Annotated in this window: 50 protein-coding genes (2 of these 50 only partly in view); 28 read left to right on the forward strand and 22 right to left on the reverse strand. The window is 52.7% G+C overall.

Annotated features, from left to right (window positions below):
• From nuoG to nuoN, 8 genes are all read left to right on the forward strand, one after another.
• On the forward strand, positions 1-2,031 hold the 3' portion of the coding sequence (gene nuoG / locus OGX90_RS08160; RefSeq protein ID WP_032941985.1) for an NADH-quinone oxidoreductase subunit NuoG. The gene continues 696 nt to the left of window position 1, outside the view; only the last 2,031 of its 2,727 coding nucleotides appear in the window; its start codon lies off the left edge, out of view; the stop codon is at positions 2,029-2,031.
• Positions 2,028-3,005 (forward strand): NADH-quinone oxidoreductase subunit NuoH, encoded by a 978-nt coding sequence (nuoH, locus tag OGX90_RS08165; protein WP_003028063.1) that lies wholly within the window; start codon positions 2,028-2,030, stop codon positions 3,003-3,005. The genes nuoG and nuoH overlap by 4 nt, the downstream gene beginning before the upstream one ends.
• A gap of 14 nt (positions 3,006-3,019) precedes the next feature.
• Positions 3,020-3,562: an NADH-quinone oxidoreductase subunit NuoI gene (gene nuoI, locus OGX90_RS08170; protein WP_003028062.1), complete on the forward strand. Its 543-nt coding sequence runs from the start codon at positions 3,020-3,022 to the stop codon at positions 3,560-3,562.
• A gap of 11 nt (positions 3,563-3,573) precedes the next feature.
• Positions 3,574-4,128 carry an NADH-quinone oxidoreductase subunit J gene (gene nuoJ / locus OGX90_RS08175; protein WP_003028059.1) on the forward strand — a complete coding sequence of 185 codons (555 nt, stop codon included), beginning with the start codon at positions 3,574-3,576 and terminating at the stop codon, positions 4,126-4,128.
• Positions 4,125-4,427 (forward strand): NADH-quinone oxidoreductase subunit NuoK, encoded by a 303-nt coding sequence (nuoK, locus tag OGX90_RS08180; RefSeq protein WP_000612644.1) that lies wholly within the window; start codon positions 4,125-4,127, stop codon positions 4,425-4,427. Before nuoJ ends, nuoK begins: the two co-directional genes overlap by 4 nt.
• Positions 4,424-6,265, forward strand: coding sequence for an NADH-quinone oxidoreductase subunit L (nuoL, locus tag OGX90_RS08185; RefSeq protein WP_003834744.1), 1,842 nt, complete (start codon positions 4,424-4,426; stop codon positions 6,263-6,265). Before nuoK ends, nuoL begins: the two co-directional genes overlap by 4 nt.
• A gap of 251 nt (positions 6,266-6,516) precedes the next feature.
• Positions 6,517-8,046, forward strand: coding sequence for an NADH-quinone oxidoreductase subunit M (gene nuoM / locus OGX90_RS08190; protein ID WP_003027692.1), 1,530 nt, complete (start codon positions 6,517-6,519; stop codon positions 8,044-8,046).
• Between the two features lie 6 nt (positions 8,047-8,052).
• Complete coding sequence (gene nuoN / locus OGX90_RS08195; RefSeq protein ID WP_234692621.1) at positions 8,053-9,510, forward strand: NADH-quinone oxidoreductase subunit NuoN; 1,458 nt, start codon at positions 8,053-8,055, stop codon at positions 9,508-9,510.
• A gap of 58 nt (positions 9,511-9,568) precedes the next feature.
• Here nuoN and OGX90_RS08200 read toward each other — a convergent pair whose 3' ends face one another.
• Positions 9,569-10,573, reverse strand: a complete 1,005-nt coding sequence (locus tag OGX90_RS08200; protein WP_032944079.1) for a chemotaxis protein — start codon at positions 10,571-10,573, stop codon at positions 9,569-9,571.
• Between the two features lie 64 nt (positions 10,574-10,637).
• Positions 10,638-11,555 (reverse strand): ribonuclease BN, encoded by a 918-nt coding sequence (rbn, locus tag OGX90_RS08205; RefSeq protein WP_286623500.1) that lies wholly within the window; start codon positions 11,553-11,555, stop codon positions 10,638-10,640.
• A gap of 67 nt (positions 11,556-11,622) precedes the next feature.
• Here rbn and OGX90_RS08210 point away from each other — a divergent pair, with 67 nt between their 5' ends.
• From OGX90_RS08210 to pmrD, 9 genes are all read left to right on the forward strand, one after another.
• Positions 11,623-12,084 (forward strand): GNAT family N-acetyltransferase, encoded by a 462-nt coding sequence (locus OGX90_RS08210; RefSeq protein ID WP_008785342.1) that lies wholly within the window; start codon positions 11,623-11,625, stop codon positions 12,082-12,084.
• Between the two features lie 63 nt (positions 12,085-12,147).
• Positions 12,148-12,453: a stress response protein ElaB gene (elaB, locus tag OGX90_RS08215; protein WP_003027683.1), complete on the forward strand. Its 306-nt coding sequence runs from the start codon at positions 12,148-12,150 to the stop codon at positions 12,451-12,453.
• Between the two features lie 104 nt (positions 12,454-12,557).
• Positions 12,558-13,856: an isochorismate synthase MenF gene (gene menF / locus OGX90_RS08220; protein WP_213752558.1), complete on the forward strand. Its 1,299-nt coding sequence runs from the start codon at positions 12,558-12,560 to the stop codon at positions 13,854-13,856.
• 87 nt (positions 13,857-13,943) lie between these two features.
• Entirely contained in the window at positions 13,944-15,614 is a 1,671-nt protein-coding gene (gene menD / locus OGX90_RS08225) for a 2-succinyl-5-enolpyruvyl-6-hydroxy-3-cyclohexene-1-carboxylic-acid synthase (RefSeq protein ID WP_286623502.1), read from the forward strand.
• Positions 15,611-16,369 (forward strand): 2-succinyl-6-hydroxy-2,4-cyclohexadiene-1-carboxylate synthase, encoded by a 759-nt coding sequence (menH, locus tag OGX90_RS08230; RefSeq protein ID WP_234692624.1) that lies wholly within the window; start codon positions 15,611-15,613, stop codon positions 16,367-16,369. The genes menD and menH overlap by 4 nt, the downstream gene beginning before the upstream one ends.
• Before the next feature lie 14 nt (positions 16,370-16,383).
• Complete coding sequence (menB, locus tag OGX90_RS08235; RefSeq protein WP_053389241.1) at positions 16,384-17,241, forward strand: 1,4-dihydroxy-2-naphthoyl-CoA synthase; 858 nt, start codon at positions 16,384-16,386, stop codon at positions 17,239-17,241.
• Positions 17,241-18,203, forward strand: a complete 963-nt coding sequence (gene menC, locus OGX90_RS08240; RefSeq protein ID WP_234692625.1) for an o-succinylbenzoate synthase — start codon at positions 17,241-17,243, stop codon at positions 18,201-18,203. Before menB ends, menC begins: the two co-directional genes overlap by 1 nt.
• Entirely contained in the window at positions 18,200-19,624 is a 1,425-nt protein-coding gene (gene menE / locus OGX90_RS08245; RefSeq protein ID WP_234692626.1) for an o-succinylbenzoate--CoA ligase, read from the forward strand. Before menC ends, menE begins: the two co-directional genes overlap by 4 nt.
• Before the next feature lie 95 nt (positions 19,625-19,719).
• Positions 19,720-19,983 carry a signal transduction protein PmrD gene (pmrD, locus tag OGX90_RS08250; RefSeq protein ID WP_008785336.1) on the forward strand — a complete coding sequence of 88 codons (264 nt, stop codon included), beginning with the start codon at positions 19,720-19,722 and terminating at the stop codon, positions 19,981-19,983.
• Positions 19,984-19,985: 2 nt separating this feature from the next.
• Here the strand turns inward: pmrD and arnF are convergent, their stop codons facing one another.
• The 8 genes from arnF to nudI all read right to left on the reverse strand — a co-directional run bounded on the left by arnF (position 19,986) and on the right by nudI (position 28,073).
• Entirely contained in the window at positions 19,986-20,372 is a 387-nt protein-coding gene (arnF, locus tag OGX90_RS08255; protein ID WP_212025203.1) for a 4-amino-4-deoxy-L-arabinose-phosphoundecaprenol flippase subunit ArnF, read from the reverse strand.
• The gene (gene arnE / locus OGX90_RS08260; protein WP_003834709.1) at positions 20,372-20,707 is read right to left on the reverse strand and encodes a 4-amino-4-deoxy-L-arabinose-phosphoundecaprenol flippase subunit ArnE; all 336 of its coding nucleotides are present in this window, start codon (positions 20,705-20,707) and stop codon (positions 20,372-20,374) included. Before arnE ends, arnF begins: the two co-directional genes overlap by 1 nt.
• Positions 20,704-22,362 (reverse strand): lipid IV(A) 4-amino-4-deoxy-L-arabinosyltransferase, encoded by a 1,659-nt coding sequence (gene arnT / locus OGX90_RS08265; RefSeq protein WP_137377523.1) that lies wholly within the window; start codon positions 22,360-22,362, stop codon positions 20,704-20,706. Before arnT ends, arnE begins: the two co-directional genes overlap by 4 nt.
• Positions 22,359-23,261, reverse strand: a complete 903-nt coding sequence (gene arnD, locus OGX90_RS08270) for a 4-deoxy-4-formamido-L-arabinose-phosphoundecaprenol deformylase (RefSeq protein WP_100272085.1) — start codon at positions 23,259-23,261, stop codon at positions 22,359-22,361. The genes arnT and arnD overlap by 4 nt, the downstream gene beginning before the upstream one ends.
• Positions 23,258-25,240: a bifunctional UDP-4-amino-4-deoxy-L-arabinose formyltransferase/UDP-glucuronic acid oxidase ArnA gene (arnA, locus tag OGX90_RS08275; RefSeq protein ID WP_234692627.1), complete on the reverse strand. Its 1,983-nt coding sequence runs from the start codon at positions 25,238-25,240 to the stop codon at positions 23,258-23,260. Before arnA ends, arnD begins: the two co-directional genes overlap by 4 nt.
• Entirely contained in the window at positions 25,237-26,220 is a 984-nt protein-coding gene (gene arnC, locus OGX90_RS08280; RefSeq protein WP_042307134.1) for an undecaprenyl-phosphate 4-deoxy-4-formamido-L-arabinose transferase, read from the reverse strand. The genes arnA and arnC overlap by 4 nt, the downstream gene beginning before the upstream one ends.
• A 2-nt stretch (positions 26,221-26,222) precedes the next feature.
• The gene (gene arnB / locus OGX90_RS08285; protein ID WP_234692628.1) at positions 26,223-27,362 is read right to left on the reverse strand and encodes a UDP-4-amino-4-deoxy-L-arabinose aminotransferase; all 1,140 of its coding nucleotides are present in this window, start codon (positions 27,360-27,362) and stop codon (positions 26,223-26,225) included.
• A 285-nt stretch (positions 27,363-27,647) separates the two neighbouring features.
• Positions 27,648-28,073, reverse strand: coding sequence for a nucleoside triphosphatase NudI (gene nudI, locus OGX90_RS08290; protein WP_234692629.1), 426 nt, complete (start codon positions 28,071-28,073; stop codon positions 27,648-27,650).
• Positions 28,074-28,390: 317 nt separating this feature from the next.
• Here nudI and OGX90_RS08295 point away from each other — a divergent pair, with 317 nt between their 5' ends.
• Positions 28,391-28,933, forward strand: coding sequence for a YfaZ family outer membrane protein (locus tag OGX90_RS08295; protein WP_048215871.1), 543 nt, complete (start codon positions 28,391-28,393; stop codon positions 28,931-28,933).
• Between the two features lie 79 nt (positions 28,934-29,012).
• Entirely contained in the window at positions 29,013-30,209 is a 1,197-nt protein-coding gene (locus OGX90_RS08300) for a nicotinamide mononucleotide deamidase-related protein YfaY (RefSeq protein WP_234692630.1), read from the forward strand.
• A gap of 38 nt (positions 30,210-30,247) precedes the next feature.
• On the opposite strand, the gene OGX90_RS08305 is transcribed toward OGX90_RS08300, so the two are convergent.
• The 4 genes from OGX90_RS08305 to glpA all read right to left on the reverse strand — a co-directional run bounded on the left by OGX90_RS08305 (position 30,248) and on the right by glpA (position 35,412).
• Entirely contained in the window at positions 30,248-31,165 is a 918-nt protein-coding gene (locus OGX90_RS08305; RefSeq protein ID WP_234692631.1) for an Rpn family recombination-promoting nuclease/putative transposase, read from the reverse strand.
• A gap of 182 nt (positions 31,166-31,347) precedes the next feature.
• Positions 31,348-32,538, reverse strand: coding sequence for an anaerobic glycerol-3-phosphate dehydrogenase subunit GlpC (gene glpC / locus OGX90_RS08310; RefSeq protein ID WP_234692632.1), 1,191 nt, complete (start codon positions 32,536-32,538; stop codon positions 31,348-31,350).
• Positions 32,535-33,794, reverse strand: coding sequence for a glycerol-3-phosphate dehydrogenase subunit GlpB (gene glpB / locus OGX90_RS08315; RefSeq protein WP_234692633.1), 1,260 nt, complete (start codon positions 33,792-33,794; stop codon positions 32,535-32,537). Before glpB ends, glpC begins: the two co-directional genes overlap by 4 nt.
• Positions 33,784-35,412 (reverse strand): anaerobic glycerol-3-phosphate dehydrogenase subunit A, encoded by a 1,629-nt coding sequence (gene glpA, locus OGX90_RS08320; protein ID WP_234692634.1) that lies wholly within the window; start codon positions 35,410-35,412, stop codon positions 33,784-33,786. Before glpA ends, glpB begins: the two co-directional genes overlap by 11 nt.
• 270 nt (positions 35,413-35,682) lie before the next feature.
• On the opposite strand from glpA, the gene glpT reads away from it, so the two are divergent.
• Both glpT and glpQ read left to right on the forward strand, forming a co-directional pair.
• On the forward strand, positions 35,683-37,041 hold the full coding sequence (gene glpT / locus OGX90_RS08325; protein ID WP_286623511.1) for a glycerol-3-phosphate transporter: 1,359 nt from the start codon (positions 35,683-35,685) through the stop codon (positions 37,039-37,041).
• 3 nt (positions 37,042-37,044) lie between these two features.
• On the forward strand, positions 37,045-38,112 hold the full coding sequence (gene glpQ / locus OGX90_RS08330; RefSeq protein ID WP_103014186.1) for a glycerophosphodiester phosphodiesterase: 1,068 nt from the start codon (positions 37,045-37,047) through the stop codon (positions 38,110-38,112).
• A gap of 61 nt (positions 38,113-38,173) precedes the next feature.
• Here glpQ and OGX90_RS08335 read toward each other — a convergent pair whose 3' ends face one another.
• Positions 38,174-39,052 (reverse strand): LysR family transcriptional regulator, encoded by an 879-nt coding sequence (locus tag OGX90_RS08335; RefSeq protein WP_048234858.1) that lies wholly within the window; start codon positions 39,050-39,052, stop codon positions 38,174-38,176.
• Positions 39,053-39,212: 160 nt separating this feature from the next.
• On the opposite strand from OGX90_RS08335, the gene OGX90_RS08340 reads away from it, so the two are divergent.
• On the forward strand, positions 39,213-40,403 hold the full coding sequence (locus tag OGX90_RS08340; protein ID WP_286623514.1) for an MFS transporter: 1,191 nt from the start codon (positions 39,213-39,215) through the stop codon (positions 40,401-40,403).
• A gap of 3 nt (positions 40,404-40,406) precedes the next feature.
• On the opposite strand, the gene yfaE is transcribed toward OGX90_RS08340, so the two are convergent.
• From yfaE to ubiG, 4 genes are all read right to left on the reverse strand, one after another.
• A complete protein-coding gene (gene yfaE / locus OGX90_RS08345; protein WP_003027609.1) occupies positions 40,407-40,661 on the reverse strand; it encodes a ferredoxin-like diferric-tyrosyl radical cofactor maintenance protein YfaE in 255 nt (84 codons plus the stop codon).
• Positions 40,661-41,791, reverse strand: a complete 1,131-nt coding sequence (gene nrdB / locus OGX90_RS08350; protein WP_286623516.1) for a class Ia ribonucleoside-diphosphate reductase subunit beta — start codon at positions 41,789-41,791, stop codon at positions 40,661-40,663. The genes yfaE and nrdB overlap by 1 nt, the downstream gene beginning before the upstream one ends.
• 110 nt (positions 41,792-41,901) lie before the next feature.
• A complete protein-coding gene (gene nrdA / locus OGX90_RS08355; protein WP_286623518.1) occupies positions 41,902-44,187 on the reverse strand; it encodes a class 1a ribonucleoside-diphosphate reductase subunit alpha in 2,286 nt (761 codons plus the stop codon).
• A gap of 419 nt (positions 44,188-44,606) precedes the next feature.
• Positions 44,607-45,335 (reverse strand): bifunctional 2-polyprenyl-6-hydroxyphenol methylase/3-demethylubiquinol 3-O-methyltransferase UbiG, encoded by a 729-nt coding sequence (gene ubiG / locus OGX90_RS08360; protein WP_008785314.1) that lies wholly within the window; start codon positions 45,333-45,335, stop codon positions 44,607-44,609.
• A gap of 158 nt (positions 45,336-45,493) precedes the next feature.
• On the opposite strand from ubiG, the gene gyrA reads away from it, so the two are divergent.
• The 5 genes from gyrA to OGX90_RS08385 all read left to right on the forward strand — a co-directional run bounded on the left by gyrA (position 45,494) and on the right by OGX90_RS08385 (position 51,446).
• Positions 45,494-48,133 (forward strand): DNA topoisomerase (ATP-hydrolyzing) subunit A, encoded by a 2,640-nt coding sequence (gene gyrA / locus OGX90_RS08365; RefSeq protein WP_286623521.1) that lies wholly within the window; start codon positions 45,494-45,496, stop codon positions 48,131-48,133.
• Between the two features lie 358 nt (positions 48,134-48,491).
• Positions 48,492-49,013: a PTS glucitol/sorbitol transporter subunit IIC gene (gene srlA / locus OGX90_RS08370; RefSeq protein ID WP_006683705.1), complete on the forward strand. Its 522-nt coding sequence runs from the start codon at positions 48,492-48,494 to the stop codon at positions 49,011-49,013.
• Between the two features lie 9 nt (positions 49,014-49,022).
• Entirely contained in the window at positions 49,023-49,421 is a 399-nt protein-coding gene (locus tag OGX90_RS08375) for a PTS glucitol/sorbitol transporter subunit IIA (protein ID WP_048224679.1), read from the forward strand.
• A complete protein-coding gene (gene srlE, locus OGX90_RS08380; protein ID WP_048234863.1) occupies positions 49,402-50,418 on the forward strand; it encodes a PTS glucitol/sorbitol transporter subunit IIB in 1,017 nt (338 codons plus the stop codon). The genes OGX90_RS08375 and srlE overlap by 20 nt, the downstream gene beginning before the upstream one ends.
• A gap of 11 nt (positions 50,419-50,429) precedes the next feature.
• The gene (locus OGX90_RS08385) at positions 50,430-51,446 is read left to right on the forward strand and encodes a Gfo/Idh/MocA family protein (RefSeq protein WP_048224675.1); all 1,017 of its coding nucleotides are present in this window, start codon (positions 50,430-50,432) and stop codon (positions 51,444-51,446) included.
• 93 nt (positions 51,447-51,539) lie between these two features.
• Here the strand turns inward: OGX90_RS08385 and OGX90_RS08390 are convergent, their stop codons facing one another.
• Positions 51,540-52,295, reverse strand: coding sequence for a MurR/RpiR family transcriptional regulator (locus tag OGX90_RS08390; protein ID WP_048224672.1), 756 nt, complete (start codon positions 52,293-52,295; stop codon positions 51,540-51,542).
• 368 nt (positions 52,296-52,663) lie between these two features.
• Here OGX90_RS08390 and rcsC point away from each other — a divergent pair, with 368 nt between their 5' ends.
• Positions 52,664-55,510 carry a two-component system sensor histidine kinase RcsC gene (gene rcsC, locus OGX90_RS08395; RefSeq protein ID WP_286623524.1) on the forward strand — a complete coding sequence of 949 codons (2,847 nt, stop codon included), beginning with the start codon at positions 52,664-52,666 and terminating at the stop codon, positions 55,508-55,510.
• Positions 55,511-55,628: 118 nt separating this feature from the next.
• On the opposite strand, the gene rcsB is transcribed toward rcsC, so the two are convergent.
• Together rcsB and rcsD are read right to left on the reverse strand one after the other, a co-directional pair.
• Positions 55,629-56,279: a response regulator transcription factor RcsB gene (rcsB, locus tag OGX90_RS08400; protein WP_003027592.1), complete on the reverse strand. Its 651-nt coding sequence runs from the start codon at positions 56,277-56,279 to the stop codon at positions 55,629-55,631.
• Positions 56,280-56,295: 16 nt separating this feature from the next.
• Positions 56,296-57,671, reverse strand: the 3' portion of a protein-coding gene (rcsD, locus tag OGX90_RS08405; RefSeq protein WP_060683514.1) for a phosphotransferase RcsD. Its footprint extends 1,294 nt past the window's final position; 1,376 of the gene's 2,670 nt are visible here — the last part of the coding sequence; the start codon falls outside the window, past its right edge — the gene reads right to left on this strand; the stop codon is at positions 56,296-56,298.

Here is a 57,671-nt window from a genome sequence, read left to right on the forward strand (position 1 = left end):
ATCGGCTGTAACACCAGCCCGGGCGAGCGCTACGGTGAACTGCGTCGTATCGAAAACCGTTATAACGGTACCGTTAACCACTACTTCCTCTGCGACCGTGGTCGTTTTGGCTATGGTTACGTGAACCTGAAAGACCGTCCGCGTCAGCCGGTACAGCGTCGTGGCGATGACCTGATCACGCTGAACGCCGAGCAGGCGATGCAGGGCGCGGCAGATATTCTGCGTCAGTCGAAGAAAGTAATTGGTATCGGCTCCCCACGCGCCAGCGTTGAAAGTAACTTCGCGCTGCGTGAACTGGTGGGTGCGGATAACTTCTATACCGGTATCGCCCAGGGCGAGCAGGAACGTCTGCAACTGGCACTGAGCGTGCTGCGTGACGGCGGGATTCATACTCCGGCACTGCGCGAAATCGAATCTTATGATGCGGTTCTGGTGCTGGGCGAAGATGTCACCCAGACCGGCGCACGCGTTGCGCTGGCAGTGCGTCAGGCGGTGAAAGGTAAAGCGCGTGAAATGGCGGCGGCACAGAAAGTGGCTGACTGGCAGATCGCAGCAATCCTTAACATCGGCCAGCGTGCTAAGCACCCGCTGTTCGTTACCAACGTCGATAACACCCGTCTGGATGACATCGCCGCATGGACCTATCGTGCACCGGTTGAAGATCAGGCGCGTTTAGGTTTCGCTATCGCTCATGCGCTGGATAACAACGCTCCGGCGGTTGACGGTATCGACCGTGACCTGCAAAACAAAATTGACGTTATCGTTCAGGCACTGGCCGGGGCGAAGAAACCACTGATTATTTCCGGCACCAACGCCGGTAGCGCCGAAGTGATTCAGGCGGCTGCCAACGTGGCGAAGGCGCTGAAAGGCCGTGGCGCAGACGTCGGCATCACCATGATTGCTCGCTCTGTTAACAGCATGGGCCTAGGTATGATTGGCGGTGGTTCCCTTGACGATGCGCTGACCGAGCTGGAAACAGGTCGTGCTGACGCCGTTGTGGTGCTGGAGAATGACCTGCATCGCCATGCTTCAGCAACGCGTGTGAACGCAGCGCTGGCGAAAGCGCCGCTGGTACTGGTCATTGACCATCAGCGTACGGCAATTATGGAAAACGCTCATCTGGTGCTTTCCGCCGCAAGCTTCGCCGAAAGCGATGGTACGGTGATTAACAACGAAGGCCGCGCTCAGCGTTTCTTCCAGGTCTACGACCCGTCCTACTACGACAGTAACACCGTGATGCTGGAAAGCTGGCGCTGGCTGCACTCGCTGCACAGCACCGTGCAGAGCCGCGAAGTGGACTGGACGCAGCTCGACCACGTTATCGACGCGGTCGTTGAGAAGCTGCCGCAACTGGCGGGTATCAAAGATGCCGCTCCGGACGCAAGCTTCCGTATCCGTGGACAGAAATTGGCTCGTGAACCGCACCGCTACAGCGGTCGTACCGCAATGCGCGCCAACATCAGCGTACACGAACCGCGCCAGCCGCAGGACAAAGACACTATGTTCGCCTTCTCTATGGAAGGGAACAACCAACCGTCTGCGCCGCGTTCACAAATTCCGTTTGCCTGGGCTCCGGGCTGGAACTCCCCACAGGCGTGGAACAAGTTCCAGGATGAAGTGGGCGGTAAACTGCGTCATGGCGATCCGGGCGTGCGTCTGATCGAAGCTTCTGCAGATGGTATGGATTACTTCACTACCGTTCCGGCGAGCTTCCAGGCTCAGGATGGTCAGTGGCGTATCGCGCCGTACTACCATCTGTTTGGCAGCGACGAAATGTCCCAGCGTGCGCCGGTCTTCCAGACCCGTATGCCGCAGCCGTACATCAAACTCAACCCGGCTGATGCCGCGAAGTTGGGTGTTAATGCCGGTACGCGCGTTTCTTTCAGCTACGATGGCAACACGGTTACGCTGCCGGTTGAAATCGCTGAAGGATTAACGGCAGGGCAGGTTGGTTTGCCGATGGGTATGCCTGGCATCGCGCCGGTTCTGGCAGGTGCGCGTCTTGAGGATCTGCAGGAGGCACAACAATGAGTTGGATTACACCCGATCTGATTGAGATCCTGCTGAGCATTCTCAAAGCGGTCGTGATCCTGCTGGTGGTGGTCACCTGCGGGGCATTCATGAGCTTTGGCGAACGTCGTCTGCTGGGTCTGTTCCAGAACCGTTACGGACCGAACCGTGTTGGCTGGGGCGGTTCGCTCCAGCTGGTTGCGGACATGATCAAGATGTTCTTTAAAGAAGACTGGATCCCGAAATTCTCGGATCGCGTCATCTTTACCCTGGCACCGATGATCGCCTTTACCTCGCTACTGCTGGCTTTCGCCATCGTGCCGGTGAGTCCGAACTGGGTGGTTGCTGACCTGAACATCGGGATCCTGTTCTTCCTGATGATGGCGGGCCTCGCGGTATACGCGGTGCTGTTCGCCGGCTGGTCCAGTAACAACAAATACTCCCTGCTCGGTGCGATGCGTGCGTCTGCGCAGACGCTGAGTTACGAAGTGTTCCTCGGGCTTTCCCTGATGGGCGTGGTGGCGCAGGCCGGTTCATTTAACATGACCGACATCGTCAACAACCAGGCTGATATCTGGAACGTTATTCCGCAGTTCTTTGGTTTTGTCACCTTTGCCATCGCGGGCGTGGCGGTGTGCCACCGTCACCCGTTTGACCAGCCAGAAGCCGAGCAGGAACTGGCCGACGGTTACCACATTGAATATTCCGGTATGAAATTCGGTCTGTTCTTCGTGGGTGAATACATCGGCATCGTCACCATTTCTGCACTGATGGTTACCCTGTTCTTCGGTGGCTGGCATGGCCCGTTCTTACCGCCATTCGTCTGGTTCGCGCTGAAAACCGCGTTCTTCATGATGATGTTCATTTTGATTCGTGCGTCGTTACCGCGTCCTCGTTATGACCAGGTAATGTCCTTCGGCTGGAAAGTCTGTCTGCCGCTGACGCTCGTCAACTTGCTGGTAACGGCGGCTGTCATTCTCTGGCAGGCGCAATAAGGGACACAAAGACCATGACCTTAAAAGAATTGTTCGTAGGTTTCGGCACCCAGGTACGCAGTATCTGGATGATCGGCCTGCATGCGTTCGCGAAACGCGAAACGCAGATGTATCCGGAAGAGCCGGTCTATCTACCACCCCGTTTTCGTGGTCGTATCGTTCTGACTCGTGATCCAGACGGTGAAGAGCGCTGCGTTGCCTGTAACCTGTGTGCGGTAGCGTGTCCGGTAGGCTGTATTTCTCTGCAAAAAGCAGAGACCAAAGATGGCCGCTGGTATCCGGAGTTTTTCCGCATTAACTTCTCACGCTGCATTTTCTGCGGCCTGTGCGAAGAAGCCTGTCCGACTACGGCTATTCAGCTGACTCCAGATTTCGAGCTGGGTGAGTACAAGCGCCAGGACCTGGTTTACGAGAAAGAGGATCTGCTGATCTCCGGTCCGGGCAAATACCCGGAATATAACTTCTACCGGATGGCAGGTATGGCAATCGACGGCAAAGATAAGGGCGAAGCAGAGAACGAAGCTAAGCCTATCGACGTCAAGAGCCTGTTACCGTAAGGAGAGGGGCAATGGAGTTCGCTTTTTATATCTGTGGCCTGATAGCCATTCTCGCAACCTTGCGGGTGATCACCCACACCAATCCGGTACACGCGTTGCTGTACCTGATTATTTCGCTGCTGGCGATTTCTGGGGTGTTCTTCTCGTTAGGCGCTTACTTCGCCGGTGCGCTGGAAATTATCGTCTACGCGGGCGCCATCATGGTGCTGTTCGTGTTCGTGGTGATGATGCTCAACCTTGGTGGTTCTGAAATTGAACAGGAACGTCAGTGGCTGAAACCGCAGGTGTGGATTGGTCCGGCGATTCTGTCGGCCATTATGCTGGTGGTTATTGTTTACGCCATTCTGGGCGTTAACGATCAGGGCATCGACGGCACGCCAATTAGCGCGAAAGCAGTCGGTATTTCCCTGTTCGGACCGTATGTACTGGCGGTTGAACTGGCTTCGATGCTGCTGCTGGCGGGTCTGGTTGTGGCCTTCCACGTGGGGCGCGAAGAGCGTTCTGGTGAAGTGCTGAGCAATCGCACCGACGACCGCGCGAAAAGAAAAACGGAGGAGCACGCATGATCCCCTTACAACATGGACTGATCCTCGCTGCGATCTTATTCGTGCTGGGCTTAACCGGTCTGGTTATCCGCCGCAATCTGCTGTTTATGCTGATCGGGCTGGAAATCATGATTAACGCCTCCGCGTTGGCCTTTGTGGTCGCCGGAAGCTACTGGGGCCAGACCGATGGTCAGGTGATGTATATTCTCGCCATCAGCCTTGCGGCTGCCGAAGCGAGCATTGGGCTTGCGCTGTTGCTGCAACTTCATCGCCGTCGCCAGAACCTGAACATCGATTCAGTAAGTGAGATGCGTGGATGAACATGCTTGCCTTAACCATTATTCTGCCATTTATTGGCTTTGTATTACTGGCGTTTTCTCGTGGTCGTTGGTCAGAAAATCTGTCCGCTACCGTGGGTGTCGGGTCGATCGGTCTGGCCGCGCTGGTTACTGCGTTTGTTGGCGTTGATTTCTTTGCCAATGGCCAGCAGGCTTACAGCCAGCCGCTGTGGACGTGGATGTCAGTCGGCGACTTCAACATCGGCTTCAACCTGGTGCTGGACGGCCTGTCGCTGACCATGCTCTCCGTGGTGACCGGCGTTGGTTTCCTGATCCACATGTTCGCCTCCTGGTATATGCGCGGAGAAGAGGGCTATTCTCGTTTCTTCGCCTACACCAACCTGTTTATCGCCAGCATGGTGGTTCTGGTGCTGGCGGATAACCTGCTGCTGATGTACCTCGGCTGGGAAGGCGTGGGCCTGTGCTCCTATCTGCTGATTGGTTTCTACTACACCGATCCGAAGAATGGCGCTGCGGCAATGAAAGCCTTCGTGGTAACCCGCGTTGGTGACGTATTCCTGGCGTTCGCGCTGTTCATCCTCTACAACGAGCTGGGCACGCTGAACTTCCGCGAAATGGTGGAACTGGCGCCTGCGCACTTTGCAGACGGTAACAACATGCTGATGTGGGCAACCCTGATGCTGTTGGGCGGTGCGGTCGGTAAATCTGCACAGCTGCCGTTGCAGACCTGGCTTGCTGATGCGATGGCCGGCCCGACGCCTGTCTCCGCATTGATCCACGCCGCGACGATGGTTACCGCTGGTGTCTACCTGATAGCCCGTACGCACGGCCTGTTCCTGATGACGCCTGAAATCCTGCACCTGGTGGGGATTATCGGTGCTATCACTCTGGTGCTGGCGGGTTTTGCTGCGCTGGTACAGACCGACATCAAACGCGTTCTTGCGTACTCCACCATGAGCCAGATTGGTTATATGTTCCTGGCTCTCGGCGTACAGGCGTGGGATGCGGCGATTTTCCACCTGATGACGCACGCCTTCTTTAAAGCGCTGCTGTTCCTGGCATCCGGCTCGGTTATCCTGGCTTGCCACCACGAACAGAACATCTTCAAGATGGGCGGTCTGCGTAAGTCAATTCCGCTGGTGTATCTCTGCTTCCTGATCGGTGGCGCGGCGCTGTCGGCTCTGCCGCTGATTACCGCTGGCTTCTTCAGTAAGGATGAGATTCTGGCCGGTGCAATGGCGAATGGTCATATTAATCTGATGGTTGCAGGTCTGGTCGGTGCATTCATGACCTCTCTGTACACCTTCCGTATGATTTTCATCGTGTTCCACGGTAAAGAACAAATTCACGCCCACGCAGGGAAGGGGATTACCCATCATCTGCCGCTGATTGTGCTGATGATCCTGTCCACCTTCGTTGGCGCGCTGATTGTGCCGCCGCTGCAGGGTGTACTGCCTGCGACGACCGAGCTTGAGCATGGTCGCGTCATGACGCTGGAAATTACCTCCGGTATCGTAGCGATTGCGGGCATCCTGATCGCAGCATGGCTGTGGCTGGGTAAACGCACGCTGGTGACGTCGATTGCGAACAGTGCGCCGGGCCGCCTGCTGGGTACCTGGTGGTATAACGCCTGGGGCTTCGACTGGCTGTACGACAAAGTGTTCGTCAAGCCGTTCCTGGGTGTTGCCTGGTTGCTGAAACGCGATCCGCTCAACTCAATGATGAACATCCCGGCGATCCTTTCCCGCTTTGCAGGTAAAGGCCTGCTGTTGAGCGAGAACGGTTATCTGCGCTGGTATGTTGCATCAATGAGCATCGGCGCCGTCGTTGTGCTGGCACTGTTGATGGTACTGCGTTGAGTTTGTTGGCTGGATGAACGATTGCCGGATGGCGCTGCGCTTATCCGGCCTACAAACCCAAAAATAATTTTTAGAATTCGTTGAAAATCTGTTCCTGATGTACAGGCGTCATCGGCGAAGTCAGACCGGAGACCGCCAGCGCAGAGCAACCGGAGCGTACTGAAGTACGTGAGGATTGCGAGCACTGCCGGGATTTGGGCTGACGAGTGAGATAGCCTGAGCAGGAGTAAATATAAGGGACATACTTAGCTATGTTATTACCCTGGTTGATATTAATTCCCTTTATCGGTGGCTTCCTGTGCTGGCAGACCGAACGCTTTGGCGTGAAGGTGCCGCGCTGGATTGCGCTGATTACCATGGGATTGACGCTGGCGCTTGGCCTGCAACTGTGGTTGCAGGGCGGCTATTCACTGACGCAATCCGCTGGCATTCCGCAGTGGCAGTCTGAATTTGTCCTGCCGTGGATCCCACGTTTTGGCATCTCTATTCATCTGGCTATCGACGGTCTGTCGCTGCTGATGGTAGTGCTGACCGGTCTGCTCGGTGTTCTGGCGGTACTTTGCTCCTGGAATGAAATCGAAAAATACCAGGGCTTCTTCCATCTGAACCTGATGTGGATCTTAGGCGGCGTGATCGGCGTGTTCCTTGCCATCGACATGTTCCTGTTCTTCTTCTTCTGGGAAATGATGCTGGTGCCGATGTACTTCCTGATCGCGTTGTGGGGGCATAAAGCCTCTGACGGTAAAACGCGTATCACGGCGGCGACCAAGTTCTTCATTTATACCCAGGCGAGTGGTCTGGTGATGTTGATTGCCATCCTGGCGCTGGTGTTTGTGCACTATAAAGCGACCGGTGTGTGGACCTTCAACTATGAAGAGCTGCTGAATACCCCGATGTCCCACGGTGTGGAATATCTGCTGATGCTGGGCTTCTTCATTGCCTTCGCGGTGAAAATGCCGGTAGTTCCGCTGCACGGCTGGTTGCCGGATGCGCACTCCCAGGCGCCGACCGCAGGTTCCGTTGACCTGGCGGGGATCTTGCTGAAAACCGCGGCTTACGGTCTGCTGCGCTTCTCTCTGCCGCTGTTCCCGAACGCGTCGGCTGAGTTTGCACCTATCGCAATGTGGCTGGGCGTTATCGGTATCTTCTACGGCGCGTGGATGGCCTTTAATCAGTACGATATCAAACGTCTGATCGCTTACACCTCCGTATCGCACATGGGCTTCGTACTGATTGCTATCTACACCGGCAGCCAGCTGGCGTACCAGGGTGCTGTTATCCAGATGATTGCGCACGGTCTGTCCGCAGCCGGTCTGTTCATTCTGTGTGGTCAGCTGTACGAACGTCTGCACACGCGTGATATGCGTATGATGGGCGGCCTGTGGGGCAAAATGAAATGGTTGCCTGCGCTGTCGATGTTCTTCGCAGTGTGTACGCTGGGTATGCCGGGTACAGGTAATTTCGTTGGCGAATTTATGATTCTGTTCGGCAGCTACCAGGTGGTTCCGGTCATTACCGTGATCTCGACCTTTGGTCTGGTGTTTGCCTCTGTTTACTCGCTGGCGATGCTGCATCGCGCTTACTTCGGTAAAGCGAAGAGCCAGATTGCCAGTGTTGAACTGCCAGGGATGTCGCTGCGTGAGCTGTTTATCATCCTGTTGCTGGTCGTGCTTCTGGTACTGCTTGGCTTCTATCCGCAGCCGATTCTGGATACCTCGCATTCTGCGATGAGCAACATCCAGCAGTGGTTTGTTAATTCCGTTACTACTACAAGGCCGTAAATCGCCATGACAATAACTCCACAACACCTGATTGCGCTGCTACCGCTGCTGATCGTCGGCTTGACGGTGGTGGTTGTGATGCTCTCCATTGCGTGGCGACGCAATCACTTCCTCAATGCCACGCTGTCGGTCATTGGGCTTAACGCCGCGTTGGTTTCGCTCTGGTTTGTTGGCCAGGCGGGCGCCATGGACGTCACCCCGCTGATGCGGGTTGACGGTTTCGCCATGCTCTACACCGGGCTGGTGCTGCTGGCGAGTCTTGCCACCTGTACCTTCGCTTACCCGTGGCTGGAAGGCTACGATGACAACCGGGAAGAGTTCTACCTGTTGGTGCTGATTGCCTCACTTGGCGGTATTCTGCTGGCTAACGCTAACCATCTGGCGGCGCTGTTCCTTGGTATTGAGCTGATCTCTCTGCCGCTGTTTGGTCTGGTTGGCTATGCGTTCCGTCAGAAACGTTCGCTGGAAGCCAGTATCAAATACACCATTCTGTCTGCCGCAGCGTCTTCCTTCCTGCTGTTCGGTATGGCGCTGGTGTACGCGCAGTCTGGTAATCTGTCGTTTGTTGCGCTCGGTAAGAGCCTCGGCGACGGCATGCTGCACGAACCGCTGCTGCTGGCGGGCTTCGGTCTGATGATTGTTGGCCTCGGCTTTAAACTCTCGCTGGTTCCGTTCCACCTGTGGACGCCAGACGTATACCAGGGCGCTCCTGCTCCGGTTTCCACTTTCCTGGCGACGGCGAGCAAAATCGCTATCTTCGGCGTGGTGATGCGTCTGTTCCTGTACGCACCGGTAGGGGATAGCGAAGCGGTACGTATCGTGCTGGGCGTGATTGCCTTTGCTTCCATCATCTTCGGTAACCTGATGGCGCTGAGCCAGACCAATATTAAACGTCTGCTCGGTTACTCTTCTATCTCTCACCTCGGCTACCTGCTGGTGGCGCTGATTGCTCTGCAGAGCGGCGAGATGTCGATGGAAGCGGTTGGCGTTTACCTGGCCGGTTACCTGTTCAGCAGCCTCGGCGCGTTCGGTGTGGTCAGCCTGATGTCCAGCCCGTACCGCGGCCCGGATGCGGACTCTCTGTTCTCCTACCGTGGTCTGTTCTGGCATCGTCCGATCCTCGCGGCAGTGATGACGGTGATGATGCTGTCTCTGGCAGGTATCCCGATGACGCTGGGCTTTATCGGTAAGTTCTACGTACTGGCCGTCGGTGTACAGGCTAACCTGTGGTGGCTGGTTGCCGCCGTGGTGGTCGGTTCTGCGATTGGTTTGTACTACTACCTGCGCGTTGCCGTAAGCTTGTACCTGAGTGCACCGCAGCAGCTGAACCGTGATGCGCCGTCTAACTGGCAGTACAGCGCGGGCGGTATCGTGGTGCTGATTTCTGCTCTGCTGGTACTGGTGCTGGGTATTTACCCGCAACCGCTGATCAGCATTGTGCAGTTAGCGACTCCGCTGATGTAAACGAAATGCAGAAATGAAAAAACCCGCCTTGGCGGGTTTTTTTATGCGTGAAATACGGTCAGTTTAATAGCTGACGGCTCACCAGCGGACCGCTGATGCCTTTCGCTGTGCGATCCATCACTTCCTGGATCACTGAAGAAAGCTCATTGACTTCGAATTTGGCCACGTAGCCATCCGCTTTTACTCGGCGAACGTGATCTTCGTTCGCGCTACCGGAAAGCGAAGAGTGGATAACGACCGGGATTTTCTTCAGACGTTCGTCGGTTTTTATCTTACGGGTAAGCGTAAAACCGTCCATCTCCGGCATTTCGAGATCGGTGAGAACCAGAGCGATCTTCTCACTGACCGGCTTGCCCTCCGCCAGCGCTTCTGCGGAAAGCTGCTGAATTTTTTCCCACGCATCCTGGCCTGTTACATGCATCAGATGCGGGATCTCCATGGCGTTTAGACCTTTTTCCAACATGGCGCGGGCCACTTTGGAATCATCAGCCACAATCGCCACCGCACCCGGCGTGATGTTGAATTTATTGGTTTTCAGATCGGTTGCGCGCAGGTCGTGGTTCGCCGGTACGATGTCGTACAGGATCTGCTCAACGTCGAGCACCAGCGCCAGGTTGTTGGTCTCTTTGTTGTCGTCCAGGCAAGCGATACTGGTGATATAGCGACCATTAACGGCTTTCTCGGCGGTATGCACCTGTTGCCAGTCCAGGCGCATAATGTTTTCCACTGACTCCACAGCAAACGCCTGGACGCTGCGGGCATATTCTGTGATCAACAGGATGTTGAGTCCGGTCTCTGGCTTACAGCCCGCGACGGCGGGCAGGTCAATCACCGGGATCACCTGATCGCGAATGTTAACCATACCCAGTAACGGGGCCTTCATACCCGCCGGACGCGTAAAGGTCGGCATCGGCACGATTTCACGCAGCTTGAATACGTTGATGCCAAACAGCTCTGATTTCTGCTCCTCAACAGATTTGCCGAGGCGAAACAGCAGTAGTTCAAAACGGTTAGACAGGGTTAGGTTTGTCCTGTCATCAATATCTTTCTGGAAATTGTTCATCCTGTCCTCAGTGTGAAAGCCAGCCTTTCCACTGTTATCGGCACTGAGGCGGAAAAATAGAGCGTTAAACGCTGAAAATGGCGAAATCGTGAGCCAGTGCCGTGTCTGGAAATATTGTTTTGCATTCTGCGAGTAAGCGCTGGCAGCCTTTTTCATCGTAGCGTGAGCTAACGTGGGTCATTATCAGACGTCCCACTCCGGCATCCAGCGCCAGCTGTGCGGCTTGTCGGGTTGAGCTGTGCCCACGACTGTTTGCTTTTTCCTCCATTGAAGCGTCCAGCGTGGTTTCGTGTACCATGACATCTACACCTCGAGCCAGTTCAATGGCGGACGCGCAGGGTCCTGTGTCACCGAAAATAGCGACTGATTTTCCCCTGGTGGGTGGGGAAAGAAAATCGGCACCGTTAATCGCTCGACCATCCTCCAGCACGATGGTTTTCCCAGCTTTCAAATCCTGAAACCACGGGCCCGCTTTTACACCTGCCGCCTTCAGGGCATTGGCGTCAAGCGCACCGGGTTTGTCGTGCTCTTGAATGCGAAAACCGTAGCATTCCAGCGGATGCGCCAGCGGGTAAGCCGTTACTTTTCGCAGGCCGTCACCCACAATCTCACCCGCGGTGATTTCTACAATATCCAGCGGATAATCGGTCCAGGAGCCGCTCAGACGCAATGCGGTTTCGGTAAACTCTCGCAACCCTTTTGGCCCGTAGAGCGTCAGAGGCTGGACATTGCCGGCCATTGAGCGACTGCACAGTAGCCCCGGTAAACCAAACAGGTGATCGCCGTGCAGATGGCTGATAAAAATACGATCGAGTTTTCCTGGATTGAAAGGCGTGGTGAGCATCTGATGCTGCGTCCCTTCGCCGCAATCAAAAAGCCACAGCCCCGCCTGAGTCGGGTGTTGCAGATTCAGTAAAATTGCCGTTACATTGCGTGAGCGCGTGGGGACTCCCGCAGACGTGCCTAAAAATAGTAATTCCATCTTTGCGTTACACTTTTCGCCATCAATAAGGCAGGGTGTTCAGGTTATCACAACATAGGGGCAGACAATGATTCACTGGCAAGATCTCCACCATGCAAAGCTGAGTACCCAACAACTGTACGCACTACTTCAGCTACGATGCGCGGTGTTTGTAGTTGAGCAACAGTGTCCGTACCAGGATGTGGATGGCGATGACCTGGCTGGAGAGAATCGGCATATTCTGGGCTGGCATAACGATGAGCTGGTGGCGTATGCGAGGATTCTGAAAAGCGATGACGAACTGGAGCCGGTAGTGATTGGTCGGGTGATTGTAAGCGAAGCGCTGCGTGGTGAAAAACTGGGGCAACAGCTAATGGCCCAGACGCTGGCATCCTGCGCGCAACACTGGCCACACAAGGCGTTGTATCTGGGCGCGCAGGCGCATCTGCAATCGTTCTATGCGCGCTTTGGCTTTGTTCCGGTGACGGATATCTATGACGAAGATGGTATTCCACACGTCGGAATGGCGCGGGAAGCACATCAGGCGTAAACAGGCGCAATCAGTCCAGGTTGTCTATAGTTAGCGGGTACGTCAATAGAAAGGGAGAATATAATGTCTTTTCATTCTTATGAATCACGTATCGATGATGATCTGGAATTATTAAGTGAAACGCTGGAAGAGGTGCTGCGTTCTTCTGGCGACCCAGCAGATCAAAAATACCTTGAGTTAAAAGCGCGGGCAGAGCGGGCGTTAGAAGAGGTGAGAAATCGCGTCAGCCATGCTTCTGACAGCTACTATTACCGTGCGAAAAAAGCCGTTTGTCGGGCGGATGACTATGTGCACGAAAAACCCTGGCGCGGAATCGGCGTTGGCGCCACGGTCGGTTTAGTGATGGGATTATTGTTAGCGCGGCGATAAATTCCGTTCTGTCATCGCATTTGTACGTACTCCCTAACTGGGGGTACTGCTTTTTCTGCTCAGTACCCCGTATAATGAGAGGTTTTTAACAGGGAGAGGTCCGCGTGCATTCAATCACTACTGCGCTGGAAAGTCTGATGCGTCATTTATCGCAAGAGATGCCAGCAGCACCTGGAATTCGTATTTACGATATACCTTTCCCACTGAATGATGCGTTTGACGCTTTAGGATGGCTGGCTAGTCAACCCGTCTGGCCCCAGTTTTACTGGCAGCAGCGTAACGGCGATGAAGAAGCCGCCGTATTAGGGGCCGTCGCCGCATTTTCCTCGCTGGAATCAGCACAGCAATTTTTACATCAGCATGATAATCATCCCGACCTGCGCATCTGGGGCCTGAATGCCTTTGAGCCTCTGCGTGGCAATTTACTGCTGCCGCGGCTGGAGTGGCGACGTTGCGCCGGAGTGGCGAGCTTACGCTTACATCTTTATAGCGACGTGTCGCTACGTGAAGACGCTGCACAAGCGATCGCCTTCATCTCATCGCTTGCTCCCGTAAAACCGCTCCCTGCATTGCGTTTGAATTTGACGGGAGAACAGCACTGGCCGGAGAAAGCTGGCTGGATAGACCTGATAAAACTCGCCACTCAAACGATCGCAGGAGAAGACCTCGATAAGGTCGTGCTGGCGCGGGCGACCGATTTACAGTTTTCTCAGTCGGTTAATGCCGCTGCCGTGATGGCTTCCAGCCGTCGCTTAAATCTGAACTGCTACCATTTCTTTATGGCATTCTCCGCCGACACCGCTTTTCTTGGCTCTTCTCCTGAACGTCTGTATCGACGACGTGATACGGCGCTGCGCACCGAGGCGCTGGCCGGAACCGTGGCCAATCACCCTGAGGATCATCGGGCCTGGCAATTGGGCGACTGGCTAATGAAAGATGATAAAAACCAGCGCGAGAATATGCTGGTGGTCGAAGATATTTGCCAGCGCCTGCAAGGCTGTACGCAAACTCTCGATGTGCTGCCACCGCAGGTGCTCAGGCTGCGTAAAGTGCAGCACCTGCGCCGTTGCATCTGGACGGAACTGAATCAGGCCGATGATACGCTTTGCCTGATGCAGCTCCAGCCCACGGCGGCAGTTGCCGGTATTCCGCGTGAGCTGGCGCGTGAATTCATCCAACAAAATGAACCCTTTGAACGCGAGTGGTATGCCGGTTCAGCGGGTTATCTTTCTTTGCGCCAAAGCGAGTTTTGTGTGTCATTGCGTTCAGCGAAAATTAGCGCAAACGTGGTACGCCTGTATGCCGGGGCAGGGATTGTACGTGGCTCAGATCCTGAGCAGGAATGGCAAGAAATAGACAATAAAGCGGCAGGGTTACGTACTTTATTACAGATGGAAGGATAGTGATTTCGTGTATATTTCCGATTCATATCAAAAATCCATTTATTCGATTCTCTATACTGTGTCGCAATATTGATACCGGACAATCTCATGTCAGTAAGCGCATTTAACCGACGCTGGGCGGCGGTCATTCTGGAAGCACTCACTCGCCACGGCGTCAGGCATGTCTGCATTGCCCCTGGCTCTCGTTCTACACCGTTGACGCTGGCGGCAGCGGAAAACCCCGCATTCATCCACCACACCCATTTTGACGAGCGCGGTCTTGGGCATCTGGCTTTAGGTCTGGCAAAAGTCAGCCGTCAGCCTGTCGCCGTGATTGTGACGTCCGGTACCGCGGTGGCGAATTTATATCCCGCGTTGATTGAGGCGGGCCTGACCGGTGAAAAACTGATTTTACTTACCGCTGACAGACCGCCAGAGCTTATCGACTGTGGCGCGAACCAGGCGATTCGTCAGGCCGGAATGTTTGCCTCGCATCCATCGCAAACGCTCTCTTTACCGCGTCCGACTCAGGACATTCCGGCAAGCTGGCTGGTGTCCACTATTGATAATGCGTTAGCTGCCCTGCATAGCGGGGCGGTTCATATCAATTGCCCGTTTGCGGAACCGCTGTATGGCGATATGGACGAAACGGGGATTGCCTGGCAGCAGCGCCTCGGCGACTGGTGGCAGGACGATAAGCCCTGGCTGCGAGAAGCGCGTCGGCTGGAAAGCGACAAACAACGCGACTGGTTTTTCTGGCGACAAAAACGCGGCGTAGTCATTGCGGGCCGCATGAGCGCGGAAGAAGGTCAGAAGGTTGCGCAGTGGGCGCAGACGTTAGGCTGGCCGCTGATTGGCGATGTTCTGTCGCAAACCGGACAACCGCTGCCGTGCGCCGACCTGTGGCTGGGAAATGCGAAAGCTGTAGCTGAATTGCAGCAGGCGCAGATTGTGGTGCAGCTTGGTAGCAGCCTGACTGGAAAACGTCTGCTGCAATGGCAGGCCAGCTGCGATCCGCAGGAATACTGGATTGTCGATAATATCGAAGGCCGCCTTGATCCTGCCCATCATCGCGGCCGCAGGTTGGTGGCGAAAGTTGGCGACTGGCTGGAGCTACATCCGGCGGAGAAACGTCATCCCTGGTGTATGGAGATCCCTCGTCTGGCGCAACAGGCCTGGCAGGCGGTAGAAGCCCGTCGTGAGGCGTTTGGTGAAGCGCAATTAGCCCACCGTATCCGCGACTACTTGCCGGAGCAGGGGCAGCTGTTCGTGGGTAACAGTCTGGTGGTACGCCTGATTGATGCGCTGTCGCAGCTTCCGGCTGGTTACCCGGTCTATAGCAACCGTGGCGCGAGCGGTATTGACGGCCTGCTGTCAACGGCAACTGGTGTACAGCGTGCCAGCGCGAAATCGACGCTGGCGATTGTTGGCGATTTATCTGCATTGTATGACCTGAATGCGCTGGCGTTATTGCGCCAGGTTTCTGCACCGTTTGTCCTGATAGTGGTCAATAATAACGGCGGGCAGATTTTTTCCCTGCTGCCGACACCAGCCAGCGAACGCGAACGGTTCTATCTGATGCCGCAGAACGTACATTTCGAGCATGCTGCCGCCATGTTTAACCTTAAATACCAGCGCCCGGAAAACTGGGAGCAGTTGGAGAGCGCGTTGACTAACGCGTGGCGTACACCTGCGGCCACGGTGATTGAGCTGGTGGTGAACGAAACTGACGGGGCGCAAACCTTGCAGCAACTGCTGGCGCAGGTAAGTCACCTATGATCCTGCATGCGCAGGCGAAAGAGGGCCAAACGGGATTTCCCTGGCTGGTTTTCCTGCACGGTTTCTCTGGCGATTGCCAGGAATGGCAGACGGTCGGCGAAGCGTTTCAGGATTATTCGCGGCTATACATCGACCTGCCGGGACACGGTGGCTCCGCTGACATCAGCGTGAGCGGGTTCGATGATGTCAGCGTTTTGCTGCGTAATACTCTACTTAGTTACAACATACTTAACTACTGGCTGGTGGGATACTCTCTTGGCGGCAGAGTCGCGATGATGGCGGCCTGTCAGGAGATGCCTGGGCTTTGTGGTCTGGTGGTTGAAGGCGGACATCCCGGCTTGCAAAGCGAGGAGGCGCGCGTGCAACGCCGTCTCTCGGATGGCCGCTGGGCTGCGCGTTTTCGCGCAGAGCCGCTACGTGAGGTGTTTAATGATTGGTATCAACAGCCCGTTTTTTCCTCGCTGAACGCGGCACAAAGAGAGGCGCTGGTCGCTCTGCGTAGCCAGAATAATGGGCAAACGCTGGCGGCAATGCTGGAGGCCACCTCGCTTGCCGTACAGCCTGATTTACGTGCGCAACTCACGACGCGCACATTTCCGTTTTATTATTTATGTGGTGAACGTGACGAAAAATTCCGCGCTCTGGCGGCGGAAATATCAGTACCAAACCATGTGATTCGTAATGCCGGACACAACGCGCATCGGGACAACCCCGCGGGCGTAGTGGACTGTCTGGCTCAGATTCTGCGTCGCTGACTATAGGACATTTTATGATCTATCCTGATGAAACAATGCTTTACGCACCGGTAGAATGGCACGATTGCTCTGAAGGCTATACCGACATTCTTTACGAGAAATCCACCGACGGTATCGCAAAAATCACTATTAATCGTCCACAGGTACGCAATGCCTTCCGTCCGGTCACCGTGAAAGAGATGATCCAGGCGCTGGCGGATGCCCGCTATGATGACAACATCGGCGTAATTATTCTGACCGGTGCTGGCGACAAAGCGTTCTGCGCAGGCGGCGATCAGAAAGTGCGTGGTGACTACGGCGGATACCAGGATGACTCCGGTGTGCATCACCTGAACGTACTGGACTTCCAGCGCCAGATTCGTACCTGTCCGAAACCGGTAGTAGCGATGGTTGCAGGTTTCTCCATTGGTGGTGGCCATGTGCTGCACATGATGTGTGACCTGACCATTGCGGCTGAAAACGCCATCTTTGGTCAGACCGGCCCGAAAGTCGGTTCTTTCGACGGCGGTTGGGGCGCTTCCTACATGGCGCGCATCGTCGGTCAGAAAAAAGCGCGTGAAATCTGGTTCCTGTGCCGTCAGTACGATGCGAAACAGGCGCTGGATATGGGTCTGGTCAACACCGTGGTTCCGCTGGTGGATCTGGAAAAAGAGACCGTACGCTGGTGCCGTGAAATGCTGCAAAACAGCCCAATGGCGCTGCGCTGCCTGAAAGCCGCACTGAACGCCGACTGTGATGGTCAGGCTGGTCTGCAGGAGCTGGCAGGTAATGCCACTATGCTGTTCTACATGACGGAAGAAGGTCAGGAAGGCCGTAACGCCTTTAACCAAAAACGTCAGCCTGATTTCAGCAAATTCAAACGGAATCCGTAATGCGTAGCGCGCAGGTATACCGCTGGCAGATCCCCATGGACGCGGGGGTGATTCTGCGCGACAGGCGGTTAAAAACGCGTGACGGGCTGTACGTTTGTCTTCGTGACGGCGAGCGCGAAGGGTGGGGAGAGATCTCCCCGCTGCCGGGCTTTAGTCAGGAAAGCTGGGAAGAGGCGCAAACCGAGCTGCTGGCCTGGGTGAAAGGCTGGTTGCAAGGGGATGACTCCTTACCGCAACTGCCTTCGGTCGCCTTTGGCGTAAGCTGTGCGCTGGCCGAACTGGCTGGCGTATTGCCGCAGGACGCGGACTATCGTGCTGCGCCGCTGTGTACCGGCGATCCTGACGATCTGGTGCTACAACTGGCGGATATGCCGGGCGAAAAAGTGGCGAAGATCAAGGTCGGTCTGTATGAAGCGGTCCGCGACGGCATGGTGGCCAATCTGCTGCTTGAGGCGATCCCGGAGCTGCATTTGCGACTTGACGCCAACCGGGCCTGGACGCCGTTGAAAGCACAGCAGTTCGCGAAATACGTTAATCCGGAATATCGCGGACGCATTGCCTTCCTCGAAGAACCGTGCAAAACCCGCGATGATTCTCGTGCCTTCGCGCGTGAAACCGGCATTGCCATCGCCTGGGATGAAAGTCTGCGTGAAGCGGATTTCACCTTCGAAGCCGAAGAAGGCGTCAGGGCCGTGGTTATCAAACCTACGCTGACCGGCAGTCTCGATAAAGTCCGTGAACAGGTGGCTGTGGCGCATGCGCTCGGTCTTACTGCCGTTATCAGTTCGTCAATCGAGTCGAGTCTGGGCTTAACCCAGCTGGCGAGAATTGCCGCCTGGTTAACGCCGCAGACCATTCCGGGTCTGGATACCCTGAGTCTGATGCAGTGCCAGCAGGTACGCACCTGGCCGGGTAGCACGTTGCCGTGTATCGACGTTGATGCGCTGGAACGTGTGCTATGACCCAGCAGGAAATGCCCGATAGCGTGAGCTTATCGGGCCTGGTGCAGTTCAGTGACTGGCCGTGGCGTCACTGGCGACAGGTTCGTGCGAAAGCGCCAGCCTTACGCCTCAACGATGAGGTATTAAGCTGGAGCGATCTCTGCACACGTGTAGATTATCTGGCCTGCGGTTTTGCCGCTCAGGGCGTGGAAGAGGGCGATGGTGTTCTGCTTCGCGCCTGGAATCATCCTCGCGCTTTGCTGGCCTGGCTCGCGCTGCTGCAATGTGGGGCGCGGGTTTTACCTGTGAACCCACAGTTGCCTCAGCCGCTGCTTGATGCGCTGATCCCGGGCTTAACGTTACGTTTTGCGCTGGATCTGGAGGCCGCTATCGCACTTCCGGAACTCAGCCCGTTGCAGATGCGGTCGTTACCAGGCGATCGCGCCGCTGCGTGGTTGCCTGAACGTTTGAGCACGATGACGTTAACTTCAGGTTCTACCGGATTGCCAAAAGCGGCTGTTCATACCTGTCAGGCGCATCTGGCAAGCGCGCAGGGCGTCCTGTCATTAATGCCGTTTGGTGCTGAGGATGACTGGCTTCTCTCACTGCCGCTGTTTCATGTTTCCGGCCAGGGGATTTTATGGCGTTGGTTGTTTGCCGGGGCGCGAATGACCGTGCGCGACAAGCAGCCGCTGGAGCAAATGCTGGCTGGATGTACCCACGCTTCACTGGTGCCCACGCAGCTGTGGCGCTTGCTGGTCAACAACACGTCGGTCACGCTCAAAGCGGTACTGCTGGGAGGTGCGGCAATTCCTGTTGAATTGACGGAGCAAGCGCGCGAGCAAGGGATTCGTTGCTGGTGCGGTTACGGATTAACGGAGTTTGCTTCTACGGTCTGTGCGAAAGAGGCGGATGGTCTGGCAGATGTGGGTTCCCCTCTGGTAGGCAGAGAAGTCAGAATCGTTGATGATGAAGTCTGGTTACGGGCTGCCAGCATGGCGCAAGGTTACTGGCGTAACGGACAGCTTATTCCTTTAGTGAACGCGGAAGGCTGGTTTGCTACCCGCGATCGTGGGGTGTTAAAGGACGGCAAGTTAACTATTATCGGTCGTATGGACAATCTGTTTTTTAGCGGTGGGGAAGGCATACAGCCAGAAGAAGTGGAACGCGTGATTGCAGCGCATCCGCAGGTTCTGCAGGCCTTTATTGTCCCGTTAGAAGACAAAGAGTTTGGCCATCGCCCGGTGGCGGTCATTGAGTATGACGCTAATGCTGGAGAAACTAATCTGGCTGAGTGGGTAAACGATAAGCTGGCCCGCTTTCAACAACCGGTATGTTGGCTGACATTGCCGCCCGAACTCAAAGCCGGAGGGATTAAAATCTCGCGTCGTGCGTTGTCGGATTGGGTAAGCGCTTCATCGTTAGCATTAAGAAAACATTAATTACATTTCTCATTTCTGTCATTCCGCAGCTATTGTCCTTTTGTTTATGAGCTAATGTGTAACCTATTGTGAAATTTATTAACAATAGGTGCGCTATGGAATGGCATGTGAAGAAGACCTGCTGTCACAAAAAAGCAGGGAGGCTCTATATCGTACTTTGCGATAGCGGTGGTTCGCTCAAGATGCTTGCCCAGGCGCAATCATCTGAGCGGATTAAGCCCGGCGATCTTCTTTCGCCGCTGAAGGATGCTCAGTATTGTATTAACCGCGATACATCTCGGGTGATTAAGATCATTGATGCCAGACAGTACATTTGTGATGAATGGGAACGTCTGTTACGACTGTCTAAAGATAAATAATCTCAGGACAGGTGTTTGCGTGAAGGCAGAAAAATCGTCATTAACCCTGCCATGATGCACAGTACCCCTGCCAGCGCTTTCACTGAAAATGTTCCCTGCCAGCCGGGCAGGATCATTGAGGCAACCCACACCAGCACATAGCTCAGGCTGAGTAGGGCATAGGCTTTGCTCAGCGCGAGTTGGTGTAGGGCTTTATGCCAACAAATCACTGACAGTAAATACCCTGTCAATCCGGCATATAAAGCAAACGCTCCGATACTGACAGAGAATACGGCAGAGATGAACGCCAGCGGCTGCAGCATTGGAGGCAGATTATCCATCGCAAAGCCAAGGCTCAACTGGGCAGCAGAGGTGATAATAACGCTACATAATCCCCAAAATATGCCCATTACACTGCGCTCCCAAGAATAAATATGCCGGTAATGATTAGCCCAACGCCCAGCCAGTGGCGGGTTGTGACGGGTTCGCGCCAGATTTTCCAGGCCGCGAGAGTTACCCATACAAAGTTAAGGCTCAGCATGGGATAGGCAATACCGACAGGAATGTTTTGTAAAACCGCCAGCCATAGCAGCATGGCCAGACCGAGGCTTGCCAGAGCAAGCCCAATCCATTGCGTAATGTAGCGTTTTCGCGCACGAACAGACACCGGTCGGGTTGCCTGCTTCTGGCATAGCTGGCCGCAGACGCTGAGCAGGCTGGCGAGGACTAAGGCTATCCAGATCATTTGGGCCGATACTGAATCAGGACCAGACGTCCCTGATTATCAATGTAGTCAGCGGGAGGGATGGCAAGCTGATTAATATCTTCATCCTTACCGACAGAGAGCACGAGCGTAATGTTTCCTTGTTGACGATGTTGTGCTAACCAGTCGGCAAAATTCTCCCGACTGACAAAGCGGCCTTGAGCATCCGGGTAGTTGAGACCGTATTTTAACTCGCCCGTTTGTCCGTACATCATGATGTCGTCGCGCTTCAGGCTCCAGGCCAGTCCCGCAGCGACGCCAACGCTGTCGGTGAGAATATAACGGCTCGGCTCCAGCGATTCTTTGGTCATCTCGACAAAAAACTGCGGCTGTTTAGATTCCATCACCCGGTCAGGAATGGAGAAGCCAAATAACAGCGCCAGCCCTAATGGGCATAGTGCTGCGAATTTCCAGTTCTTCTCGCGGTTATTTAGCGTATACCAGCCAAAAAGCGTCCAGATGATAAAGATGCCCCAGGCACAAAAAACCTTATACGTTTCGATATGCGACCAGACCGGCGTCTTCAATGGTCCCAGCGTGGAAACAATAAACGTAGCGACGATGCCGACGACACCAAATAGCACGTTGATCCAGCCATTGATGCGCAGGGATGCTGAGTCTTTTTCCGCAGCCTGCAGGCCGAAGCGCGCCGTTAATATCGCCAGCGGCGCGAAGCAGGAAAGAATATAGGTCGGCAGTTTTCCTTTCGCGATGCTGAAAAACAGGATTGGCATAATAATCCAGCTTAACAGGTACAGAGCACTGCGCGGAACATCCCGCTCACGCCAGCCCGTACGCAGCGCGCCGGGAAGCAGACCGAGCCACGGTAATGTGCCTGCCACAAATATCGGGATGTAGTACCAGATAGGAGCCTTATGCTGGGCATCATCCTGCGCAAAGCGCTGAATATGTTCAACCCAGAAGAAGTAATGCCAGAAATCCGGTTCGCGTTGTGCAATCGCTATACCCCACGGTAGTACGATCGCGATGCAGCCGATCACCGCCAGCAGACCGTAGAGAATGAGGTCTTTCCAACGCTTTTGTGCAAAAACCCAGGGTAATACGCTAAGCACAGGGACGGCGAGTGCCAGAAAACCTTTGGTCATTACACCCATACCGCAGGTCAGCCCAAGCAGCAAAAAAGCGATGATTTTGCGTGTTCTGGTGGTGGCCTGCATGCCTTCCCAAAAACAGCACATGCCCGCCATCAGCCAAAGCGCTATGATGGGATCAAGTACCGCGTAGGTGCCGATGCTGTAAACCGAAAAAAACGTTAAAAAGATAGCGGAGGAGAGTACGGCGGTACGCTTATCCTGCCACAGTCGCATGGCAAGCCAGGCTACCAGTAATGCGGTCAACAAAGTGGCAAAAATAGCACCCGCTCTGACGCCAAAATTGTTTGCGCCAAACAGCCATTGCCCAATGCTGTTCAACCAGTATCCGGCAATTGGTTTTTCAAAATAACGCAGCCCTAAAAAGTGTGGAACTATCCAGTCACCAGAGTTGAGCATTTCCCGGCTGATTTCAGCATAGCGCGTTTCATCAGGCTGCCAGAGCATACGGCTGTTGATAGGTAAAATAAAATACAGTGCGATTAAAGCGATAAATGCCAGAGTGTAGCGGGCAGCAGGTTTCATGGTGTCACACTCACCGGTTGTTGGCAGCCGAGCCATCCCTCTCTGCCGGGTATTTTTCCACGTACTATCTGTCCTAACGGCAGCGTACTGATGTCGTCAGGTAACAGCTCGCCAAGCGGGCAGAATGTCATCCCCATATCGGCAGCACGAATGAGCAACTCGTCAAAATTCTGATGAAAGGCGATACCTTCAACTTCCGCATGAATGGTGTACACCGGTGTTCCTCTGCTCATCTGGATGTGGGAGAGAATATAGGAGTTGAAGTCCACCGCCTGGACCTCCTGACCAACCACTTCATCCCATGTTGGTAGGGTGACGGGAATTTGTGGTGTCCCCGTTTTCCCGGATTCCAGCACCGGACGAAATAACGACGCTCCCCGACAGTCACTGTTATAGCGCAGATGGAATGCTTCTTTGGCATGGACGACACGGTTGTCGGCACGCCATCCGGCAACGGCAGAACAGGTGACTGGCTGACCGATGATGGCTTCAAGTGCGGTGATACCTTGCGAAATATCATCAATCAGCTGTTTGTCATTCCAGTTTCCGCTTCGCGCCTGCCAGGCGTGATGATCCCAGGCATGCAAACCGGTTTCATGAATCTGGGCGGTTTGTGCAATGATTGCCGCGTTGGCCTGGCCGATCTCTTTTCCCGGCCATGCGGTTCCCGCCAATAAAATATCCCATCCGTAGAGCGATGCTGCGTTTGAACGCAGCATTTTCCACAGAAATTGCGGCTTCACAAGACGCCAGAGATGGCGTCCCATGTTGTCAGGCCCAACGCTAAAGAAAAAACTTGCCCGAACGTTATGTCGGTTTAATGTCTCCAGCAGGCGGGGCACGCCTTCGCGCGTCCCCCTGAATGTATCGACATCAATGCGCAAGCCTACTTTGGTCATGATGTGTGTTCCGTGATATCCACACTGCGTAAGAAGAAGTCCAGCGTCTCTTCTACCGTTTCCTGCATCTCAATGGTCGGTTCCCAGTTCAGGCAGCGTTTTGCATTGCGAATGTTAGGCTTACGATGCTCAACGTCTTGATAACCTTTACCGTAGTAGCTGCTGCTTTCGACGTCACGGAAACCGGCAAACGGCGGGAAGTGGTTACGCAACGGATGTTTTTCAAAGCAGGAAAGCAGCATTTCTGCCAGTTCCTGAATACTTGCTTCGTTCTGTGGATTACCGATGTTGATAATCTCACCGTCACAGCGGCCACCTTCGTTTTCAATGATGCGGTACAGGGCTTCGATACCATCGCGAATGTCGGTAAAGCAGCGTTTTTGCTTACCGCCTTCAATCAGCTTGATCGGTGAACCTTCCACGAGGTTGAGGATCAGCTGTGTAATGGCGCGTGAGCTGCCGATACGCGCGGCGTTAAGGCTGTCCAGACGCGGTCCCATCCAGTTAAACGGGCGGAACAGGGTGAAGCGCAATCCCTCTTTTTCGCCGTAAGCCCAGATAACACGGTCCAGCAGTTGCTTGGATACGGAGTAGATCCAGCGTGGTTTATTGACCGGACCGACGATCAGATTCGAACTGTCTTCATCAAAGACTTTGTCGGTACACATGCCGTAGACTTCGGAGGTTGACGGGAAAATGATGCGCTTGCGGTATTTCACGCAGTAACGAATGATTTTCAGGTTCTCTTCGAAATCGAGCTCAAATACGCGCAGCGGGTTGCGGGTATATTCGATAGGCGTTGCGATCGCCACCAGAGGCAGCACAACGTCGCATTTTTTCACATGATATTCAATCCATTCGGAGTGAATACTGATATCACCTTCGACGAAATGGAATCGCGGATGTTGCAGGAAACGCCCAATGGCGTCGCTGCCAATATCGAGCCCATACACTTCGTAATTATCTTCTTGCAGCAGGCGCTCGGTCAGATGGTTACCAATGAAGCCGTTAACGCCGAGGATCAGTACGCGAGTACGGCGTTTGCTGGTGGTCACTGACTGGCTGTTCAGGCGAGAACCTGGCACCAGACCCAGAACTTGCGCCAGTTGTGAACCCTGCATTGCAATACCATCGCCAGCTTGTCCGGTAATAATCTCCAGTGCGCCATCGGCACAGGCGATAAGTAAAGGAGACACGGAGATGACGGTACCCGGCTGGGCCGCAATGTCGTTTGTGCAAACGCGCGATGACCAGACGGTGAACTTTTGCGTGCCAACATAGCTAAATGCGCCCGGCCACGGATCGCTGACGGCACGGACCTGGTTATGTAACTCCGCGGCAGGTTTGTTCCAGTCGAGGAAGCTATCTTCCGGCGTACGGCGACCAAAACAGGTAGCATCTGCATCCTGTTGAGGGAATTCGGAGTAACTTCCCGCGTTGATGGCCGGCAGTGTCTGCTCCAGCAGGTGACGCGCAGCCTGGCACAATTTATGGTGCAGCGTTAACGCCACATCATCCGGTGAAATAGCGACATGCTGCTGGGCAACTATGGCACCAGCATCCGCGCGTTTAACCATGCGGTGAAGCGTGACGCCGGTTTCGGTTTCACCATTGACCAATACCCAGTTCAGCGGTGCGCGACCACGGTATTTCGGCAGCAGCGAGCCGTGCAGATTAAATGCACCCTTAGGGGCAAGACTGAAGATCTCATCACTCAGTAAATGGCGATAGTAGAACGAGAAGATAACATCGGGTGCCAGTTGGCTAATGCGCTCAATCCACAGGGGATGATTAACCTCGTCTGGGGCGTAAACCGGAATACCGGCGCTGGCCGCGAGGCGGGAAACAGATCCAAAAAACGCTTTTTCACCCGGGTTGTCGGTGTGCGTAAAAATGGCAGCGATTTCATAACCTGCATCCATCAAGGCCTGGACACCCTGACATCCCATATCGTGATAGGCAAATACGACGGCTTTCATGCGCGGTTTTCCTCGGTTGACTGCGTAGTTTGTGGGCGGATAACGTGTTGAACAAAATAGCGGGGGCGGGCGCGGACATCGTTATAGATGCGACCGATATATTCGCCGAGTAAACCCATGCCAATAAACTGTGCGCCGATAAAGGTAAACAGGACGGCAAACAGCATGAATACCCCCTCCGCTGCCCACTGTGGGCCGAGCGTCAGGCGCAGAACAACAAGCAGGACTGATAAGGTAAAGCCCGTGGCGGCGATCACGCTGCCCAACAGGCTCAACATGCGAAGCGGTGTTGTGGTAAGGCAAGTCACCAGGTCATACATCAGGTTGATCAGACGCATGAAGCTGTATTTGGAGTCACCAAATTCACGCTCTGCATGATGTACCGGGATCTCCGTGGCGCGACGGGCAAAAATGTTGGCCAGAATAGGGATAAAGGTGCTGCGCTCCTGGCAATGCAGCATGGCATCGACGATGTGACGGCGATAGGCGCGTAGCATGCAGCCGTAGTCGCCCATTGCTTTACCGGTGGTTCGTTGGATCAGATGGTTTATCATTCGTGAGGCGGTCTTACGAAATACGCTATCCTGACGGTTCTGGCGTACCGTGCCTACCACATCGAAACCCTCATCTGCAGTGGCGACCAACCGAGGGATCTCCTCCGGCGGGTTTTGCAAATCGGCATCCAGCGTGATGATCAAGTCTCCGGTGACATGGCTGAAACCGGCCATAATCGCCGAGTGCTGTCCGTAATTACGATTCAGTAAAATAGAGACAATATGGCTGTTCGGTGCCTGAGAGGCGTCCATCATCAACTGAGCGGAACGGTCGCTGCTGCCGTCGTCGATGAGCAGAATTTCATAGTCTTTGCCCAATTTTTCGCAGGCGGCGCTGGTGCGTCTGATTAACTCTGGCAGGCTTTCCTGTTCATTAAAAACGGGAATAACAACCGAGACTTTTTTAATCGGTGTGGCTTCAAACATGCTCATTGTCCTGCTATCTCGCGAAGCGCCGTAATGACCCGCTGAGTGTCATCATCGGTCATGTCAGGGAATAACGGCAGCGAGCAGATGCGCGCGCTGTTCCATTCAGTATTTGGGAGCGAAAGGGTAGTGAAGCGTTCGCGATAATATTTTTGCGTATGGGCCGCACGAAAATGCAGACCGGTGCCGATATCTTTGGTCTTCAGCGTTTCCATCAGGGCATCTCTGCTCAACCCGCAGCGCGTTTCATCAACACGAATGATGAATAAGTGCCAGGCATGAACGTGCGACCACTGCGGTAGGCTCAGCGGCTGGAATGGCGTATCGGCCAGCGCTTTTTGATAGTGCTGGGCAATTTGCGCCCGGCGTGAGTTCAGTTGCTCCAGCTTATTGAGCTGTACCAGCGCAATAGCGGCGTTAATATCCGTCAGGTTGTATTTGTATCCAGGTGCAAGCACTTCGGCTTGTGGTGCCCGGCCGTAGGTTTGTCGATCAAAAGCATCAACGCCCAGACCGTGAAACTTCAGGCTGCGAAGCCGCTGAGCGAGCTGGCTGTCGTCGGTAACGATCAGTCCACCTTCCGCACAGGTGATATTTTTAATAGCGTGAAACGAGAAGATTGCCGTGCCGCGAGCACCGACATGACGGCCCTTATACAATGTCCCTACGGCATGGGCTGCGTCTTCTATTACCGGGATTCCATAACGCTCGCCAATGGCATAAATTGCGTCGAGGTCGGCGGGGGCGCCAGCATAATGTACTGGAACAATGGCTTTGGTTCGTGGAGTAATAGCGGCTTCAATTTGCTCAGGTGTCACCATGAGCGTATCGCGGTCGACGTCGATCATGACGGGCGATGCACCCAGCAGCACAATCATGTTGAGGGTAGAAACCCACGTCATCGACGGCGTTATGACCTCGTCGCCTGCACCAATGCCCAGCGCCATCAGCGTAATGTGCATTCCTGCAGTGGCGGAGCAAACGGCGATGGCATGCTTATTCCCCGTGAGCTGGCAAAAAGCCTCTTCCAACTGTTGATTTTTCGGGCCGGTGGTTATCCATCCAGAGTCCAGAACCGCCTTCACTGCGGCAAGTTCTTCAGCGCCCATGGCCGGGCGAGAGAAAGGCAAAAAGTCAGACATCATTATTCCTTCAAGCCATTTAACGCCACCGAAGTTTTATTTTTAGTGATAAACAGGGGCGTCGTTAATTATTTCATCAGGCTACAAAGGTTAATGACTGAAGGTTAATTTATCCTTAAGAGTTTAAGGTTTGGGAACGATAGCTAAATAGAGGTGTTTTTTTTGTTTATCTTAATGAAATTAAGTGTTTTTTTAGGTTTTTGCGACATTGCTGTTTGTTATAAGTTGATGAGTGCAATGCCGCTATTCAAAATGTTAATTATATGCCGTTATTAAAATGATAACCTACAGTAACCCTTTTAAGGTTAACGTTTTACGCGTGGCGGTATTTAAATCGTAGGCACTGAGATCTTCCGGTTTAACCCAGGCGAATGCCTGGAACTCTTCGTTAATCTTCACTTCACGATTCGCCGCGACACAATCGAAGATAAGATAAATCATGTAAATCTCTTCCTGACTGCCATCAGCATAGGTTTTAGTGCGAATATCATCACTGAAGGTCCAGGGGGTAATTTCTGATAACACCAGTTGCTCGCCCAGCTCTTCCCTCACTTCACGGCGCAGAGCTTCTTCAATACGTTCACCCGGTTCAACACCGCCGCCAGAAAGCGCCCACTGACCGGGAAACACACCGCGGTCATCAGCCATTTTGCAGAGTAAATAACAGCCATCGTTTTGAATTAATGGGCAAACAATCGTTCTTTGGCGCATCAGTCGAGTCCTTGTTGGGGAGGTAGAGAAAATTCCGTCATGCACGCATCTTACCTTTTGCTGGCGGCAGAAAAAATGTTTCATCGGTGATCAAGAGCGCTTTGGCAGGGAAAACAGGATGTTTGTTGAAAATGACGTTCTGGGACGTCCAACTGTGTAATTGGCACAAGAATTTAACCTTAAATAAATCTTGTGAGTAGTATTTAGTTACAATATGTCATTGCATCGCTTTTTTAGCTCATTGATTCCTCGCCATCTGACAGTACAATTCATCGGTTTTGGGGCTATGTTTTGATTCTTGCTGGAAAGGATAGAAAATGAAAAAAAGTTTAATGTTGGGTTTTGCCGGAATGCTGTTTGTTTCCGCGTCGGCGAGCGCGATTAGCATCAGCGGCCAGGCTGGCGAAGACTACACCAACCTGGGATTCGGTATGGGCACTGAGAGTACTGGTCTGGCCGTCAGCGGTAACTGGATGCATAACGATGACGACGGTGATGTTGCCGGGCTGGGTTTAGGTTTGAATATCCCACTGGGGCCGCTGATGGCGACCGTTGGTGGTAAAGGTGTTTATACTAATCCAAACGATGGCGATGAAGGCTATGCTGCTGCTGTCGGTGGTGGTTTACAATGGCCAATTGGCGATAGCTTCCGTCTGTTTGGTGAGTATTATTACTCTCCTGATTCACTTTCCAGCGGTATCGACAGCTATGAAGAAGCGAATGCCGGTGCGCGTCTGACCATTATGCGTCCGCTGAGCATCGAAGCCGGTTATCGTTACCTGAACCTGGCAGGCAAAGACGGCAACCGTGATAACGCGATTGCTGATGGTCCGTACGTTGGGGTTAACGCCAGCTTCTAACATTTCTGGCGCGGCGTTCAGTCGCGCCTTCCCCCCTCCATGCGTTATAGTGTTTTCATCATAAAAGCAGGAGAACACGATGTTAAACGTGGAGATGCTATCCACAGGGGATGAAGTGTTGCACGGACAAATCGTCGACACCAATGCCGCCTGGCTGGCCGATTTTTTCTTTAATCAGGGTTTACCGCTAACACGCCGCAGCACGGTAGGTGACAATCTTAACGATTTGGTCGCCGTTTTGCGTGAGCGTAGCGAGCACGCCGATGTACTGATCGTTAATGGCGGTCTGGGACCTACCAGCGATGATTTGAGCGCGCTGGCAGCGGCAACGGCAAAAGGCGAAGGGTTGGTGCTGCATGAAGCATGGCTGGCCGAGATGGAGCGATATTTCCGCGATCGTGGCCGCGTGATGGCGCCAAGCAACCGCAAACAGGCTGAACTTCCGGCCAGCGCTGAGTTTATCAATAATCCGGTGGGTACCGCGTGCGGGTTCGCCCTGAAGCTTAACCGCTGCCTGATGTTCTTTACACCGGGTGTACCGTCAGAATTCAAAGTCATGGTGGAGCATGAGATCCTGCCCCGTTTGCGTGAGCGTTTCTCTTTGGCTCAGCCCCCGTTATGCCTGCGATTAACCACCTTTGGCCGTTCTGAAAGCGACCTGGCGCAGAGCCTGGATCCGCTCCCGTTGCCTCCGGGAGTAACAATGGGTTATCGCTCCTCAATGCCGATTATTGAGCTGAAGCTGACCGGGCCGGATTCCCAACGGGAAGCGATGCTGGCGCTGTGGCCAGAAGTTAAGCGGGTTGCCGGGCAGAATATGATTTTTGAAGGTACGGAAGGCTTACCCGCGCAAATCGCCCGCACGTTGCAAGAACGGCAATTCAGCCTGACGCTGAGCGAACAATTCACCGGTGGCCTGGTGGCATTGCAGCTTTCTCGTGCGAATGCGCCACTGTTGGCGAGTGAAGTGGTTCCGCCTCAGGAAGAAACGCTGGCGCAAACGGCGCATTGGATAACCGAGCGACGTAGCAAGCATTATGCTGGATTGGCACTCGCAATATCGGCTTTCGAAAACGAACATATTAACTTTGCGCTGGCCACGGCTGATGGGACACACGCCTTGCGCGTACGGCTGAATGCAAATCGCTACAGCCTGGCGATTCGTCAGGAAGTGGGCGCGATGATGGCGCTAAATATGCTGCGCCGCTGGCTTAACAATCAGGATATCGCTAGCGAACACGGCTGGATTGAAGTGGTTGAGTCGTTGACGATTTAATCATTGATTGGGAAGGCTAAATACCTTCCCAATCTGGCTCATGCGGTGGTATCGCCAGGCAATAGCCCGGTAATTAACTGAACTAAATCACGATCAATACCTTGTTCCAGCATTATGTGAGCGATACGTAAGGCTTCTTCTTGCGTACCTTTTTGCACCCCTTGCTGTATCCCTTCTTGCAGTCCATTTTGGTGGCCTTCCTGCCTGAGCCTCTCTGCAATTGTCATCAGCCTCTCCTTGTGATGGGGGGATCGTTCGGCAACTTCGCGGATAAACTCGCTGACGCGAGAAACGTCGCCGTACCGTATCAGGTAATTAAATAGCGTTTGTAGCTGGCTGTCATTAGCAGTGCTTGTAACTAATAGCGAGACCAGTCGATCCACTAACCCCATTAAGTCACGATCGCGGATATGTTTTTGCATCAATTCAAGCAGCGCAACCCTGCGATGCTGCGCGATTTCATCGTCAGGTATTACGGTAATGTCGACCAGCGGAAAAGCCTCTGAATACAGTTGTCGCGCCAGTTGCGGATTATCAAATTCATCCAGCCAGTTGAGCGACCAGGGATAGGGACTTTGTTGACCGTGATAAAATAGCATGGGGATCACCAGCGGCAGCGTTTTATTCCCGGCATCAAGATGATGCTGCATCGCCGCGGTGGCATAACGCATCAGGCGAAATGCCATATGCGGTACCGCGGTACTCTGATGTTCAATAACACAATAAATATAGCCCTGACCTTCGCGGGTTTTTAGTGACCACACTACGTCGGAGTAGTATGCGCGGAGATCTTGTTCGATAAAACTGGTGGACTCCAGCTTCAGCGTTTGTAAATCACATATCTCACGTAATGCGATAGGAAGATGTATATCCAGAAAATCCCGAGCCATCTCAGGGTAAGACATTATCTTTTTAAAAACGGCATCATGCGGTGTAGATGTAGTGGATTTAGCCATGGTAGTCCGTCACCAGAAAGAGAAGATGGCGTGACGGTATCCACTTTTAATATGCGCTGCATGGGGAAATGGGTTCTTTGCGTGGATGAATCAGAGATAAATACGTCCGACTGCAACGTATTCAATTAAGCAGAACGGGCTACGTAAAAATGCCCGGTAGCAAACGCCACCGGGCAACAGAGTTAACCCAACGCTTTGGCAAGCAGGGTGATAGGATGTTCGCAGCGTTTGCTTGTAGACATCTCAATCTGCCATTTACAGGTTTCGCAGTCGGTGACGACGATATCAGCGCCGCTTTCTTCAATTTGGCGGAATAACGGTGCGCCAATAGACTGTGAAGTCGGATAGTTTTCCTTTTTAAAGCCGTAAGTCCCGGCAATCCCGCAACACTGAGAATCCAGCACCGTCAGCTCCAGCCCTGGAATTTGTCGCAGTAGCTCCAGCGTATAGAGCGTCCAGCCCATTTTCTCCATGTGACATGGCGTGTGATAGACCACCTTCAGCGGCAGCGTCTTCAGCGGCAGCGTTTTACCTTCATCCAGCTTGCGCCATAGCCAGCGGGTTGCCAGTTCAATGTGTTCACGCAGGCCTGAGTTGTCGACATCCAGCACTTCCGGATATTCATCACGTAGCGCAAAGGTACAGGTTGATGAGGTGGCGATCACCGGAATGCCTTTGCCATCAATCGCCTCTCTGAGTGAGGCCACGTTGCTTACTGCCTGCTTACGCGCTTTATCGGTAAAACCGTTGGCAATCAGCGGTACGCCGCAGCATTTCTCTTTACTCAGCAGTTGCACGCCAGTACCCATCGCATTCAACACCTTGATCAGGTCTTTGCCGAGCTGGGGATGGTTGTAATTCACAAAACAGCCGTGGAAAAAGGCGACCTGATCCTGGTACTGCACCTGCTGTGCGGCAACGCTGCGATACCAGCGGCGGAAGGTGCCAAAGGAGTACTTCGGCAGCGTACGGCGATGATCGATTTTTAACGCGTAATCCAGCAGTTGACGCACCGGTTTTAATGAGGTAGCGGTATTCACTATAGGGGCGAAGGGGGTGGATACACTGCCCATTAAATCGGTATGACTTAAGACAAAGTTACGCAACGATGGGCGCGTCGTGTCGTATTTGGCGCGCGCGCGCTGGATGATATCGCCGATTTTCACGTCTGACGGACAGGCCACTTCGCAGCGTTTACAGTTGATGCAGTATTTCAGCGCGTCGTCATATAGCGCGCCATCTTTCAGGCGCAGACGTTCACCGTCCGGGCCGGCCTGCTTAGGGCCCGGGTAGCTCGGATTGACGCGGCTTACCGGGCAGGCGGTGGTGCACACCGTACATTTGATACAACTTTCAAAACGTGTGTCGCTCATTGCTGTCCTCCTGCACGTTTCGCAATATGATGCGCGGCATGTAAGGCGCTAACTGCGCACACGCCGCCTCCGCAACCTTGGGCGATAGGATCGAATCCTCCGAGAACGGAACCAATGGCATACATGTTCTCTATCGTTTTTCCCGCCAGTGATGGGCGTAATGCGGAATCGGTAGTCACGCCAAACTGTTGCCACGGTTGTGGATCGAAAACATCACGCTGATACCACTCGGCGCGGGTAGCTGTTTGCTGTACATCCAGTCCCAGGATTGGTTCATGGATTGCCTCACGCGAGGCGACCAGCCCGCTGCTGAAGAAGCTGCCGCTGGCGAGCACGGCGAAACGTGGCCGCAAGGGGATATCGGCATGATTTCGGGTCCAGATTTCGCTGACCACGCCATCCTGACAGGTGATTTTTTTCACTTCATCACCCGGCATCCACACTCCGCCCTGGCGTACAAACTGGCGCTGCAATTTGTTGTGCAAACGCATGCCCAGCACCGAAGGTGGTAGGGTCGGTAACAGTGTCAGCGAGCAGGGGAGGCGCTCGTTAAGCCACTGCCAGAGCCGCTCATCGGCCAGACCAAAGCATGCCGGCATGATTATCATGTCGCAGGTTTTTGCCATTGGCAGCAATGCGTCATAGAGCAGCGACCATTTATCTTCGTTATCCAGCAGGCGCGCAATATTAACGGCGCGAAACTCGGTTGGGTTATCACGCAGGACATCCAGCTCCGGTAGCTCGATTTCTGCCGTCTCGACGCTGAGATTGCGTTGGCGTAATGACGCTGCGGCGAGATGCGCCTGAAAATCCAGTAACCCGCTAATCCCTACAACGCAGATACGCTGTGCGGACAGCGGCCAGACCGGCACTTCCGGGGAACTTAACCAGGTTGAGCGCAGGGTGCCTAGCGGGGTAACACGTTGATGCGCCTGATGCACTTTGCCTTGCAAATGCGTTCCGCATTCGTCCAGTAAATTTTGCGCCTGCTGGGCCAGTTCCAGAACGTTCTGTGTTCCGATGGTACTATACGGATGTGCGGGCGCCTGAGTGCGCAGTGCATTCAAACCCGCTTCTATATCTGTCACCGGTTGACCATCGGGTAAGCTGCTGAGCAAATCCAGTGAGCCGGAGGAAAAATGCAGGGCGCTTTGGCCGCGGGTAACAATCGTGCAGCGCAGTCCGCTTTTTTGCAGTTGCAGGCCACATAGCAGTCCGGCGAGGCCGCCGCCGATAATGACGGTATCAAATTTCATCCTGGTGCTCCTTTTCCAGACCACACAACCCTTGATAAACCCAGCGCGTGAATTCGCTTTCGCGCAGCGCATCTCCCCAGGCGATAGGCTGCACGCCTTTCCAGCGTTCGTTGAGGAAGTCGGAAAGCTGGGTAATGGACTGCGCTGCGGTAGTGACATTAAAACGTTGCAGCAAACCTGCGGCGCGGCAGGCACACAATTCACCCTGGCAGGTCCCCATTCCAACACGGGTACGGCGACGCAAATCGAGCAGGCTGTTGACGGTTAAATTCTCGACGGCGTATTGCACTTCGCCTGCGGTGACTGCTTCGCATTCGCAGACCAGGCTGCGGTGCTGACGGCCTTCGCTAAGCCAGGCAGGGGTGCGATCGCCGTGACGGTAGACCGCCGAGCCGCGTAGTGGCGCGGGCAATGAGATCACGCGTTTAAGCGTATGCTCGGTAGATTCCTGTGAGCCAGGCAGCGCGGTGTCTGCCGTTGTGCAAGGCTGGGTATTGCCCAGCTTACGGCAAACGGCATCGGTGGCCCATTCCGCCATCAGGCGGTAGGTCATCAGTTTGCCGCCGGTAATGGTGATAAACCCTTCCAGTCCGTCACGCTCAGCGTGATCGAACAGTACAATCCCACGGCTGACGTTACGACCGCTTGGGTCGTCGTCGCTGGCCACCAGCGGGCGTACGCCGGAGTAGGCGCGTAAAATGCGCGTTTTCGCCATAATCGGCGCCAGCTTCTCGCCTTCACGCAGCAGAATATCGACCTCTTCTGCGGTGACGCGGTTGCTGTCGATATCGTCGTAATCAATGTGCTGTGAGGTGGTACCGATCAGTGAAATGGTATCGCCAGGCACCAGAATATCGGCGTCAGAAGGCTTACGACAGCGGTTAATGACATGCTGGTTAATGCGATGATCCATAATCAGCAACGAACCTTTGGCCGGGAACATACGGATGCTCAGATCGGCATATTCCGCAATGCGTTGACCCCAGATCCCAGCGGCGTTGACGACAACCGGCGCATGCAGGGACTGCATTTCGCCTGTCAGATGATTGCGCACGTTAACGCCGCAAACCGTTGCGCCTTCGCGGAGCAGTCCCGTCACTTCATGCGCCGTTAAGATAACCGCGCCATGCTCACGCGCATCCAGCATGTTAGCTGCTGTTAAGCGGAAAGGATCGACCGTGCCGTCTGGTACTTTTACTGCACCAATCAGCTGTGGATTCACAGAAGGTTCGATAATACGTGCCTGCTGAGGGTCAATCGCTTCTGCGTGAATCCCTGCCTCTTCACATGCGCGAATAAAGGTGGCCTGGAAAGACAGCTCATCCTCCGGCAGAGTAATAAACAGACCGTCCGTTGGCTCAATGCAATGACGGGCGATACGTTTCAGAATTTGGTTTTCGCTGATGCACTCACGGGCAGATTCAGCGTCGGTGACGGCGTAGCGTGCACCGCTGTGCAGCAGACCGTGGTTGCGCCCGGTCGCACCTGTGGCGATATCGTGGCGTTCCACTAAGATGACGCGCAACCCGCGCAGCGCACAGTCACGTGCGATCCCTGCACCTGTTGCTCCTCCACCAATGATAATCACGTCACTTGTTTGCGAGTCGCGAGTTTTCATTGTTTTTCCTCACAGTTCGTTTTTTATCATTTAGCCACATAAAAAACATGGATTGTTTGATTTCGCGCATAATCGCTCATTATTCGAAAATGAAACGTGATTCCGTGCGCCTTTATGAACATTTGTCATAAATCTGTAACAATATGTGCTGCGTTTCACATTTTTGTTAGGTATCTTTCCTTAACATCGCGGCCACACTGGAAGCGGTAGGGTAGTAATGACGAACTGCAGTGTTTACTTCGAATGAAAGACGGCCACGGAGGCTACACTATGTTGAGTATTTTTAAACCAGCGCCACATAAGGCGCGTTTGCCTGCTACGGAGATCGATCCGACATATCGTCGATTGCGTTGGCAGATTTTCCTGGGGATTTTCTTTGGTTATGCCGCGTACTATCTGGTACGTAAGAACTTCGCCCTGGCGATGCCATATCTGGTTGAGCAGGGTTTCTCTCGCGGCGATCTGGGTTTTGCGTTGTCCGGTATCTCCATCGCTTACGGATTTTCGAAATTCATCATGGGGTCCGTTTCGGATCGCTCGAATCCGCGCGTTTTCCTGCCAGCAGGTTTGATTCTGGCTGCCGCAGTGATGTTGTTTATGGGCTTTGTGCCGTGGGCGATATCGAGCATTGCGATAATGTTTGTGCTGCTGTTCCTCTGCGGATGGTTCCAGGGGATGGGGTGGCCGCCGTGTGGTCGTACCATGGTGCACTGGTGGTCGCAGAAAGAACGTGGCGGTATTGTTTCCGTCTGGAACTGTGCGCACAACGTGGGCGGCGGTCTGCCTCCTCTGCTGTTCCTGCTCGGTATGGCCTGGTTCAATGACTGGAAAGCGGCGCTGTATATGCCTGCTTTCGGTGCGATTGTGGTTGCGCTGTTCGCCTTTGCGATGATGCGTGATACGCCGCAGTCATGCGGCCTGCCGCCTATCGAAGAGTATAAGAACGACTATCCGGACGATTACAACGAGAAAGCGGAAGAAGAGCTGACTGCGAAGCAGATCTTCATGCAGTATGTACTGCCAAACAAACTGTTGTGGTACATCGCTATCGCCAACGTGTTTGTTTATCTGCTGCGCTACGGCATCCTGGACTGGTCACCGACCTACCTGAAAGAAGTGAAGCATTTCGCACTCGATAAATCATCCTGGGCCTACTTCCTGTATGAGTATGCGGGTATTCCGGGCACGCTGCTGTGCGGCTGGATGTCGGATAAAGTCTTCCGTGGTAACCGTGGTGCGACCGGCGTGTTCTTTATGACGCTGGTAACTATTGCGACCATCGTTTACTGGATGAACCCGGCAGGCAACCCGAACGTGGATATGGCTTGTATGATCATCATCGGCTTCTTGATCTACGGCCCGGTAATGTTGATTGGTCTGCACGCGCTGGAACTGGCACCGAAAAAAGCGGCGGGTACGGCAGCTGGCTTTACCGGTCTGTTCGGTTATCTCGGCGGTTCTGTGGCTGCGAGCGCCATTGTTGGCTACACCGTTGACTTCTTCGGTTGGGACGGCGGCTTTATGGTGATGATTGGCGGTAGCGTGCTGGCGGTTATCCTGCTGGTGGTCGTCATGATTGGCGAAAAACGCCATCACGAAGAGATGCAACTGAAACGTAACGGGGGCTAATAGATGAAAACTACATTGAAAAGTCTCAGCGTGGCGCTGATGCTCACAGGTATGGTGGTCAGCAGCGCGGCGGTTGCCGCAGATAAAATCGTGATTGCGCACCGTGGTGCGAGCGGTTATCTACCGGAGCATACGCTGCCAGCGAAAGCGATGGCCTATGCCCAGGGGGCGGATTATCTGGAGCAGGATTTGGTGATGACCAAGGATGACCATCTGGTCGTCCTGCATGACCATTATCTTGACCGCGTCACCGATGTTGCCGAGCGTTTCCCGGATCGGGCGCGTAAAGACGGGCGTTACTACGCTATCGACTTTACGCTGGATGAAATTAAATCGCTGAAATTTACCGAAGGCTTCGATATCGAAAATGGCAAAAAGGTCCAGACCTACCCAGGGCGCTTCCCGATGGGTAAATCTGATTTCCGCGTGCACACGTTCGAAGAAGAGATTGAGTTTGTTCAGGGATTAAATCATTCCACCGGTAAAAACATCGGTATTTACCCGGAAATGAAAGCGCCGTGGTTCCATCACCAGGAAGGGAAGGATATTGCGGCTAAGACGCTGGAAGTGCTGAAAAAGTACGGGTATACCGACAAGAACGACAAGGTCTATCTGCAATGTTTTGATGTTGCAGAGTTAAAGCGCATTAAGAATGAACTGGAACCGAAGATGGGGATGGATCTCAATCTGGTACAGTTGATTGCGTACACCGACTGGAATGAAACTCAGGAGAAAAAGCCGGACGGTAGTTGGGTTAATTACAACTACGACTGGATGTTTAAGCCGGGTGCCATGAAGCAGGTTGCGCAGTATGCGGACGGCATTGGGCCGGACTACCACATGCTGATTGATGAGAAGTCGAAGAAGGGCAATATCTCGTTAACTGGCATGGTGCAGGACGCACATCAGAATAAGATGGTGGTGCATCCTTATACCGTTCGCGCCGATCAACTGCCGGATTACACCACTGACGTAAACCAGCTGTATGACATTCTTTATAACAAGGCGGACGTTGACGGGCTGTTTACCGACTTCCCCGACAAAGCAGTGAAATTCTTGAATAAAGAGTGATGGCGTAAGGCCTGTGATGCACCTCCGGTCACAGGCCTAAATGGATGAAACGTTTTAACTGCTAGATAAGGCCGTCTGCTGTCAACGTTTCCATACATGCCTGCAGGAGAAATAAAGGGCTGCCGTCCACCGGCGGCTCTTTTGCCAGTAAGGATATCTGTCGATAGAACGTCGGTTCCAGCGCGACTGAGCGTACTTTCCCACCAACCGCCTTCAGCGTTAATTCCGGTAATAACGCTATACCCAGCCCCTGACGAATAAAGCTCATCGCGGTATCCGGATGGTTAAACTCGTATTTAATGACCGGTTCAATTCCCTTCTCTTTAAATAGCGTCATGATGCTTAATTCATAGCGACCTTTGCTGATAATGAGCGGTTCTCCAACCAGTTGTTCCACTGAAATTGTGCTATTGGCCGCCAGCGGATGGCTTTCAGGAACTACAACGGTAAATTTGTCGCGATACACCGGTACGCAGTACATGCCATTTACCGGGAAATGCACAAATCCCGCATCGATGTCCCCACTGCGCAGGGAATCAACGATTGCCGTGCTGTTTTCTTCATAAGGGATAATTTTGATGTGCGGGTGATGCTGTTCGAAGTGGTGGATGATGCCGGGCAAAATGCAGGCACAGGCGCTGGGAAAGCAGCCGATACGCAGGGTTCTGGCCGGGTTTTGTCGCTCTTGCTCGGCAATCTCTTTCACCGCGTTGGTTTCAGACACGATCGTCCGCAGGTGTGAAACGATCCGACTCCCGGCCGGACTAAGTTGAATGTCTTTGCGGCGTTCGCGGATAAGAATATCAACCCCTAGTTCTTCCTCTAGCGCTGAAATTGCCTGGCTAACGGCGGATTGGGTCATGTACAGCCGCTTGCTGGCTTCGGTAAAACCACCGTACTCAAGTACGGCAAGCAGGGCGTGGATCTGGGTTAATGTCATTAGCTCCCTCTAATCAATAATATTAAAACGATTAATTTCTCTAATATAATGGACCTGTTTATACTTGCGGTCTACCGTAAAATCACACTTCGACGCACCTGTCCGTAGTTCAGTTGAGCTGAGCGTTGCCTGCGTGCGCCGTCTGGACAGGTTGTCGAATATGAAAGAAAAACTGTGGACGAAAGATTTTTGGGCAATAACGATAATCAGCTTTATTATATTTTTTGTTTTTTATGTCCTGCTCACGCTGTTACCGATCTATATTTCGGATCGCCTGCATGCCACTCCAGATAAGGCCGGATTATTAGTCACCTTCTTTTTGGGGGCCGCCATTGTTGTGCGCCCGTTTGCGGGACAATGGGTAGGAAAATATTCGAATAAAATAATTCTGGTGCTCTCTTCTCTGGCCTTTTTGGTGGTCACTGCGCTGTATCCTTTTTGCCACTCAATTGAATCACTGCTGTTGATTCGGGTGCTTCATGGTGTAACGTTTGGCGTTATTACCACGGTAAAAGGAACGATTTCCGCGCGGTTGATACCGGCCTCCCGACGTGGGGAGGGCATCAGTTTTTTCTCGTTAGCCATGGGACTGGCAATGGTTGTGGGGCCGTGGGTAGGGTTGAACATGGCACGCTGGGAAGCTTTTACCACTGCATTCTGGCTGTGTAGCGCGGTTGCCGTACTGGGTATTATCCTGTCATTGATTGTCGCCGTACCGCCGGTTATCCGTCATGCTGACGGCTCAAAACCGAAGCTGGGATTTGCTGCAATGTTTGATCGCGCCGCACTGCCTTTCGCGATGGTGACATTTTTCATGACCTTTTCGTACGCGGGCGTTTCCGCTTTTCTCGCACTGTATGCGCGCGAGCTCGATCTAATGGCCGCCGCCAGTAATTTCCTGCTGTGCTACGCCATTTGCCTGATGATCTGTCGAACCTTTACCGGCAATATTTGTGATAAAAAAGGGCCGAAATACGTGGTCTATCCGTGTTTGCTGGCCTTCACCGTCGGACTGGTGGCGCTTGGCTATACTAACGGCAGCATTATGATGATTATTTCCGGTGGATTAATTGGCATCGGTTATGGTTCGGTCACACCCGTATTTCAGACACAAATTATTAGTTCGGTGGAACCCCATAAAATTGGTATCGCCAATTCGCTGTTTTTCAATGCGATGGATGCAGGAATGGCAATCGGCGCGTTTATCATGGGGATGATGGTTGAGGGTGTGGGATATCGGGCGATTTATCTGGCGGGTGCGCTGCTGGTGGTACTGGCCGGGGCGCTGTATATCATGCAGATGAAAAAACGCGGAGACGTGGTACTGGTCTCCGCGCATGAAGTTCACTAAACACTATAACTCTATTTCAATATCGCCTTTTGCCCGGCAACAGCACGGCAATATTTCACCGGGCTGAATGAAGGCCAGCGGTTCTGCAATCCAGTCAACCTGTCCCGCCACCAGGCGGGTACGGCAGGAGCCGCAGTATCCTTCACGACACTGATATTCGACTTCAACATCGTGCGACTCGAGCGCGGCAAGCAGGGAAGGGTGTTCATCCTGGCACAGCAACTGCGTGCCAGAGATGCGCAGAGTCACGCGGCCCATCAGAGCTGGAAGTTACTCAGATCGTCAGTATCGACTTCGGCATCGATCTGGCCGACCAGATAAGAGCTGACTTCCACTTCCTGCGGCGCAACCTGGACGTTATCGGACACCAGCCAGGTGTTGATCCACGGGATCGGGTTAGAACGTGTCTGGAATGGCAGATCGAGCCCAACAGCCTGCATACGGATGTTGGTGATGTACTCAACGTACTGGCACAGAATATCTTTGTTCAGGCCAATCATTGAGCCATCACGGAACAGATAATCTGCCCACTCTTTTTCCTGCAGCGCGGCCTGTACGAACAGGTCGTAGCATTCTTGTTTGCACTCCTCGGCAATTTCCGCCATCTCCGGATCGTCCACGCCGCTGCGCAGCAGGTTCAGCATATGCTGAGTACCGGTCAGGTGCAGGGCTTCGTCGCGGGCGATCAGACGAATAATTTTCGCGTTGCCTTCCATCAGTTCACGTTCGGCGAAGGCGAAAGAGCAGGCGAAGCTGACATAAAAGCGGATCGCTTCCAGCGCGTTCACGCTCATCAGGCACAGATACAGCTTCTTCTTCAGCTCACGCAGGTTTACGACAACCGTTTTACCATTAACGGTATGCGCACCTTCACCGAGCAAATGCCAGTAGCTGGTCATCTCGATCAATTCGTCGTAGTAGCTGGAGATGCCTTCTGCGCGTTTCTGGATTTGCTCGTTGGTGACGATATCGTCAAACACCACCGCCGGATCGTTAACGATATTACGGATGATGTGGGTATAAGAGCGGGAGTGGATCGTTTCAGAAAACGCCCACGTTTCCACCCAGGTTTCCAGTTCAGGGATCGAGATTAACGGCAGCAGCGCGACGTTAGGACTACGTCCCTGAATGGAGTCCAGCAGCGTCTGATACTTCAGGTTGCTGATGAAGATATGTTTTTCATGTTCCGGCAATGCCTGGAAGTCGATACGATCGCGAGAAACATCGACTTCTTCCGGACGCCAGAAGAAAGAGAGCTGCTTTTCGATCAGTTTTTCAAAGATGTCATATTTTTGCTGATCGTAGCGGGCGACGTTCACCGGCTGGCCGAAGAACATCGGTTCCAGAAGCTGATCATTTTTCGTCTGTGAAAAAGTGGTGTATGCCATTGATGTGAATCCTGTCTGGAATGTACTGCCGGATGCGCTTTGCTTATCCGGCCTACAATACCGCGAATTAATTTGTAGGCCGGGTAAGCGTTACGCCACCCGGCAAAAGATTAAATCTTACATGCGCCGCTTTCGCAGCCATCGTCCTGAATGGACGGTACCAGATCGTCCTGAGAGTCTTCCGCACCGTCACGGGTGTTCTGATAATACAGCGTTTTGACACCAAATTTGTAGGCGGTGAGCAGGTCTTTCAGCAACTGCTGCATCGGTACTTTTCCGGACGGGAAGCGCGACGGATCGTAGTTGGTGTTGGCGGAAATCGACTGATCGATAAATTTCTGCATGATGCCTACCAGCTGCAGATAGCCGTCGTTGTTTGGCATTTCCCACAGCAGTTCGTATGCGTCGTGCAGGTGTTCGTAGTCCGGCACGACCTGACGCAGAATCCCATCTTTCGATGCTTTGATGCTCACGTAACCGCGTGGCGGTTCAATACCGTTGGTGGCGTTGGAGATCTGCGAAGAGGTCTCGGACGGCATCAGGGCTGACAGCGTGGAGTTACGCAGGCCGTGAGTCTTGATAGATTCACGCAGCTGTTCCCAGTCCATATGCAGCGGTTCGTTAGCGATAGCATCAAGATCTTTTTTATAGGTATCAATCGGCAGAATACCTTTCGCATAGGTGGTTTCGTTAAACCATGGGCATGCGCCTTGCTCTTTTGCCAGCTCGTTAGAAGCCTTCAGCAGGTAATATTGAATCGCTTCAAAGGTTTTGTGAGTCAGGTTATTGGCGCTGCCGTCAGAGTAGCGTTTACCGTTTTTCGCCAGCCAGTAAGCGTAGTTGATCACGCCAATACCCAGCGTACGACGACCCATCGCACCGCGTTTGGCGGCCGGAATCGGATAATCCTGGTAATCGAGCAGCGCATCCAGCGCACGTACCGCCAGTACAGCCAGCTCTTCCAGTTCGTCCAGACTTTCGATAGCGCCCAGGTTAAATGCGGACAGCGTACACAGTGCAATTTCGCCGTTTTCATCGTTAACGTCGGTCAGCGGTTTGGTTGGCAGGGCGATTTCCAGGCACAGGTTGGACTGGCGTACCGGCGCGACAACCGGATCAAACGGGCTATGGGTGTTGCAGTGGTCAACGTTCTGAATGTAGATACGACCGGTCGAGGCACGTTCCTGCATCATCAGTGAGAACAGCTCAACCGCTTTCACGCGCTGTTTGCGGATGCTGTCGTCGTTTTCATATTGGGTGTACAGACGCTCGAACTCATCCTGATCGGCGAAGAACGCGTCATACAGACCCGGGACGTCGGACGGGCTAAACAGGGTGATGTCACCGCCTTTCAGCAGACGGGTGTACATCAGCTTGTTGATCTGTACGCCGTAGTCCATGTGACGAACGCGGTTGCCTTCGACGCCACGGTTGTTTTTCAGGACCAGCAGGCTTTCAACTTCCAGGTGCCACATTGGGTAGAACAGCGTGGCTGCACCACCGCGTACGCCACCCTGAGAGCAGGATTTCACCGCAGTCTGGAAATGCTTGTAGAACGGAATACAGCCGGTGTGGAACGCTTCACCGCCGCGAATCGGGCTACCCAGCGCACGGATGCGACCAGCGTTAATGCCGATACCGGCACGCTGAGAAACGTATTTCACAATTGCGCTGGAGGTTGCGTTGATGGAGTCCAGGCTGTCGCCGCACTCGATTAGTACGCAGGAGCTGAACTGACGCGTTGGGGTACGCACGCCGGACATAATTGGCGTCGGCAGCGAGATTTTGAACGTAGAAACGGCGTCGTAGAAACGTTTTACATATTGCAGACGTGTTTGACGCGGATAGTTAGAGAACAGGCAAGCCGCTACCAGAATGTAGAGGAACTGTGCGCTTTCATAGATCTCACCGGTAACACGGTTTTGCACCAGATATTTACCTTCCAACTGCTTCACCGCAGCGTAGGAGAAGGTCATATCACGGTCGTGTACGATGAACGAGTCCATCTGCTTGAACTCTTCTTCCGTGTAGTCTTCCAGCAGATGATTGTCGTATTTGCCCATTTCAACCATTTTCACGACATGGTCGAACAGCTTTGGCGGTTCAAACTCACCGTACGCTTTTTTACGCAGGTGGAAAATCGCCAGACGGGCAGCCAGATACTGATAATCCGGCGCTTCGCGGGAGATCAGGTCGGCGGCTGCTTTGATGATTGTTTCATGGATGTCGGAGGTCTTGATTCCGTCATAAAACTGAATGTGGGAGCGCAGCTCGACCTGAGAAATCGATACGTTATTCAGTCCTTCTGCCGCCCAATCCAGAACTCGGTGGATTTTGTCGAGATTGATGCGCTCTGTACTACCATCACGCTTTGTCACCAGCAGACTCTGATTCATGTGGTTTTTTACCTGTCCGTGAAAGAAAAAATATCCCCCATATTATCCACAGAGTCATGTTGTGACTAAGTCTGTGGATAAATACTATATGTAGGGGTTGTTTGATAAAATAGACGCTATATGGTGAGTATTCTAGTAGGGATTCTTTTCAGCACAAGAGTTGATTTTGAGGTTAAATTGAGGTTGCAAAAGGGTGATAATCGCTAAGTGCGCGTCTTATAAGGCCTGGCGGGGATGTCAATAATTGAGAAAAAAAATAGAAAATTTGATCGAGTGCTGATTTCTTCATCTAAGGCAAGGAAAGTTCTTATGATCTGGCACAGGATTTGTAGGCCTGATAAGCGAAACGTCATCAGGCATGGTTCCAGTAAGCATGCCGGATGGCGGCGTTGCACGCTTTATCCGGCCTACAGGAGCGGTTAATCAACCTTGGCGGTGGTATGTACCATATAGTTCACATCAACGCCCGGGCCAAGTTTGAAGGTGTTGGTGATGGGGTTGTAATGCAGGCCGGTCATATGGCGCTCTTTCAGTACGGTCTGGTCAACCCACTCTAATAATTCAGCAGGCTTAATAAATTTTTTCACATCGTGCGTGCCTTTCGGCACCATGCGCAGAATATATTCCGCTCCGACCACCGCCATCAGCCAGGATTTGCCGTTGCGGTTAAGCGTGGAGAAAAATACTTCGCCACCCGGTTTGACCAGCCTGGCGCAAGCTCTGACTACTGACTGTGGGTCTGGCACGTGCTCCAGCATTTCCATGCAGGTGACAACGTCATACTGATGTGCATGCTTTTCCGCATGCTCTTCGACGGTTTCTTGTACGTACTCTACCTGGATACCGCTTTCCAGTGCATGCAGTTTTGCTACCTGCAGCGGTTCAAAACCCATGTCCAGTCCGGTGACGGTGGCACCTTCGCGCGCCATACTCTCCGCCAGAATACCGCCGCCGCATCCGACGTCGAGTACCTTTTTACCAAACAGGCCGCCTGAGCGCTCAGTAATATAGCCCAGACGCAGTGGGTTAATGCGGTGCAGCGGCTTAAATTCACCCTCAAGATCCCACCAGCGTGACGCGACTGCTTCAAACTTGGCAATTTCTTCATGGTCAACGTTGTGAGCTACCGGAGGTTTTTCGGCATTCATCGGGGCTTCTACTCCTAAATTTGCGATGCAAATGAGTATATCAGCCTGACGGGATGAATAAAGCCTCTGTCAGGGGGAATCCATTTACCTGAATCTGCACGGATGTGTTATAATTTGCGACCTTTGAATCCGGGATACAGTAGAGGGATAGCGGTTAGATGAGCGACCTTGCGAGAGAAATTACACCGGTCAACATTGAGGAAGAGCTGAAGAGCTCCTATCTGGATTATGCGATGTCGGTCATTGTTGGCCGTGCGCTGCCGGACGTCCGAGATGGCCTGAAACCGGTTCACCGTCGCGTACTTTACGCCATGAACGTATTGGGCAACGACTGGAATAAAGCCTATAAAAAATCTGCCCGTGTCGTTGGTGACGTAATCGGTAAATACCACCCTCATGGTGATACCGCCGTTTACGACACCATTGTTCGTATGGCGCAGCCATTCTCCTTGCGCTACATGCTGGTAGATGGTCAGGGTAACTTTGGTTCTGTCGATGGCGACTCCGCAGCGGAGATGCGTTATACGGAAATCCGTATGTCGAAAATCGCCCATGAGCTGATGGCTGACCTGGAAAAAGAAACGGTTGATTTCGTCGACAACTATGACGGCACCGAACAAATTCCTGACGTCATGCCGACCAAAATTCCTAACCTGCTGGTGAACGGTTCGTCCGGTATCGCGGTAGGTATGGCGACCAACATTCCGCCGCACAACCTGACTGAAGTGATCAACGGCTGTCTGGCATATATTGACGATGAAGACATCAGCATTGAAGGGCTGATGGAACATATTCCGGGTCCGGACTTCCCGACTGCCGCGATCATCAACGGTCGTCGTGGTATCGAAGAAGCCTACCGTACCGGTCGTGGCAAAGTGTACATTCGCGCACGCGCGGAAGTCGAAGCGGATGCCAAAACAGGTCGTGAAACCATCATCGTTCACGAAATTCCGTATCAGGTAAACAAAGCGCGCCTGATTGAGAAAATCGCCGAGCTGGTAAAAGACAAACGCGTTGAAGGCATCAGCGCGCTGCGTGACGAGTCTGACAAAGACGGTATGCGCATCGTGATTGAAGTGAAACGCGATGCGGTCGGGGAAGTGGTTCTGAACAATCTCTATTCCCAGACCCAACTGCAGGTTTCCTTCGGTATCAACATGGTTGCATTGCACCATGGCCAGCCGAAGATCATGAACCTGAAAGATATTATTGCCGCGTTCGTACGTCACCGCCGTGAAGTCGTAACCCGTCGTACTATCTTTGAACTGCGTAAAGCCCGCGACCGTGCGCACATCCTTGAAGCGCTGGCGATTGCGCTGGCGAACATCGATCCGATCATCGAACTGATCCGCCGCGCGCCGACCCCGGCTGAAGCGAAAGCTGCGCTGGTTGCGCGTTCGTGGGAACTGGGCAACGTTTCCGCCATGCTGGAACGTGCCGGTGATGACGCCGCGCGTCCTGAATGGCTGGAGCCGGAATTTGGCGTGCGTGACGGTCAGTACTATCTGACTGAACAGCAAGCCCAGGCTATTCTGGATCTGCGTTTGCAGAAACTGACCGGCCTTGAGCACGAAAAACTGCTCGACGAATACAAAGAGCTGCTGGAACAGATCGCTGAACTGCTGCACATTCTGGGCAGCGCCGATCGTCTGATGGAAGTTATCCGTGAAGAGATGGAGCTGATTCGTGAACAGTTCGGTGACGCTCGTCGTACCGAAATCACCGCGAACAGCGCTGACATCAACATCGAAGATCTGATTAGCCAGGAAGATGTAGTCGTAACCTTGTCTCATCAGGGGTACGTGAAATATCAGCCGTTAACCGATTACGAAGCGCAGCGTCGTGGCGGTAAAGGTAAATCAGCAGCACGCATTAAAGAAGAAGACTTTATTGACCGCCTGCTGGTGGCCAACACCCATGACACGATCCTCTGCTTCTCCAGCCGTGGTCGTTTGTACTGGATGAAGGTCTATCAGTTGCCGGAAGCAAGCCGTGGCGCACGTGGACGTCCAATCGTCAACCTGTTGCCGCTGGAAGCTAACGAACGTATTACCGCAATTCTGCCAGTACGTGAGTACGAAGAGGGCGTGAACGTCTTCATGGCAACCGCCAGCGGTACCGTGAAGAAAACGGCGCTGACCGAGTTCAGCCGTCCGCGTTCAGCCGGTATTATTGCGGTTAACCTGAACGAAGGCGACGAACTGATTGGTGTAGATCTGACATCCGGCAGTGACGAAGTCATGTTGTTCTCTGCGGCAGGTAAAGTGGTGCGCTTTAAAGAAGATGCTGTTCGTGCAATGGGTCGTACCGCGACCGGTGTACGCGGTATCAAGCTGGCGGAAAAAGATAGCGTGGTATCGCTGATCGTTCCGCGCGGTGAAGGTGCGATCCTGACCGTTACTCAGAACGGTTACGGTAAACGTACGGCGGCGGAAGAGTATCCGACCAAGTCTCGTGCGACCCAGGGCGTAATCTCCATCAAGGTTACCGAGCGCAACGGTTCCGTTGTTGGCGCAGTGCAAGTTGAAGATACCGACCAGATCATGATGATCACCGACGCAGGTACGTTGGTACGTACTCGCGTGTCGGAAATCAGCGTGGTAGGGCGTAATACCCAGGGTGTGATCCTTATCCGTACTGCGGAAGATGAAAACGTCGTGGGTCTGCAACGCGTTGCTGAACCGGTTGATGATGAAGAGCTCGACTCCATCGACGGAAGTGCCGCTGAGGGCGACGAGGATATCGCGCCTGAAGCGGAAAGCGATGACGATGTAGCAGCGGATGACGCTGACGAGTAATTAAACATTGTAGTACTGTGCACAAGGGAGGCTTTGCCTCCCTTTTTTACGTCCTGAATAATCCCTTACCCATCAGCTCATTATCTTTTTCTAACCGTCCACCCGCTTCTTGTATAAAAATACAAAAATAAATGAATAATTATAACTCTGTGAGAGTGCTCACTGTTTGTTCACTCTTTTACCGCTAACTTTTCTCTGCCCAATAAAAGATTTTTTAACATCCGCTATGAACAGGAGACCTGCAAACTATTTAAGAAAAAGCACCTGAAGTGTGAAAGAAAAATGCGTTGGCTGCCTCAGTCTGTCAGTTCATCTCTGACGGATGAATATACTTTTACCTCGGCGTTGGGAGTTAACTATGATAGTTGAAATTGCGGAAGGCTTTATCCATCTTTTTCAGAGTGCAGGGAAGATATTCTCTGGGATGATCGTCAGTACCATTCCGATGTTGATAACATTAATTCTGACGGTTAATTTCATTATGAAGTTAATAGGTCAACAGCGAATGGAAAAAGTCGCGACCCTGATGGGGAAATCAAAAATATTAACATACGGAATATTGCCCAGTTTTGCCTGGTTCTTCCTTAGCAGCCCCGGCGCGCTGACAATGGGTAAGTTCCTGCCTGAACGGTGTAAGCCCGCTTATCAGGATGCACTGGGCAGTACCGTACATCCACTGACCTCGCTGTTTCCCCACATCGTACCATCGGAACTCTTTATCTGGCTGGGAGTGGCGGCGGGGATTACCCGACTCGACCTTCCTGTTGCCGACTTGGCATTGCGTTATATCGCTGCAGGTATTCTGCTTGGATTTATCCGCGGTTTTCTTACCGAATATATCTTCACAAGGTTGGAAAAACGCGAACTTAATCAGGAATAAGGAAAGACAATGAAAGTGCTATTTTCGGCTGATGTCGTAAAAGCTGGAAAGAAAGTAGAAGAAGGGCTGCTTAATGGCATGCTCATAACGTTTAACGATCGCGCACCGGAAGATTATCTCGATTATGTGCTGGTTATAAAGAATATTGTTTTTGATAGCGCACCGTTACAAAAAACAGCGAACTATGTTTTACAGATTAATAACCAGATATGGAATATCACCTGCTGGGGAGATGCTGCGTGGCAAAATCTATGTGAGCTGGGTCATATTACAGTGGTATTTGACGGGGCAGAAAAGCCAATTGCCTATGGTTCATTACACGTTAAAAGCGGTTTCTCGCCTTCCGTTAATGAATTAACGGGCCCATTGACAATAATGAGGAAAACCAATGAAAACCGTGCTGATTAAAAAAGGTCATTCAGGAATTGGCGATGACATGTATTTATCTCGCGATACCAGCAAAGTAATCTTGTCGCTCACCGGGAAAAGCATTGACCCTATTGCAAAAAAACTGGGTGAAATGCTCGAGATGCCGGTGGTTAACGGCTTTGATGCAATGCCAGATGATAAGAAAATCCTCTGCGTGGTGATCAACTGCGGTGGTTCATTGCGCTGCGGCATCTACCCGCAAAAAAGAATCAAGACCATCAACATCCTCCCTACCGGCGCGATGGGACCGCTGGCGAAGTATATCACTGAGGATATCTATATTTCTGATGTCAGCAGCGAATCGCTATCGTTGATTGAAACGCTTAACCAACCGGTCAATGCACACGAAGAGGTTAATCTTGCTGAACCTTTGCCCGCAGGTGATGCTTCGGCGGTTGTCAGCCGCCAGGTTGACACAAAACCACGCGGTTCAGCAACCAACACTGCGCTGGAGTTGATGACCCGATTTGCTACGAGTATCGGTAATTTTGTCAGCCTGCTGTATACCTCTGCGCGTGAGTCGGTTGAGCTGTGCATTAAAAACGTTATCCCGTTTATGGCTTTTATCTCTGTGTTAATTGCTTTGGTGCAGGAAACGGCAATTGGTCAGTGGACCGGGAATGCGCTATCACCGCTTGCCGGGTCGTTAACTGGCTTGTTTGTCATCGCGATTATCTGCGGCTTACCGTTTATCTCACCCATTCTGGCTCCTGGCGCGGCCATAGCACAGGTTGTGGGTGTGTTGGTGGGAACATTAATCGGTAGCGGAGTGGTTTCTCCACTGATGGCGTTGCCGGCACTGTTCGCGATAAATGTTCAGGTAGGGGCCGATTTTATTCCTGTCGGGCTTTCCATGCAGGAGGCGAAAGAGAAGACCATTCGTCTTGGCGTTCCTGCCTTCCTGTTATCACGAATGATTACCGCTCCTCTGGCGGTGGCTATCGGCTATCTGTTTTCTTTTGGTTTGTTTAACTGAGGAATCATGTAATGAATAAAATCAATGCCGCGGTGGTTGGCGCGGGAATTTATGGCAAACACCATATCAATGCTTACCACTATAATCCGTGGGTGAATCTGGTCGGGTTTTGCGAAATCAACCCGGACATTCGGGCCAGCGTAGCTCAGGAGTTTCATATTCCCGGCTTTGCATCGCTGGCAGAACTGTTTGCCGCTACGCAAGTTGATCTGGTATCGATAGCCACCCCGGATCCTTTCCACTTTGATGCAACAATTGAGTCCATTACCGCTGGAAAACATGTGCTGATTGAAAAGCCGATGGCAACAACGTCGGCGGAATGTCGGGAGATTATCCGTTGCGCTACAGAGTATGGGGTGAAAATTGGTGTTGATTACCACAAGCGTTGGGACGGAATGGCGCAACATATTCATCATGAGCTATTGAAGCCTGAAACCGGTCAGGTACTACGTGGCTATATGAGCATGGATGACATCATCGATGTGCCAAAAAACTGGTTATCGTGGGCGAATGAAAGCTCACCCGTCCATTTTCTCGGCACTCACTGTTTCGATTTAATTCGATACTATATGAACGGTGCCAACGCAGTGAGCGTCTATGCGATAGGGCAGAAAAAGAAACTGGTTGCTGAAGGTATCGACTCCTGGGACACCATTCAGTCTTTTGTTACGTTTGAAAATGGTGCGCAATGGACGGTGGAGGTGGGATGGTGTCTGCCCTCTACGTTCCCCAAAGCAAATGATGGTCGTAGTTTTGTTATTACTGAAAATAACTATTATCGAGCAGATGCGCAGTTGCGCGGCTATGAAATGTTTACACCACAACGTAGCGCGACACCAAATTATAACTTTATCAATTATGTTAATAACAAGGCCAGCGGATACGGAATTCAGCCAATACATGATTTTGTGGAGCATATATTATTTGATACACCTTATCTGGCAACAGCAGAAGACGGCTTACAGGCTACGTTAATTTGCGAGGCAGTACATCATTCACTATCAACAGGAAATATTGTGCACTTGTAATTAATCTTTTTTTACGTCTCATAAGTATTTTTCTTTGACTTAAATTTCTATGATTAAAGTAGGGTGTCTTATTCCCCCCAACCCTGCCAATGATCATCGCTTATGGGGCGTCTTTTCATTATTCATATTCAGATAACAATATTGCAGGGCATGAAAGAAAAGCGTATGCAGTGACATTTTCAATGCGGCAAAACTCAGAGGACTGACGCTGGATTGAGGAGTGTACAGGGTCACATCGGCAAGCGATGTGCCGCTCTGGTGGCAGGCGACAGCCAGCGAGGCAGCCTCATGCTCGCGAATCAATGTAATCAACTGGTTATCCGGTTCATCTTTGGGACCCGGTAGCAAGATTACGGAATCACAATCTGTCAGGCTGTTGGCTAACAGCGAATCGGCATTTTGATACTCAACGGGAATACAGACCTTACCAATATCACTGTAGTCCTGAATGATATTACTGAGTAAAGAGCCTAGTTCCCGGGAGTGACAAAAATAAAGGTTGCGGCTGGAGCTGATAATTTCAAAGAAAGTATTAATTGCTGCTGGGTTATTATTGTTGATAAATTCACTGAGAATAACATTGTTCTTTGTTGCCTGTGCTGGAAGCAGCACTGCAGGTTCACTGCGTAGACATTTAATTAAATCATATTTAAAAGAAGTAAAACCGGTATAACCGAGCGCTTGAGCAAAACGAACAATAGAAGGTTGGCTGGTCTGAGTCTTTTTTGAAATTGCTGTCGATGTCAGTTTTTCTGCGCCTGATAATGTAGCCAGAATGTAACGACTAATAGTTTGTTCCGTGTGTGAGCCAGTTTTCACCAGTAACTGAAGTTGTTCGATAATGTTCATTGAGGTCCCTCGGTTTTGTTTATTATGACATATACACTTTTTCCTTCAAGTTACCTCTGTGTTGCCTGGCGAGTGGTTAACGTGAAGAGGATTGACGGCGCTTCCCCCGCATAACGTTGAGCAGGGCAAGCAGCAAAGCGTTTTTTCTCATTTTCAGATAAGACTGCTTAACGGCCTGTGATTTCTACGCTATAAACATGTGGAATTATCGACACAATGACCATTTGGTTGTGTAAATATTGCGGGGTTAAGACAAGGGTTTCAGAGCGGTGTATCATATTCCCGTAAAGAGAGGGCATTGCGACGCCGGACATTTACCGCTACCTTAACCACACTCTATTAATGCCCTGAGGCGGAGCTTCGCCCCTTTGAAATACCTTGCTTCCGTTCATTCAACCCTAAAAGTTTCACGCTACCTGTTCAGAGCGTTGGCGCTCGTTATCTGGTGTCTGATTGCGTTCGCCTCCGTGTTCTACATTGTGAATGCGCTGCATCAGCGAGAGTCTGAGATCCATCAGGAGCTTAATCTCAGCTCCGATCAGGCCCAGCGCTACATTCAGCGCACATCTGATGTCATTAAAGAGCTGAAATATATTGCCGAAAATCGCTTAACGGCGGAAAACGGCGTGATGTCGCTGCGGGCGCGAGATGATAAAACCGTCGTGCCAAATTTTGAGCCGCTGTTTGCCGACTCCGACTGTTCTGTCATGGGCAACGCCTGGCGAGGCTCTCTGGAATCACTGGCATGGTTTATGCGCTACTGGCGCGACAACTTTTCCGCCGCCTATGATTTAAATCGAGTGTTCCTGATCGGCAGCGACAACCTCTGTATGGCCAATTTCGGCTTGCGTGATATGCCCGTCGAACGTGACGAGGCCCTGAAGGCGTTGCATGAGCGCATTATTAAGTATCGCAATGCTACGCAAGACGAAAACGGCAACAACTTGTTCTGGATCAGCCAGGGGCCACGTCCGGGAGTAGGGTATTTCTATGCGCTGACGCCGGTTTACCTCGCCAATCGCCTTCAGGCGCTGTTGGGCGTAGAGCAGCCTATTCGTATGGAGAATTTCTTCACGCCGGGCAGTTTACCGATGGGCGTGACCATCCTCGACGAAAATGGGCATGCGCTGATTTCGCTCACTGGCCCTGAAGGGAATATTAAGGCTGAGCCCCACTGGATGCAGGAACGCTCCTGGTTTGGTTACACGCCGGGTTTCCGCGAGCTGGTATTGAAGAAGAATCTGCCTCCGTCCTCCCTGAGCATCGTGTACTCCGTTCCGGTCGATCTGGTGCTGGAGCGGATCCGCATGATGATCCTGAACGCTATCTTGTTGAACGTGCTGGTTGGCGCGGCATTGTTTATGCTCACGCGCATGTATGAACGGCGCATTTTTATTCCAGCGGAAAGCGATGCTCAGCGGCTGGAAGAACATGAGCAGTTTAACCGTAAAATCGTAGCTTCTGCGCCGGTGGGTATTTGTATTCTGCGCACGATGGATGGGATTAACATCCTGAGTAACGAACTGGCGCACACCTATCTGAATATGCTGACGCATGAAGACCGTCAGCGGTTAACGCAAATTATTTGCGGCCAACAGGTCAATTTTGTTGATGTGCTAACCAGCAACAATACCAATCTGCAAATCAGCTTTGTGCACTCGCGCTATCGCAATGAAAATGTGGCAATTTGTGTCCTGGTTGATGTCAGTGCGCGCGTTAAAATGGAAGAGTCGTTGCAGGAGATGGCGCAGGCGGCGGAACAGGCCAGCCAGTCCAAATCGATGTTCCTTGCGACGGTGAGCCATGAGCTACGTACACCGTTGTATGGCATTATCGGAAACCTTGATTTGTTGCAAACCAAAGAGTTACCGAGTGGGGTGGATCGTCTGGTAACGGCGATGAATAACTCTTCCAGCCTGCTGCTGAAAATTATCAGCGATATTCTCGACTTCTCAAAAATTGAATCTGAACAGCTGAAGATTGAGCCGCGAGAGTTTTCACCGCGTGAAGTCATGAACCATATTACGGCTAACTATTTGCCGCTGGTGGTCCGCAAGCAGTTGGGGTTGTACTGCTTTATCGACCCGGATGTGCCCGTGGCGCTGAATGGCGATCCGATGCGTTTACAACAGGTGATTTCTAATCTGCTGAGTAACGCAATCAAGTTTACCGATACCGGTTGTATTGTGCTGCACGTGCAGTGCAGCGGCGACTACCTGAGCATTCGAGTGCGTGATACCGGTGTAGGGATCCCTGCCAAAGAGGTGGTCCGGTTGTTCGATCCTTTCTTCCAGGTGGGGACTGGCGTACAGCGTAATTTCCAGGGAACGGGACTCGGTTTGGCGATTTGTGAAAAACTGATCAGCATGATGGATGGGGATATTTCCGTCGATTCCGAGCCGGGAATGGGGAGTCAGTTTACGCTGCGTATTCCGCTTTATGGCGCACAGTATCCGCTGAAAAAGGGTGTAGAAGGATTGGCTGGCACGCGTTGCTGGCTGGCAGTACGCAATGCGTCACTGTACCAATTTCTCGAATCCAGCCTGACGCGTAACGGGATGACGGTGCTGCGATATGAGGGACAACAGCCCGATGCGGATGACCTGCTGGTGGCTGACGATGTGTTAGAACAGGCCTGGCAGGGACGGGCAGCGGTAATTTTCTGCCGCCGCCATATTGGCATTCCGCTGGAACGAGAGCCTAGAGAATGGGTACACAGCGTTGCGTCACCGCACGAACTGCCCGCGCTGTTGGCACATATCTATAGCGTAGAGCTGGGGAGTGAAGATCTCTCCACGGCGTTGCCAGCCCCGGATAAAGCCGGTGCGACGAACGATGACATGATGATCCTGGTTGTTGACGATCACCCTATCAACCGGCGCTTACTGGCCGATCAGCTGGGATCGTTGGGATATCAGTGTAAAACGGCGAATGACGGTGTGGATGCGCTCAATGTACTCAGCAAAAACCATATCGATATCGTGCTGAGTGACGTCAACATGCCAAATATGGATGGTTATCGCCTAACGCAGCGTATCCGCCAGCTAGGGTTGACGCTGCCTGTTGTGGGGGTAACGGCAAACGCGCTTGCCGAAGAGAAGCAGCGTTGTCTGGAATCAGGTATGGATAGCTGTCTGTCCAAGCCGGTGACCTTAGACGTATTGAAGCAAACGCTGGCGGTCTATGCGGAAAGAGTGAGAAAAACGCGGGGATAGGGGATAAAAGCGCCGGATGGCGGCGTTAGTCTTACCTGGCCTACGAAACGTGCACGATGCTGTGTGTTCGTAGGCCTGATAAACGCAGCGCCATCAGGCATTTTGACGTGATAAAGAATTATTCTTTGTCTGACGGACTCAGCGTCACGGAGGAGAGGTAATTCAGCAGTGCGATATCGTTTTCCACACCGAGCTTCATCATTGCCGATTTTTTCTGGCTACTGATGGTTTTAATGCTGCGGTTGAGCTTTTTGGCGATCTCAGTAACCAGGAAACCTTCGGCAAACAAGCGCAGAACTTCACTCTCTTTCGGTGACAGACGTTTGTCGCCATAGCCGCTGGCGCTGATTTTCTCCAGCAGACGAGACACGCTTTCCGGGGTAAATTTCTTACCTTTCTGCAGCGCGGCCAGCGCTTTTGGCAGGTCGGTTGGCGCGCCTTGCTTCAGTACGATCCCTTCGATATCGAGATCCAGTACCGCGCTCAGGATAGCCGGATTGTTGTTCATGGTCAGAACGATAATCGACAGGCTCGGGAAATGACGCTTGATATATTTAATTAACGTGATCCCATCACCGTATTTATCTCCCGGCATGGAGAGGTCGGTAATCAACACATGCGCATCCAACTTAGGCAAATTGTTGATCAGTGCAGTGGAGTCTTCAAATTCGCCGACAACATTTACCCACTCGATTTGCTCAAGTGATTTACGAATACCGAACAGTACAATCGGGTGGTCATCGGCAATAATTACGTTCATAGTGTTCATGTATTGGGCTACCTTGCTACAGCAAGCTCTTGACGTAAACGTCAATGTCGCTGATGTATTTTTCTATACCTGGAGCATCTTTCTCTTGGATAAGATGTTCCAGCGCTTCACATAACTGCTTGCCGGGTACCAGATTAAGCATGGCAAACACGCCTTTCAGGCGATGGGCCGTTTGGGCTAATGCAGCGAAATCGCTGATAGCCGCCTCAGTATACAACCTCTTAACATCATCCGGTACTGTGTCTACAAAGAGTGCGTAGTAACCACTGGCATGAAGTTCGGCGTTTTCATCTCCGCCGAGGGGGAGTTCCTGGAACTCTTCTTGTGCCAGCTGCTCTTCAATCAGCTCAAGGACAGCTTCCTGCATAGCATTGCTCATATTAAAGTTGACGCGCAGCTGACCGGGGCCAATTTTCCGTACGCCAGACTCATCATCGCTTAAAAGCAAGCCCGAGGCAGTAAGATTAGACGGATTATCTGTTAAAAAGAGATCATATTCTTGACTATTCAACCGTTCATCAGGCGTGATGCAGGTTGCCCCCCAGTTTTCCAGCTGACGTAATACAATGCTCCGTACGTCATTTGAGGTGACATCAACCATTACGCAGACGTCATCCAACAGGCGCTCTTCACTATCAGCATGTTGATCGTGCAGCGGCATTTTAACATGGACGATGTAACGTGTTCCAAGTTCTTCCCGTGCTTTAATATTCAGGTGTCCGCCAAGCTTGCGGGCTAACTGATCGCACAGCCAGAACGTCAGCGGGTTGGCTTTGCCATACCGATCGCCCTGCGTGTCATTAATGAATGGGAAATGGAGATTATCAACTTCATTTAATGTGACGCCTTCCCCGGTATCCAGAATGCGGAAGGTCAGGCGTTCGGCCTCTGACTCATCCTGGTCGACTTCCAGCGTGATTTTACCAATCTGCGTGGTGGTTACCGCATATTGGATCAACAGCAGCAAAATACGGCGCAAGGCATCGCGATCGCCACGGCGTTCGTCATGGGCGCTTAAGTGATTTTTAATCAGCAGTTGCAGCCCTTTACGCTTAATGGCCGGCAGAACCTCCGGAACCACGTCGTCAATTAATGCCTGCACGGAAAACAGTGTGGATTCACCTTTCCAGGCATCGTTCTCCAGCAGGTTGGCTAGCTGGATTTCGTCCACCATGCGCACCAGAACGTCGGCCTGATTGGCCAGTTTCTGGCTGTCTGGTGTATTGAGCGCGGCGGCATTAGCAGCCAGCGTTTTCGCGGGGTCTTTCAGCGCGCTGCCAATATTCTGCATAAAGGCCGCACGGGCCTGCTGGTTTTTCTCATACAGCCGCTGCGCTTGTTTCAGCTTCTTATTGACCAGCACCTCGCGGTCCTGGTCACGAATGATAAAGA

The sequence above is a fragment of the Citrobacter sp. Cpo012 genome, assembly GCF_030333015.1.
Classification (GTDB): Bacteria; Pseudomonadota; Gammaproteobacteria; order Enterobacterales; family Enterobacteriaceae; genus Citrobacter; species Citrobacter portucalensis.

Bases quoted from the DNA above. Each gene is read 5' to 3' on its own strand.
- nuoH (WP_003028063.1), top strand. From the start codon at position 2,028: ATGAGTTGGATTACACCCGATCTGATTGAGATCCTGCTGAGCATTCTC.
- nuoI (WP_003028062.1), top strand. From the start codon at position 3,020: ATGACCTTAAAAGAATTGTTCGTAGGTTTCGGCACCCAGGTACGCAGT.
- nuoJ (WP_003028059.1), top strand. From the start codon at position 3,574: ATGGAGTTCGCTTTTTATATCTGTGGCCTGATAGCCATTCTCGCAACC.
- nuoK (WP_000612644.1), top strand. From the start codon at position 4,125: ATGATCCCCTTACAACATGGACTGATCCTCGCTGCGATCTTATTCGTG.
- nuoL (WP_003834744.1), top strand. From the start codon at position 4,424: ATGAACATGCTTGCCTTAACCATTATTCTGCCATTTATTGGCTTTGTA.
- nuoM (WP_003027692.1), top strand. From the start codon at position 6,517: ATGTTATTACCCTGGTTGATATTAATTCCCTTTATCGGTGGCTTCCTG.
- nuoN (WP_234692621.1), top strand. From the start codon at position 8,053: ATGACAATAACTCCACAACACCTGATTGCGCTGCTACCGCTGCTGATC.
- OGX90_RS08200 (WP_032944079.1), bottom strand. From the start codon at position 10,573: ATGAACAATTTCCAGAAAGATATTGATGACAGGACAAACCTAACCCTG.
- rbn (WP_286623500.1), bottom strand. From the start codon at position 11,555: ATGGAATTACTATTTTTAGGCACGTCTGCGGGAGTCCCCACGCGCTCA.
- OGX90_RS08210 (WP_008785342.1), top strand. From the start codon at position 11,623: ATGATTCACTGGCAAGATCTCCACCATGCAAAGCTGAGTACCCAACAA.
- elaB (WP_003027683.1), top strand. From the start codon at position 12,148: ATGTCTTTTCATTCTTATGAATCACGTATCGATGATGATCTGGAATTA.
- menD (WP_286623502.1), top strand. From the start codon at position 13,944: ATGTCAGTAAGCGCATTTAACCGACGCTGGGCGGCGGTCATTCTGGAA.
- menH (WP_234692624.1), top strand. From the start codon at position 15,611: ATGATCCTGCATGCGCAGGCGAAAGAGGGCCAAACGGGATTTCCCTGG.
- menB (WP_053389241.1), top strand. From the start codon at position 16,384: ATGATCTATCCTGATGAAACAATGCTTTACGCACCGGTAGAATGGCAC.
- menC (WP_234692625.1), top strand. From the start codon at position 17,241: ATGCGTAGCGCGCAGGTATACCGCTGGCAGATCCCCATGGACGCGGGG.
- menE (WP_234692626.1), top strand. From the start codon at position 18,200: ATGACCCAGCAGGAAATGCCCGATAGCGTGAGCTTATCGGGCCTGGTG.
- pmrD (WP_008785336.1), top strand. From the start codon at position 19,720: ATGGAATGGCATGTGAAGAAGACCTGCTGTCACAAAAAAGCAGGGAGG.
- arnF (WP_212025203.1), bottom strand. From the start codon at position 20,372: ATGGGCATATTTTGGGGATTATGTAGCGTTATTATCACCTCTGCTGCC.
- arnE (WP_003834709.1), bottom strand. From the start codon at position 20,707: ATGATCTGGATAGCCTTAGTCCTCGCCAGCCTGCTCAGCGTCTGCGGC.
- arnT (WP_137377523.1), bottom strand. From the start codon at position 22,362: ATGAAACCTGCTGCCCGCTACACTCTGGCATTTATCGCTTTAATCGCA.
- arnD (WP_100272085.1), bottom strand. From the start codon at position 23,261: ATGACCAAAGTAGGCTTGCGCATTGATGTCGATACATTCAGGGGGACG.
- arnA (WP_234692627.1), bottom strand. From the start codon at position 25,240: ATGAAAGCCGTCGTATTTGCCTATCACGATATGGGATGTCAGGGTGTC.
- arnC (WP_042307134.1), bottom strand. From the start codon at position 26,220: ATGTTTGAAGCCACACCGATTAAAAAAGTCTCGGTTGTTATTCCCGTT.
- arnB (WP_234692628.1), bottom strand. From the start codon at position 27,362: ATGTCTGACTTTTTGCCTTTCTCTCGCCCGGCCATGGGCGCTGAAGAA.
- nudI (WP_234692629.1), bottom strand. From the start codon at position 28,073: ATGCGCCAAAGAACGATTGTTTGCCCATTAATTCAAAACGATGGCTGT.
- OGX90_RS08295 (WP_048215871.1), top strand. From the start codon at position 28,391: ATGAAAAAAAGTTTAATGTTGGGTTTTGCCGGAATGCTGTTTGTTTCC.
- OGX90_RS08300 (WP_234692630.1), top strand. From the start codon at position 29,013: ATGTTAAACGTGGAGATGCTATCCACAGGGGATGAAGTGTTGCACGGA.
- OGX90_RS08305 (WP_234692631.1), bottom strand. From the start codon at position 31,165: ATGGCTAAATCCACTACATCTACACCGCATGATGCCGTTTTTAAAAAG.
- glpC (WP_234692632.1), bottom strand. From the start codon at position 32,538: ATGAGCGACACACGTTTTGAAAGTTGTATCAAATGTACGGTGTGCACC.
- glpB (WP_234692633.1), bottom strand. From the start codon at position 33,794: ATGAAATTTGATACCGTCATTATCGGCGGCGGCCTCGCCGGACTGCTA.
- glpA (WP_234692634.1), bottom strand. From the start codon at position 35,412: ATGAAAACTCGCGACTCGCAAACAAGTGACGTGATTATCATTGGTGGA.
- glpT (WP_286623511.1), top strand. From the start codon at position 35,683: ATGTTGAGTATTTTTAAACCAGCGCCACATAAGGCGCGTTTGCCTGCT.
- glpQ (WP_103014186.1), top strand. From the start codon at position 37,045: ATGAAAACTACATTGAAAAGTCTCAGCGTGGCGCTGATGCTCACAGGT.
- OGX90_RS08335 (WP_048234858.1), bottom strand. From the start codon at position 39,052: ATGACATTAACCCAGATCCACGCCCTGCTTGCCGTACTTGAGTACGGT.
- OGX90_RS08340 (WP_286623514.1), top strand. From the start codon at position 39,213: ATGAAAGAAAAACTGTGGACGAAAGATTTTTGGGCAATAACGATAATC.
- yfaE (WP_003027609.1), bottom strand. From the start codon at position 40,661: ATGGGCCGCGTGACTCTGCGCATCTCTGGCACGCAGTTGCTGTGCCAG.
- nrdB (WP_286623516.1), bottom strand. From the start codon at position 41,791: ATGGCATACACCACTTTTTCACAGACGAAAAATGATCAGCTTCTGGAA.
- nrdA (WP_286623518.1), bottom strand. From the start codon at position 44,187: ATGAATCAGAGTCTGCTGGTGACAAAGCGTGATGGTAGTACAGAGCGC.
- ubiG (WP_008785314.1), bottom strand. From the start codon at position 45,335: ATGAATGCCGAAAAACCTCCGGTAGCTCACAACGTTGACCATGAAGAA.
- gyrA (WP_286623521.1), top strand. From the start codon at position 45,494: ATGAGCGACCTTGCGAGAGAAATTACACCGGTCAACATTGAGGAAGAG.
- srlA (WP_006683705.1), top strand. From the start codon at position 48,492: ATGATAGTTGAAATTGCGGAAGGCTTTATCCATCTTTTTCAGAGTGCA.
- OGX90_RS08375 (WP_048224679.1), top strand. From the start codon at position 49,023: ATGAAAGTGCTATTTTCGGCTGATGTCGTAAAAGCTGGAAAGAAAGTA.
- srlE (WP_048234863.1), top strand. From the start codon at position 49,402: ATGAAAACCGTGCTGATTAAAAAAGGTCATTCAGGAATTGGCGATGAC.
- OGX90_RS08385 (WP_048224675.1), top strand. From the start codon at position 50,430: ATGAATAAAATCAATGCCGCGGTGGTTGGCGCGGGAATTTATGGCAAA.
- OGX90_RS08390 (WP_048224672.1), bottom strand. From the start codon at position 52,295: ATGAACATTATCGAACAACTTCAGTTACTGGTGAAAACTGGCTCACAC.
- rcsB (WP_003027592.1), bottom strand. From the start codon at position 56,279: ATGAACACTATGAACGTAATTATTGCCGATGACCACCCGATTGTACTG.